This is a genomic window from Streptomyces sp. NPDC055506 (assembly GCF_053643595.1).
In genome coordinates, this window is record NZ_JBSHKH010000068.1 from 1 (window position 1) to 43549 (window position 43549).

The 43549-nt window shown below is 68.8% G+C and carries 35 protein-coding genes and 2 tRNA genes; 16 read left to right on the forward strand and 21 right to left on the reverse strand.

What is annotated here, in order from left to right; all coding sequences use genetic code 11:
* Positions 1-615 precede the first annotated feature (615 nt).
* The 3 genes from ACWIF2_RS24310 to ACWIF2_RS24320 all read left to right on the forward strand — a co-directional run bounded on the left by ACWIF2_RS24310 (position 616) and on the right by ACWIF2_RS24320 (position 4470).
* Positions 616-2235: an ABC-F family ATP-binding cassette domain-containing protein gene (locus tag ACWIF2_RS24310; RefSeq protein ID WP_454362731.1), complete on the forward strand. Its 1620-nt coding sequence runs from the start codon at positions 616-618 to the stop codon at positions 2233-2235.
* 40 nt (positions 2236-2275) lie between these two features.
* Positions 2276-3007, forward strand: coding sequence for a 2OG-Fe(II) oxygenase (locus ACWIF2_RS24315; protein ID WP_454362732.1), 732 nt, complete (start codon positions 2276-2278; stop codon positions 3005-3007).
* Positions 3008-3156: 149 nt separating this feature from the next.
* A complete protein-coding gene (locus ACWIF2_RS24320; protein ID WP_454362733.1) occupies positions 3157-4470 on the forward strand; it encodes an MFS transporter in 1314 nt (437 codons plus the stop codon).
* Positions 4471-4541: 71 nt separating this feature from the next.
* Here ACWIF2_RS24320 and ACWIF2_RS24325 read toward each other — a convergent pair.
* Positions 4542-4614: transfer RNA gene (locus tag ACWIF2_RS24325), tRNA-Ala, on the reverse strand.
* Positions 4615-4795: 181 nt separating this feature from the next.
* On the opposite strand from ACWIF2_RS24325, the gene ACWIF2_RS24330 reads away from it, so the two are divergent.
* A complete protein-coding gene (locus ACWIF2_RS24330; RefSeq protein WP_189727172.1) occupies positions 4796-5344 on the forward strand; it encodes a helix-turn-helix domain-containing protein in 549 nt (182 codons plus the stop codon).
* Positions 5345-5637: 293 nt separating this feature from the next.
* Positions 5638-7140 (forward strand): protein kinase domain-containing protein, encoded by a 1503-nt coding sequence (locus tag ACWIF2_RS24335; RefSeq protein WP_454362734.1) that lies wholly within the window; start codon positions 5638-5640, stop codon positions 7138-7140.
* Positions 7141-7183: 43 nt separating this feature from the next.
* Here the strand turns inward: ACWIF2_RS24335 and ACWIF2_RS24340 are convergent, their stop codons facing one another.
* A complete protein-coding gene (locus tag ACWIF2_RS24340; RefSeq protein ID WP_454362735.1) occupies positions 7184-8473 on the reverse strand; it encodes a hypothetical protein in 1290 nt (429 codons plus the stop codon).
* A 188-nt stretch (positions 8474-8661) separates the two neighbouring features.
* Positions 8662-8790, reverse strand: coding sequence for a DLW-39 family protein (locus ACWIF2_RS24345; RefSeq protein WP_003999697.1), 129 nt, complete (start codon positions 8788-8790; stop codon positions 8662-8664).
* A gap of 337 nt (positions 8791-9127) precedes the next feature.
* On the opposite strand from ACWIF2_RS24345, the gene ACWIF2_RS24350 reads away from it, so the two are divergent.
* The gene (locus ACWIF2_RS24350; RefSeq protein WP_454362736.1) at positions 9128-9454 is read left to right on the forward strand and encodes a DUF6344 domain-containing protein; all 327 of its coding nucleotides are present in this window, start codon (positions 9128-9130) and stop codon (positions 9452-9454) included.
* A 160-nt stretch (positions 9455-9614) separates the two neighbouring features.
* Here the strand turns inward: ACWIF2_RS24350 and ACWIF2_RS24355 are convergent.
* The 9 genes from ACWIF2_RS24355 to dnaA all read right to left on the reverse strand — a co-directional run bounded on the left by ACWIF2_RS24355 (position 9615) and on the right by dnaA (position 22601).
* Positions 9615-9691, reverse strand: a tRNA-Ile gene (locus ACWIF2_RS24355).
* Positions 9692-9803: 112 nt separating this feature from the next.
* Positions 9804-10634 carry a DUF3566 domain-containing protein gene (locus ACWIF2_RS24360; RefSeq protein ID WP_454362737.1) on the reverse strand — a complete coding sequence of 277 codons (831 nt, stop codon included), beginning with the start codon at positions 10632-10634 and terminating at the stop codon, positions 9804-9806.
* A gap of 18 nt (positions 10635-10652) precedes the next feature.
* Positions 10653-13247, reverse strand: a complete 2595-nt coding sequence (gyrA, locus tag ACWIF2_RS24365) for a DNA gyrase subunit A (protein ID WP_454362738.1) — start codon at positions 13245-13247, stop codon at positions 10653-10655.
* Positions 13248-13289: 42 nt separating this feature from the next.
* Positions 13290-15350 (reverse strand): DNA topoisomerase (ATP-hydrolyzing) subunit B, encoded by a 2061-nt coding sequence (gene gyrB, locus ACWIF2_RS24370; RefSeq protein ID WP_391104329.1) that lies wholly within the window; start codon positions 15348-15350, stop codon positions 13290-13292.
* 399 nt (positions 15351-15749) lie between these two features.
* Positions 15750-16277, reverse strand: coding sequence for a DUF721 domain-containing protein (locus ACWIF2_RS24375; protein WP_454362739.1), 528 nt, complete (start codon positions 16275-16277; stop codon positions 15750-15752).
* Positions 16274-17395, reverse strand: a complete 1122-nt coding sequence (recF, locus tag ACWIF2_RS24380; RefSeq protein WP_454362740.1) for a DNA replication/repair protein RecF — start codon at positions 17393-17395, stop codon at positions 16274-16276. The genes ACWIF2_RS24375 and recF overlap by 4 nt, the downstream gene beginning before the upstream one ends.
* 54 nt (positions 17396-17449) lie before the next feature.
* Entirely contained in the window at positions 17450-18325 is an 876-nt protein-coding gene (gene gnd / locus ACWIF2_RS24385; RefSeq protein WP_454362741.1) for a phosphogluconate dehydrogenase (NAD(+)-dependent, decarboxylating), read from the reverse strand.
* A 176-nt stretch (positions 18326-18501) separates the two neighbouring features.
* Positions 18502-19632: a DNA polymerase III subunit beta gene (dnaN, locus tag ACWIF2_RS24390; RefSeq protein WP_454362742.1), complete on the reverse strand. Its 1131-nt coding sequence runs from the start codon at positions 19630-19632 to the stop codon at positions 18502-18504.
* An 881-nt stretch (positions 19633-20513) separates the two neighbouring features.
* Positions 20514-22601: a chromosomal replication initiator protein DnaA gene (gene dnaA / locus ACWIF2_RS24395; RefSeq protein WP_454362743.1), complete on the reverse strand. Its 2088-nt coding sequence runs from the start codon at positions 22599-22601 to the stop codon at positions 20514-20516.
* A gap of 374 nt (positions 22602-22975) precedes the next feature.
* Here dnaA and rpmH point away from each other — a divergent pair, with 374 nt between their 5' ends.
* The 9 genes from rpmH (at position 22976) to ACWIF2_RS24440 (ending at position 29943) form a co-directional block, all read left to right on the forward strand.
* Entirely contained in the window at positions 22976-23113 is a 138-nt protein-coding gene (gene rpmH, locus ACWIF2_RS24400) for a 50S ribosomal protein L34 (protein WP_005482975.1), read from the forward strand.
* 21 nt (positions 23114-23134) lie between these two features.
* A complete protein-coding gene (gene rnpA / locus ACWIF2_RS24405; RefSeq protein WP_454362744.1) occupies positions 23135-23506 on the forward strand; it encodes a ribonuclease P protein component in 372 nt (123 codons plus the stop codon).
* On the forward strand, positions 23503-23877 hold the full coding sequence (gene yidD / locus ACWIF2_RS24410; RefSeq protein ID WP_184593887.1) for a membrane protein insertion efficiency factor YidD: 375 nt from the start codon (positions 23503-23505) through the stop codon (positions 23875-23877). The genes rnpA and yidD overlap by 4 nt, the downstream gene beginning before the upstream one ends.
* A 3-nt stretch (positions 23878-23880) precedes the next feature.
* Positions 23881-25155, forward strand: coding sequence for a membrane protein insertase YidC (gene yidC, locus ACWIF2_RS24415; RefSeq protein WP_454362745.1), 1275 nt, complete (start codon positions 23881-23883; stop codon positions 25153-25155).
* A gap of 15 nt (positions 25156-25170) precedes the next feature.
* Positions 25171-25680, forward strand: coding sequence for a Jag family protein (locus tag ACWIF2_RS24420; protein WP_184593883.1), 510 nt, complete (start codon positions 25171-25173; stop codon positions 25678-25680).
* Positions 25681-25805: 125 nt separating this feature from the next.
* On the forward strand, positions 25806-26522 hold the full coding sequence (gene rsmG / locus ACWIF2_RS24425) for a 16S rRNA (guanine(527)-N(7))-methyltransferase RsmG (protein ID WP_454362746.1): 717 nt from the start codon (positions 25806-25808) through the stop codon (positions 26520-26522).
* 309 nt (positions 26523-26831) lie between these two features.
* Positions 26832-27908, forward strand: a complete 1077-nt coding sequence (locus tag ACWIF2_RS24430; protein WP_189727359.1) for a ParA family protein — start codon at positions 26832-26834, stop codon at positions 27906-27908.
* Positions 27905-29005, forward strand: a complete 1101-nt coding sequence (locus tag ACWIF2_RS24435; protein WP_454362747.1) for a ParB/RepB/Spo0J family partition protein — start codon at positions 27905-27907, stop codon at positions 29003-29005. Before ACWIF2_RS24430 ends, ACWIF2_RS24435 begins: the two co-directional genes overlap by 4 nt.
* 320 nt (positions 29006-29325) lie before the next feature.
* Positions 29326-29943 (forward strand): GNAT family N-acetyltransferase, encoded by a 618-nt coding sequence (locus tag ACWIF2_RS24440; protein WP_454362748.1) that lies wholly within the window; start codon positions 29326-29328, stop codon positions 29941-29943.
* 89 nt (positions 29944-30032) lie between these two features.
* Here the strand turns inward: ACWIF2_RS24440 and trxA are convergent, their stop codons facing one another.
* The 7 genes from trxA to ACWIF2_RS24475 form a co-directional block, all read right to left on the reverse strand.
* Entirely contained in the window at positions 30033-30365 is a 333-nt protein-coding gene (gene trxA / locus ACWIF2_RS24445; protein WP_184593875.1) for a thioredoxin, read from the reverse strand.
* A gap of 46 nt (positions 30366-30411) precedes the next feature.
* Positions 30412-31380, reverse strand: a complete 969-nt coding sequence (gene trxB / locus ACWIF2_RS24450) for a thioredoxin-disulfide reductase (protein WP_311126633.1) — start codon at positions 31378-31380, stop codon at positions 30412-30414.
* A gap of 167 nt (positions 31381-31547) precedes the next feature.
* Positions 31548-32474, reverse strand: coding sequence for an anti-sigma factor family protein (locus tag ACWIF2_RS24455; RefSeq protein ID WP_454362749.1), 927 nt, complete (start codon positions 32472-32474; stop codon positions 31548-31550).
* Complete coding sequence (gene sigM / locus ACWIF2_RS24460) at positions 32471-33196, reverse strand: RNA polymerase sigma factor SigM (RefSeq protein ID WP_454362750.1); 726 nt, start codon at positions 33194-33196, stop codon at positions 32471-32473. The genes ACWIF2_RS24455 and sigM overlap by 4 nt, the downstream gene beginning before the upstream one ends.
* 27 nt (positions 33197-33223) lie before the next feature.
* Complete coding sequence (locus ACWIF2_RS24465) at positions 33224-34921, reverse strand: protein kinase family protein (protein WP_454362751.1); 1698 nt, start codon at positions 34919-34921, stop codon at positions 33224-33226.
* A 141-nt stretch (positions 34922-35062) separates the two neighbouring features.
* Positions 35063-37372 (reverse strand): murein biosynthesis integral membrane protein MurJ, encoded by a 2310-nt coding sequence (gene murJ, locus ACWIF2_RS24470; RefSeq protein WP_454362752.1) that lies wholly within the window; start codon positions 37370-37372, stop codon positions 35063-35065.
* Between the two features lie 42 nt (positions 37373-37414).
* Positions 37415-39817 (reverse strand): DUF6049 family protein, encoded by a 2403-nt coding sequence (locus ACWIF2_RS24475; RefSeq protein WP_454362753.1) that lies wholly within the window; start codon positions 39815-39817, stop codon positions 37415-37417.
* A gap of 258 nt (positions 39818-40075) precedes the next feature.
* On the opposite strand from ACWIF2_RS24475, the gene ACWIF2_RS24480 reads away from it, so the two are divergent.
* Positions 40076-41521 carry a CCA tRNA nucleotidyltransferase gene (locus tag ACWIF2_RS24480; RefSeq protein ID WP_454362754.1) on the forward strand — a complete coding sequence of 482 codons (1446 nt, stop codon included), beginning with the start codon at positions 40076-40078 and terminating at the stop codon, positions 41519-41521.
* Between the two features lie 100 nt (positions 41522-41621).
* On the opposite strand, the gene ACWIF2_RS24485 is transcribed toward ACWIF2_RS24480, so the two are convergent.
* Both ACWIF2_RS24485 and ACWIF2_RS24490 read right to left on the reverse strand, forming a co-directional pair.
* A complete protein-coding gene (locus ACWIF2_RS24485; RefSeq protein ID WP_454362755.1) occupies positions 41622-42131 on the reverse strand; it encodes an LppU/SCO3897 family protein in 510 nt (169 codons plus the stop codon).
* Positions 42132-42254: 123 nt separating this feature from the next.
* On the reverse strand, positions 42255-43517 hold the full coding sequence (locus ACWIF2_RS24490; RefSeq protein WP_454362756.1) for an MFS transporter: 1263 nt from the start codon (positions 43515-43517) through the stop codon (positions 42255-42257).
* Between the last annotated feature and the right edge of the window lie 32 nt (positions 43518-43549).

A 43549-nucleotide genomic window follows, 5' to 3' on the forward strand; every position in this document is an offset into this window, starting at 1 on the left:
GGGGGGGTGGGTTTTTTTTTTAACTCCCCCGCCAAACACGGATTGGGGCCCCAACACACCCTCTGGGCTGTTGGGTAACCCACCCGGGTTGCCCGGGGGGGGGTGGGGGCCCCGTTTTCCCGGGGCCGCACTCCCACTCACACTGTCAACAGCGGTGGACCATCACCTGAGCGGCGTCGGCCACGTCCATCTCCTCGATGAAGAAGATGTCATCCTGCTCCTGCGAGGCAACCTGAATTGCGGACTCAGCAACGTTCTCGTTCACTGTCGCTCCTCATGTGCATCGGAACTGAATTGCTCTGACGTCAGGAAGCTTCACCATTTGGACAGGCGCTTGTCAAGCGTCTCTCATCCAGATTTATTTTTCACCGCAAAGCGTATGCAATGCCTGCAACACGGACATTCCTTCCCCTTGTGTTCAGGGATCTGGCCAGGCAGGATCCGTGAAACGCGTGAACGTCTTTGACGCCGTGCTACGGGGGTATTGATGCGGGGGATTGAAGGGCCACCGAGCAGGGGTAGTGGACCCTTTGGGCGGACCACCTAAAACCGGAGCGTTAAATTCCGCGCCGCATGCAGCGCATCTTCCAAAGCGAGAGAACGAAGCTCAGAATCATGGGATTCCTTGAATTCAACAGTGTCCGGTGCAATCTCGCCGACGGGCGAACACTGTTCGAAGATGTCAGCTTCTCCGTGGGGGCCGGGGAGGTCGCGGCCCTGATCGGCCACAACGGCGCGGGGAAGAGCACCCTGGTCAACGTCGCGGGGAAGCGGCTCAAGCCGCGTGCGGGCACCGTCCAAGTGCAGGGCGGCCTGGCGATGATGCCGCAGTTCATCGGTTCGGTGCGTGATGAGTCGACCGTGCGCGATCTGCTGCTGGCCGCCGCCCCCGAGCGGATCGCCACGGCCGCGGCGGACATCGACGCTCTCGAACTCGAGCTGATGGAACGCGACGACGAGGCCACGCAGATGCGGTACGCCGAGGCGCTGAGCACCTGGGGCGAGGCCGGGGGCTACGAGATCGAGGTCCTGTGGGACGTCGTGACCACCGCGGCGCTCGGCATGCCCTTCGACCGCGCCCGCTTCCGCGACGTCAACACCCTCTCCGGCGGCGAGCAGAAGCGCCTCGTCCTGGAGGCGCTGCTGCGCGGGCGCGAGCAGGTGCTCATCCTCGACGAGCCGGACAACTACCTGGACGTCCCGGGCAAGCGGTGGCTGGAGGAGCAGCTCCGCACCACCGACAAGGCGGTGCTGCTGGTCAGCCACGACCGGGCCCTGCTGGGCAACGTCGCCACCAAGGTCGTCGCTCTCGAAGGCCGCAGCACCTGGGTGCACGGCGGCTCCTTCACGGGTTGGAAGGAAGCCCGCCAGGCCCGGCGCGAGCGGCTGGCCGAGCTGCACCGCCGGTGGGACGAGGAGCACGAACGGCTCAAGGACCTGGTGCACACCCTCGGCGAGCAGGCGAAGATCAGCGCCGCCATGGCACCCCGCTACCGCGCCGCCCAGACCCGGCTGCGCAAGTACGAGGAGGCCGGCCGGCCTCCCGAGCTGCCCAAGGAGCAGCGCGTGGTCCCCCGTCTGACGGGAGGCCGTACCGGAACCCGTGTCATCACCTGTGAGCAGCTGGAACTGACCGGGCTCATGAAACCGTTCGACCTGGAGATCTACCTGGGCGACCGGGTCGCGGTACTGGGGTCGAACGGCTCCGGCAAGAGCCACCTGCTGAAGCTGCTGGCCGGCCTCGACGTGGACCACTCGGGCTCCTGGCGGCTGGGCGCACGGGTCGTGCCCGGCTTCTTCACCCAGACCCACCAGCACCCGGAGTGGGCGGGCAAGACGCTCGTGGAGATCATGGGCCGCGGCGAAGGCATCCGCGAGGGCCTGGACCGCGGGGCCGCCGCCGGCATGCTCTCCCGGTACGAGCTGGCGGCCGCGGCGGACCAGCGCTTCGAAACGCTGTCCGGAGGACAACAGGCCCGGTTCCAGATCCTGCTCCTGGAACTCGGCGGCGCGACGCTGCTCCTGCTCGACGAACCGACGGACAACCTCGACCTCGTCTCGGCCGAGGCGCTGCAGCAGGCCATCGAGGAGTTCAACGGCACGGTCGTCGTGGTCACCCACGACCGCTGGCTCGCGAGCTCCTTCAACCGCTACCTCCTCTTCCGCTCCGACGGCGAGGTCGTGGAGACGCAGGAACCGGTGTGGGACGAGAACCGGGTGACCAGGGTCCGCTGATCCCTTGGCGTGGCCCCCTACCGACCGAAGGAGAGGCAAGATGCAGGACTCGGCGCAGACCGCTTCTGTCATGGACCACATGAGCAGGGACGCGGCGATCGCCTTCCACGGCAGGACGATCGGCATGCTGACCGCGGCCCCCGTGGCGGAAGCACTCGGCCGGCTGCGGCCGGGAAGCGACGCTCCGGCCACCAGCCTGCCCCTGATGCCTGCGGACATGACAGACCCCCTCGTCTCCGAGCTGGCCGCCCTGCCGACCTGGGCCACGGAGCACTGGCTGCTCACCCCCGATGACAACGTGAAGCCGTGCGGCGAGGAGGAATTCGCCGAGGCTCCTCCGGAGCGGCGTTTCTCCCGCAGCGGCTGTCTGCGCGACATCCCCCGGACCGCCCTGGGCATCCGTGCCTTCATCTCCGCGCTCAAGAGCGCCGACGTGGCCGAGGCGTTCTCGGCGGCCTTCGGCGAGCGGGTCTCCTTCCGCTCGGCCGACATCGCCAAGTACGAGGCCGGCCACTATCTGCGCCGCCACTCCGACACCTTCGACGACCGGCGCTTCGGCCTCGTCTTCTTCCTCTCCCCCGGGTGGGCAGCGGGCGACGGCGGTGAACTCGTGGTGGAGGCCCCCAGCGGAGCCGCCCTGGCCACGCAGCCCGAGCAGGGACGCGTGGCCCTCCTGCGGATCAACCCCGGATACCACCACAGCGTGTGCAGGATCCGCTCGCGGTCCTGGGTGCGCTACTCCATCGCCGTACACTTCGGCACGGCCAAATAGCGGCCGCTCACGGACGACGGCCCGCCCCAACGAGCCTCCGGCGGCCGGTTGTTGATCCCCGCACGGCTCTGGCCGCCACCGGCAGGGCCGTGCGGTGACGTCCGCCACCGTTCTCATCAGATCTACCGGCGTGCCGCCAGGAGTCCGACGTGCTCAAAGACCGCAGTTTCAGAAACCTGTGGACTGCCCAGACCGTGTCCCTGTTCGGTACCCAGGCCAGCGTGGTCATCATCCCGCTGCTCGCCCTGGGAACCCTCGACGCCTCCGCGTTCGAGATGGGCCTGCTCGGCAGTGCCGAGTCGCTGGCCGTGCTGCTCCTGGGGCTGTGGGTGGGCATGACCGCCGATCGCTATCCACGCAGGTCGGTCATGGTGACGGCGAACATCCTGCGTCTGCTGCTGATCGGGATGATCCCGGTGGCCTACGCGCTGGACCTGCTGAGCATCCCCCTGCTCTTCACGACCGTCTTCCTGGTCGGCGCCCTCACCCTGCTGTACGACTCCGCGCTGTCCTCGCACATGGTGCTGACCTTCGACCGCCGCCAACTCCCCAAGATCAACTCGTATATGGAGGGCAGCACCGCGGTCAGCGAGGTCGCGGGCCCGGGCCTGGGAGGACTCCTGGTCCAGGCACTGGGCGCGCCCCTGGCCCTGGTCGCCGACGTCTGCAGCTATGTCGCGAGCACGGTGCTGCTGCTCGGGTCCGGACGCGACACGAAGCCGGGCGAGGAGACCACCGCGCAAGGGGACGCCCCACACGAGGACGCCGAGCAGGAGACCGCGGAGCAGGAGTCGGAGCAAGAGCCGGAGCAGGAGACGGTCAAGGGTGCCCTGACCGGCTTCACCTGGGCCTTCTCCCACCCCGTGCTGCGACCGGTGATCGTCTCCGCGGCCCACTTCAACTTCTTCACCGCGATGTTCTTCGCCGTCTACACCTTCTATGTGGTCAAGGAGTTGGGCTTCAGCCCGCTCCTCGTCGGCCTCGCGAGCGCGGCCGGCGGGCTCGGCGGCGTGCTCTCCGCGACGGCCGCTTCCTCGTTCATGAGCAAGGTGCGGACCCGGCTGCTCTACGTCCTGTCCCTGGTCGTGCCCACCGTGGGCGCCTTCCTCGTCCCCGGCTCCGAACTGCTGGACTCCTCCCTCCTGCGGTTCCTCGCCGTGGCCGCCGGGATGTTCCTGTGGAGCTTCGCCATCGTCGTGAACCTGGTCATGAGCGAGACGATCAAGCAGATGGTGACGCCGACGCACATGATCGGCCAGGTCACCTCCGCGATGCGCTTCACGACGCTGGGCTTCGAACCCGTCGGCGCGATCGTGGGCGGCACCGTCTCCCAGTTCCTCAGCCCCACCACGGCCCTGGTCATCGCGTCCTGCGGCCTCGCGACCTCCATCGCCTGGGTCGTCTTCAACCGCCACCTCGGCACGTACGACGTGAACGAGGCCGAGCCCGTGAGCACCGCCTGACCCGATGCGCCGAGTAGCACGAGAAAGACCCCTCTGACCGCGTTTCCGCAGATCAGAGGGGCCCGATCAAGTGGAGCCTAGGGGAGTCGAACCCCTGACATCTGCCATGCAAAGACAGCGCTCTACCAACTGAGCTAAGGCCCCGGAAGGGGACATCCGCCCGGACGAAGCATGTCCCGGCGGGCGTCGGAGACCAGAGTACCGGGTCACCCCCGTGATTCCGCAAAAGGATTGGGGCTCCCCGTCGCCGACCACTCTCCGTAAGATGCTCGGCGTGGTTCGCTACCGCGAACCGCCGTACATGGGGAAGCGATGGGGAGACGCAATGGACGCCGCACAGCAGGAAGCCACCGCAAGAGCGCGGGAACTGCAGCGGAACTGGTACGGGGAGCCGTTGGGGGCGCTCTTCCGTAGGCTGATCGACGATCTTGGTCTCAACCAGGCTCGTCTCGCGGGGGTTCTAGGACTGTCCGCACCGATGCTGTCGCAGCTGATGAGCGGGCAGCGGGCGAAGATCGGCAACCCTGCCGTCGTGCAGCGCGTGCAGCTGCTGCAGGACCTGGCGGGGCAGGTCGCGGACGGCAGCGTGAGCGCGGCCGAGGCCACTGAGCGCATGGAGGAGATCAAGAAGTCACAGGGGGGCTCGGTGCTGAGCAACACCACGCAGACGACGACCAGTTCGGGAGCGCCCACGGTCAAGCGCGTGGTCCGGGAGATCCAGTCGCTGCTGCGCTCGGTCGCGGCGGCGGGCGACATCATCGAGGCGGCGGAGACCCTCGCCCCGACCCACCCGGAACTGGCAGAGTTCCTCCGGGTGTACGGGGCCGGACGCACCTCGGACGCGGTCGCGCACTACCAGTCGCACCAGAGCTGATCACACCGCCCGGCAACCGAAGGGGGTTCGGCGGCCGGACGGAGTGATCTGACGGGGGACGGACGCTGACCGGCGTCACGGGGGACAGCGCACGGCACGGGCGGACACGCGGGGGCGTGTCACGCACGGGGGACCAGCCGGCGCGAGCAAGTTCTCCCGCTCAACGGGGGAGTAGTGCTCAACGGGGGAGTCGTACCACTCATCGAGGAGTCGTAGCGCTCGTCCAGGAGTCGTAGCGCTCGTCGAGGGGGAAGCAAGGGGGGAAGCCGCAGGGGGAGGAGCGACGTACAGCCATGGGTGAGGTCTTCGCCGGCCGGTACGAACTGGTCGACCCGATCGGACGCGGAGGGGTCGGCGCCGTCTGGCGCGCCTGGGACCACCGCCGCCGTCGCTATGTGGCCGCCAAGGTCCTGCTCCAGAGCGACGCGCACTCGCTGCTGCGCTTCGTGCGCGAACAGGCCCTGCGGATCGACCACCCCCATGTGCTCGCCCCCTCCAGCTGGGCAGCCGACGACGACAAGGTCCTGTTCACCATGGACCTGGTGGGCGGCGGTTCCCTGGTCCATCTCGTCGGGGACTACGGCCCTCTCCCGCCGGCCTTCGTCTGCACCCTGCTCGACCAGTTGCTGGCGGGGCTTGCCGCGGTGCACGCGGAGGACGTCGTGCACCGTGACGTCAAACCGGCCAACGTGCTGCTGGAGGCCACCGGCACCGGCCGGCCGCGACTGCGGCTGTCCGACTTCGGCATCGCGATGCGGCTGGGCGAGCCACGCCTGACGGAGACCAACCTCGTCGTGGGAACGCCCGGCTATCTCGCGCCCGAGCAGCTGATGGGCGCCGAACCCGACTTCCCCGCCGACCTGTTCGCCGTAGGACTGGTCGCGCTGTATCTGCTGGAGGGGGCCAAGCCGGACAGCAAGGCGCTCATCCAGTACTTCGCCGAGCACGGGACGCCCGGTGCGCCCAAGGGCATTCCGGAGCCGCTGTGGCAGGTGGTGGCCACGCTGCTGCAGCCGGACCCGCAGGCACGGTTCCGTACGGCCACGGGGGCGCGCAAGGCGCTGGCCGCCGCCGCGGAGCTCCTCCCGGAGCCCGGCCCGGACGACGAACTGATCGAGATCTTCGACCAACTCGGCCCGCTCCCACCGGGGTTCGCCCCCGAGGGCCCGCTTGAGAGAGCGCGGGGGCTGGGCCGGAGGGAAGAACGGTCCGGCCCGGGGACGGACGAGGCACCGTCGGACGACACCGGCCGTGGCTGGTCGGTCCCGGGCCCGGCCGTACAGCCCGACCCTCGCCAGGACAGCGATCCGTCAGCCGCCCCGGTCACCCCTGCTCAGGCTCAGCCTGCCTCCATGTCGGACACCGGCAGCTTCCATCTGCCGCCCCCGCAGGCCACCGGCAGCTCCTCCCCCGCGGCCGACGGACGGCCCCACGACGCACAGGCTCAAGCCCCGCACCAGCCGGAGACCCCCGTCTCCCCCTACGACACCACTCACCGGCTGCACACCGCCCAGCCGCTCCCCCCGGCGTACTCCGGCCACGCGGGCCACCCCGGTCAGCCCTTGCCCCCCGCGGCGCACCACCGCACCGACGCCTCCACGGCCTCGTACACCGCCCAGACCCCGCACCAGGCCCCGCAGGCCCCTCAGGCCTCACCGCCCGCCCGGGCAGCCTCACGGCATCGCGCGGAACGGCCGCGCCGCCGCCCCGGCCCTCCGGCCAAGGTGGCGGTCCCGCTCCTGCTTCTCGCCCTGGCCTGCTACGCCGTCGGCTTCTGGGCCCTGACCCGCATCTGAGCCCGCCGCGGGCGTCAGTCCCGGCGCGCTGGGCCGCCCGGCGCTACCCGGCGCTCCTCCGCCGGGCCATCACGGTCCACACCCCGAGCCCCACCAGCAGCGCGCTCCCGGTGCCGATCCCGCCGACGGCGACCGCCCTCATCGCGGTGTCGTCGCCCCCGGCCACGCCCTCCGCCGCCGCCTCGCGCTCCTGCTCCGAGACCTCGAAGACGCCCGCGGGCTCGGACTCCCCCGCGTACTCGGGCCCGCTCTTCGCCGCTCCGCTCACCCGGACGCGCAGGGTCATCGCGAACGGCCCGTCCCCGAAGCTGTCGGCCACGCTCTGCGCGAGGTGCGCGACCAGGTAATAGGAGCCGGCGAAGCGCATGGCGCTGACCTGGGGGACGGCGGCGTTGCGGTTGGCGTGGTCGACCGGCGGCAGAGGAGGCAGGCTGCCGGACTTCTGGTCGCCGTCGTAGCCGACACTCACGTCGGCGACGTGACCACGGGCGGGGTTGTAGAGGGCCAGGTCCAGGGCGCCGGAGGTGTAGCCGGTGCCGCCGGAGTCCGTGCTGCCCAGTTCGGCTGTGGCGTGGAGCTGTCGGCCCCAGTCGACCGGCACCTCGTAGAAGACCGTCTGGCCGGGCCTGATGTCGTCCCGCCAGACGCCCTGGTCGAGGGGGGTCGCCCCGGCGAATCCCGCATCGCCACGGCGACGCTCGGCCTTCCCCTGGAGCGGCTGGGGCGAGGCGGAGTTCCACACCTCGGGCGCGCCGGTCGGTCCGGCCTTCGCCGTCCGCGGCTCCGTCATGGCGAGAAGCTCCAGGTCCCAGGCGTCCGGCGAGGAGCCTTCGCCCCGCGGGTCGACCCGCTCGACGGACACGTAATAGGTGCCGGCCTTCCGGCACAGCGACTTGGTGGGCGAGATCTCGCGCGTGCCCCACGCCGCGATCGGGTGTGGACTGCGGGCGGCGCCGAAGCTCACGGTGTCGACGGAGCAGGAATTGCCCTCGGCGTCCTGCATGGACACTCTCAGCCCGTCGATGACGGAGACGGTGCTGTCGGGGGAGGGGGCGGCGGTGACGGACACGTACGCGTTCGACGCGGCGTCGAGTTCGATGCTGTAGCTGATCTTGCCGCTGCTCGGGAGCGAGCTCTTGTAGGCCGTGCCGGGCTTCAGGATCTCGGCGTCCGCGGTGCTCTTCGCTCCCTCGATGCTCCGGGCATCGTCGGCGAAGGCGTACGGGCTCGGCGTCACGGCCGCCCCGGAGGCGCCGGCGGCGGCCAGGGCGGCCGGGCCCGGCGCCACAGCGGCCGTCGCCCCCAGCACCACCCCCACGACCCCCAGGCGCACGGCAACCGACGGACTACCGCGCCACGCGCCCGCACGCCCCCACGCCGTACGACACCGTCCCCTCACGCGCCACCCCTCACCCAAGAATCCGCGAGCCGTGGCCCATCCTGCCCGTACGGCCGGCCGCGGGACACACAAAACCCCGACCGCGAGGCGGCCGGGGTGTGCTCGGTTTGGGATGTCGTGACTCACGAACCCGTGGGCACGGAGTCAGTCGCCTCCGTCCACAGATCCTGCTCGGCGCGATCCGCCTGGATCTGGCGGTACACGAGGAGCCCGCCGATGGCGGCCAGTGCGACCAGGAGAAGCTTCTTCACCGCGCGACCTCGTCTTTCGTTGACGTAGGGGACCTCTGGCGCCCGACTATACACACCGACCGATACCGATCGGTGACCTGAGTCGGACCTCAACTCCCGTCCCGGGAACCGGGATAGAAGCGGAGGCCGCCGCTCCGATCGGAGGGTGATCACATCCCGACGGACGGTTACTTTGGGGCTCCTTCTCCTCTCTCCTCACATTTTCGCCCCTCTTGCGTCCATCCGAGTGGTGTTCATCGGAACATCGCCGCGCCACGGGCGTCGGTCCACCACTTAGCGACCCTCATACACATCATGAGGAAAGTACGCAAATCGCCCGACCCGAAAGTGAGGGGCCATGGCCCGCAACCAGGTCATGAAGCTGTGGACCGCCATCGTCACCGCCTTCCTGGCGCTGTGCACGACGCTCGGATTCGTCACCAGGACCACCGCCCCGGCGGTAGCGCAGACCGAGCCGGAGCGCAACAGCGAGCGCATCCCGCGACAGCGGACTGCATCGGCGACGTCTCCCGTGTCCCTGGCGAAAACCGTGCCCCCCACGATGAAACAGCGCATCCGGGCCGAGGCCCACGGCAAGACCCCCCGCTGCCGCCACCGCCCGCTCGCGGAGACCGACGCGGAGTCGGACCCCCTGACGGACTACCTCGCTCCCCTGCAGCGCTGAACCCCCCGGACCATCCCATCCGAACGGCGACCCTGCGTACAGGCCCGGCAGCTCGACAGAGCCGCCGGGCTTCTTCATGCCCCACCCGCCCCCTGGAGAGACGAAGAAGACGGAGACGCAGAAAAACCCCCAACCGCTACCGGTTGGGGGTTCATCATGCTGGTGGGGCTAACAGGATTTGAACCTGTGGCCTCATCCTTATCAGGGATGCGCTCTAACCAACTGAGCTATAGCCCCGCCGCGCTGTGCGGGGTGTGTCCCGCGCGCTGACTCCTGAAGATTAGCGCACGACATGCGCAGTCCCAAAATCGGTTGTCGGGACAACGTCAATCCATGTCAAAGGGTCGTGTCACTCGTCCTCGGCGAGCGTCAGCTCCACACCGCCGACGAAGCCCGCGGACAGGTTGTAGATGAACGCGCCGAGGGTCGCGAGGGCCGTCGCCAGGACGACGTCGATGACCGCGATGACCGACGTGAACATCAGCACGTTGGGCAGCGACAGGAAGGCCTGCAGGTCGAAGCCGTTCGACTCGTTCGAGCCGGTCGCCTCCGAGATCGTGCCGCCGACCGTCGAGAAGACGCCCATCGCGTCCATGACCATCCACAGCACGGCGGCCGCGACGATCGTGCAGATGCCCAGCGCGATGGAGAGCAGGAAGCTGACCTTCATCACCGACCAGGGGTCGGCCTTCGACACCCGCAGCCGCGCCTTGCGGACGCGGGGCACGGTGCGCGCCCCCGTGCGGGGGCGCCGTACGGCCCCGGCCGAAGCACCCGCGCCGGCACCGGACGCCGCCTGCTGCGCCGGATAGGCCTGCGGCGGGTGGTAGGGCCCGGCCTGCTGCTGTGCCTGCCGTTCCCCCGGCAGAGGCGAGGCGCCCTGGTCCCGCGCGGCCCCCTTGGGCTGCGGCTGCGGCTGCGGTTGTGGCTGGGCGCCGGATGCGGCCGGGCCCGCTCCAGCGCTGTGCTGCTGGGTCCCCGGACCTCGGGTGTCCGTCACAGTTCCCCCCTGGGATCCATGCGTGTCAGGCGAGGGCGAGTCGTCCTGGGCGGCCGGCTTGACCGCCTTCAGGTTGGTCGTGTGCGGGTCCGCCGCACGCGCGGCGGAGCCACGGCCGCCGTCGTCCGTGTCCGTACCCGAAGAGGTACCGCTCGGTCCGGCGCCCGTGGCTCCGCTCACGCTGACTCACTCCTCGTGCTACTCGGACGAGGGCGCCTCACCCTCGTCCGTGCCGGTGGTCACGGCACCCTCGGCGGTCTCGTCGACGACGATGTCGCCGTCGACCTCTTCCGCCTCGCGTCCCGCCTCGGCGTTGCGAGCGATGCCGACGACGGCATCGCGCTTGCCCAGATTGATCAGTTGGACGCCCATGGTGTCACGGCCGGTTTCCCTGATCTCGTTGACTCGCGTACGAATCACACCGCCCGACAGCGTGATGGCGAGGATCTCGTCGGTCTCCTCGACCACCAGCGCGCCGACGAGGGAGCCACGGTCCTCGACGATCTTGGCGGCCTTGATGCCGAGGCCGCCGCGACCCTGGACGCGGTACTCGTCGACGTTGGTCCGCTTCGCGTACCCGCCGTCTGTGGCAGTGAACACGAACGTACCGGGTCGAACAACATTCATCGAGAGCAGCTCGTCACTCTCGCGGAAGCTCATGCCCTTGACACCCGAGGTGGCACGGCCCATGGGGCGCAGGGTTTCGTCCGACGCGGTGAACCTGATCGATTGGGCCTTCTTGCTGATCAGAAGCAGATCGTCGTCCGACGAGACCAGCTCGGCTCCGATCAGTTCGTCGTCCGAACCGTCCTCCTGCTCGCGGAGGTTGATCGCGATCACACCGCCGGAACGGGGCGAATCGTAATCCTTCAGAGGCGTCTTCTTCACCAGTCCGGCCTTGGTGGCGAGGACGAGGTAGGGAACCGCCTCGTAGTCGCGGATCGCCAGGATCTCGGCGATCGCCTCGTCCGGCTGGAAGGCGAGCAGGTTCGCGACGTGCTGACCCCGTGCGTCCCGGCCGGCGTCGGGCAGCTCGTAGCCCTTGACGCGGTAGACGCGGCCCTTGTTGGTGAAGAACAGCAGCCAGTGGTGCGTGGTGGACACGAAGAAGTGGTCGACGATGTCGTCTTCCTTGAGCTTCGTGCCGCGCACGCCCTTGCCGCCGCGCTTCTGGGCCCGGTAGTCGTCGGTCTTGGTGCGCTTGATGTAGCCGCCCCGGGTGACCGTGACGACGATGTCCTCCTCGGCGATCAGGTCCTCGATGGACATGTCGCCCTCGTACGGGATCAGCTTGGTCTGGCGGTCGTCGCCGTACTTCTCGACGATCGCGGCCAGCTCCTCGCTGACGATCCCGCGCTGGCGGACCGGGCTGGCGAGGATCTCGTTGTACTCGTTGATCTTCGCCTGGAGCTCGTCGTGCTCCTGGACGATCTTCTGGCGCTCCAGGGCGGCGAGCCGGCGCAGCTGCATCTCGAGGATGGCGTTGGCCTGGATCTCGTCGATCTCCAGGAGGTCCATCAGGCCGTGGCGCGCGATATCGACGGTGTCACTGCGCCGGATCAGCGCGATGACCTCGTCGATGGCGTCCAGGGCCTTCAGCAGACCGCGCAGGATGTGCGCCCGCTCCTCGGCCTTGCGCAGCCTGAAGCGCGTACGGCGGACGATGACCTCGATCTGGTGCGTCACCCAGTGGCGGATGAACGCGTCGAGCGAGAGCGTGCGCGGCACGCCGTCCACCAGCGCCAGCATGTTGGCGCCGAAGTTGGTCTGCAGGTCGGTGTGCTTGTACAGGTTGTTCAGGACGACCTTGGCGACCGCGTCCCGCTTCAGCACGATGACCAGGCGCTGGCCCGTGCGCGACGACGTCTCGTCACGGACGTCCGCGATGCCGCCGATCTTGCCGTCCTTCACCAGGTCGGCGATCTTCTGCGCGAGGTTGTCCGGGTTGACCTGGTACGGCAGCTCCGTCACCACCAGGCACTGGCGGTTCTGGATCTCCTCGACCTCGATGACCGCGCGCATGGTGATGGAGCCGCGGCCCGTGCGGTACGCCTCCTCGATGCCCTTGCGGCCGACGACGAGCGCGCCGGTCGGGAAGTCGGGGCCCTTGATGCGCTCGAGCAGCGCGTCCAGGAGGTCCTCGTGCGAGGCCTCGGGGTTCTCCAGGTACCACTGGGCGCCGGCCGCGACCTCGCGGAGGTTGTGCGGCGGGATGTTGGTCGCCATGCCGACCGCGATACCGGCCGAGCCGTTGATCAGCAGGTTCGGGAAGCGGGCCGGCAGGACGGTCGGCTCCTGGGAGCGGCCGTCGTAGTTGTCCGTGAAGTCGACGGTCTCCTCGTCGATGTCGCGGACCATCTCCATCGACAGCGGCGCCATCTTGCACTCGGTGTAGCGCATGGCCGCCGCCGGGTCGTTGCCCGGAGAGCCGAAGTTGCCGTTGGAGTCGACGAGCGGCATGCGCATCGACCAGGGCTGGGCGAGGCGCACGAGCGCGTCGTAGATCGAGGAGTCGCCGTGCGGGTGGTAGTTGCCCATGACGTCGCCGACGACGCGGGCGCACTTGTAGAAGCCGCGCTCGGGGCGGTAGCCGCCGTCGTACATGGCGTACAGCACACGGCGGTGCACGGGCTTGAGGCCGTCGCGGACGTCCGGCAGCGCACGCGAGACGATGACGGACATCGCGTAGTCGAGGTACGAGCGCTGCATCTCCGTCTCGAGCCCGACGGGCTCGACGCGCATGGCCAGGGCGTCACCCTCGGGCGTCGTCACGGGAGTGTTCTCGTCGGTCATTGCTGGTGAAGGTCCTTCCTGGTGCGGTCAGCTGAGACCGACTCAGATGTCGAGGAAGCGGACGTCCTTGGCGTTGCGCTGGATGAACGCGCGGCGGGCCTCGACGTCCTCGCCCATGAGGACCGAGAACAGGTCGTCGGCCTGGGCGGCGTCGTCGAGGGTGACCTGGCCGAGGACGCGGTGCTCCTGGTCCATGGTCGTGATGCGCAGTTCCTCGGCGTTCATCTCGCCGAGACCCTTGAAGCGCTGCACCGAGTCGTCCTTGATGCGCTTGCCGGCGTTGCGGCCCATCTCGATGAGGGCGTCGCGCTCGCGGTCGGAGTACGCGTACTCGAAGTCGTCCTTGCCCCACTTGATCTTGTAGAGCGGCGGACGGGAGAGGTACACGTGCCCGGCCTCGACCAGCGGCCGCATGAAGCGGAACAGGAAGGTCAGCAGCAGGGTGTTGATGTGCTGGCCGTCGACGTCGGCGTCCGCCATCAGGATGATCTTGTGATAGCGCAGCTTCTCGATGTCGAAGTCCTCGTGGACCCCGGTGCCGAAGGCGGAGATCAGCGCCTGGATCTCCTGGTTCTGCAGGATCTTGTCGATCCGCGCCTTCTCGACGTTGAGGATCTTGCCTCGGATCGGGAGGATCGCCTGGTACTCGGGGTTCCGGCCGGACTTGGCCGAGCCGCCGGCGGAGTCACCCTCGACGATGAAGATCTCGCACTTGGTGGGGTCGTTCGACTGGCAGTCGCTCAGCTTGCCCGGCAGGGAGGCCGTCTCCAGCAGGCCCTTGCGGCGCGTCAGGTCGCGCGCCTTGCGGGCCGCCACGCGCGCGGTGGCCGCCTGGATGCCCTTGCGGATGATGTCCGCGGCCTCGTTGGGGTTGCGGTCCAGCCAGTCGGCCAGGTGCTCGTAGACGACGCGCTGGACGAAGGTCTTGACCTCGGTGTTGCCCAGCTTGGTCTTCGTCTGGCCCTCGAACTGGGGCTCGCTCAGCTTGACCGAGATGATCGCGGTCAGACCCTCGCGGATGTCGTCACCGGTGAGGTTGTCGTCCTTCTCGCGCAGCAGCCGCTTGTCGCGCGCGTACTTGTTGATCAGCGAGGTCAGCGCGGACCGGAAGCCCTCTTCGTGCGTACCGCCCTCGTGCGTGTGGATGATGTTGGCGAAGGAGTACACACCCTCGGTGTAGCCGCCGTTCCACTGCATGGCGACCTCGAGGGACAGGTGCTTGTCCTTGTCCTCGGCCTCCAGGTCGATCACAGTGGGGTGCACCACGTCTCCCTTGCGGGAGTTGAGGTACGTCACGAAGTCGACGATGCCGCCCTCGTAGTGGTACGAGACGGCCTTGACCTCGTGCTTCTCGTCCTCACCGGCCTCGTCCGCGCCGGCCGTGGCCTTCGCCGACTCGCGCTCGTCGGCGAGGTTGATCCGCAGACCCTTGTTGAGGAACGCCATCTCCTGGAAGCGCCTCGACAGCGTCTCGAAGGAGTAGTTCGTGGTCTCGAAGATGTCCGGGTCGGCCCAGAAGGTGACCGTGGTGCCGTGCTCTTCGGTGGCCTCGTGCTGGGCGAGCGGGGCCGTCGGGACGCCCAATTTGTAGTCCTGCGTCCAGCGGTAGCCGTCGGTCTTGACCTCGACGGCGACCTTGGTCGACAGGGCGTTCACCACGGACACGCCGACGCCGTGCAGACCACCGGAGACCGCGTAGCCGCCGCCGCCGAACTTGCCGCCCGCGTGCAGCACGGTCAGCACGACCTCGACGGCCGGCTTGCCCTCGGTCGGCACGATGCCCACCGGGATGCCACGGCCGTTGTCCACGACCCGTACACCGCCGTCGGCGAGGATCGTCACGTCGATCGTGTCCGCGTGCCCGGCCAGCGCCTCGTCGACGGAGTTGTCGACGACCTCCTGCACCAGGTGGTGCAGGCCGCGCTCACCGGTCGAGCCGATGTACATGCCGGGCCGCTTGCGGACCGCGTCCAGACCCTCGAGGACGGTGATGGCACTGGCGTCGTACGAGGCGGTGACCTCGCCGTTGGAGGTGATCGCCTCGCTGCTCACGCCTTCGTCGGTGGACGGGATGTTCTCGTTGGGGTTGCCGGAATCGGCCACGAAGCGCCCTTTCTGGCACAGCACGAGCCAGGCTCGTCGGCGGGTTGCCGGAGCGGCTGCGGCATGTTGCGTTGGTAAGCCTTGATCAGCGTTGCTCAGCTTTTCCCGGACGGTCCCCAGCGAGTGGGGCGGGATTGGCTCCAGTCTACCGGTAGCACTGACACTGATGGGGGTTTGCCGGTACCTGAGTCCGCATGTGCCGCCCTCGACGGGTCTTCCCCGACTCCCGATATGCGGATGGGGGCTCCAAGAGGCTCACGGAGCCACTCAGCGCTTCCGGCCGTCAACCCTTGGCTACTTCGGAGTCAGGTCGCTGTTCGCAACCGTGTGCGGTGCCGGAAAAGGGCGCTCGGAACGGCTGCGACAGGGCCGCGCCGGCCCGATGAGACGTGACGTAAGTCACCTGTAGGTATCGCCCGGCCCACTGCTGCCCGGGGCGCGCAGAGGGCCGTAGCGACGGGTGGGGGTGCTGGGGCCCAGCACCTTGATCTGCCGCACCGTGCCGTGCCCCAGGTCCTCGTTGAGGCGGGCGACCAGGGTCGGGGCGAGCAGCCGCAGATTCGTCGCCCAGGCCGTCGAGTCGCAGCGCACGACCAGGACGTGCTCGTCCTCGTCGTACCTCTCCGGGACACAGTGGTTGGCCACGTCCTCGCCTACGATCTGCGGCCAGCGGCCCATCACACCGCCCACCGCGGCCGGGGCCTCCCAGCCGCGCTCGGTGATCAGCCGGTTGATCGCCGAGCCGAGCGCCATCGGATCGCGGCCGTCGGCGCGCGCGCCGGAGCGCAGCCCGCCGCGCCGCGCCTGCTTCTTCTGCTGAGCCGCGTCCCCCCGCGCGCGTGCGGCTTCCTTCGCCGCCCGGAGCGCCACGCGCGCGAGGTCGACGCCGGAGGGCTCGGGGGTGTTCTTCGGCTCCGGTGTGCTCATACGCGCTCCACCGCCCCCTCGGACACGGCGAACCGCGTCCCGGAGAGCACATGCGGTACGTCGTCGTCGACCGCGGCCGTCACCAGGACCTGCTCGCCGGGCGCGACCAGCTCGGCGAGGCGCTCACGGCGGCGGGTGTCCAGCTCGGCGAAGACGTCGTCGAGCACCAGCACCGGCTCATTGCCCTCGGCACGCAGCAGGTCGTACGAGGCCAGCCGCAGGGCCAGCGCGTAGGACCAGGCCTCGCCGTGCGAGGCGTAGCCCTTGGCGGGCAGCTGGCCGAGCTTGAGCTGGAGGTCGTCCCGGTGCGGGCCGACCAGGGTGACGCCCCGCTCGATCTCCTGCTTGCGGGCCTCGGCGAGCGCGGCCATCAGCTGTTCGAAGAGGTCCTCGCGGGTGTGCGCCTCGCCCGGCGCGGACGGCTTGTACTCCAGGGCGATGGGGCCGCCGCCGGGAGCGAGCTGCTCGTACGCCTTGTCGGCGAGCGGCTGGACGGCCGCGATCAGATCCAGGCGCTGGGCGAGCAGCTCGGCGCCCGCGCGCGCGAGGTGCTGGTCCCAGATGTCGAGTGTGGACATGTCCATGCTGCGGCCGCCGTGGCGACGGGCCAGCGCGGCCGACTTCAGCAGGGTGTTGCGCTGCTTGAGGACCCGGTCGTAGTCGGAGCGGACCCCGGCCATGCGCGGGGAGCGGGCGGTGATCAGCTCGTCGAGGAAGCGGCGCCGCTCACCGGGGTCGCCCTTGACCAGGGCGAGATCCTCGGGCGCGAAAAGGACCGTCCGTATGATCCCCAGCACGTCACGCGGCTTGACCTGCGAGGACCTGTTGATGCGGGCGCGGTTGGCGCGCCCGGGGTTCAGCTCCAGCTCGACCAGCTGCTGCCGCTCGCCCTGCCGGACCTGGGCCCGGATGATCGCGCGCTCGGCGCCCATGCGGACCAGGGGAGCGTCGGAGGAGACCCGGTGGCTGCCGAGGGTGGCGAGATAGCCGACCGCCTCGACGAGGTTGGTCTTGCCCTGCCCGTTCGGTCCGACGAAGGCCGTCACCCCCGGATCGAGCGGGACCTCGACCCGGGGATACGAGCGGAAGTCGGCCAGCGACAGATGCGTGACGTGCATGGGCGTTTCGCCGACCTCCCAGGCCCTCGGGTGCTGCTTGCTTCCGGCTGTTGCTTACTTCTTCTCGACCGCGTGGCCGCCGAACTGGTTCCGCAGCGCCGCGATCATCTTCATCTGAGGCGAGTCCTCCTGGCGGGAGGCGAACCGCGCGAACAGCGACGCGGTGATCGCCGGCAGCGGCACCGCGTGGTCGATCGCGGCCTCCACAGTCCAGCGTCCCTCGCCGGAGTCCTGTGCATAACCCCGGAGCCCGTCCAGGTGCTCGTCCTCGTCGAGCGCGTTGACCGCGAGGTCCAGCAGCCAGGAGCGGATGACCGTGCCCTCCTGCCAGGAGCGGAAGACGTCCCGGACGTCGGTCACGGAGTCGACCTTCTCCAGGAGTTCCCAGCCCTCGGCGTAGGCCTGCATCATCGCGTACTCGATGCCGTTGTGGACCATCTTCGCGAAGTGGCCGGCGCCGACCTTGCCCGCGTGCACCGCGCCGAAGTCGCCCTCCGGCTTGAGGGCGTCGAAGACCGGCTGCACCTTGGCGACGTTCTCCTTGTCGCCGCCGTACATCAGCGCGTAGCCGTTCTCCAGGCCCCAGACACCGCCGGAGACACCGCAGTCGACGAAGCCGATGCCCTTGGCGGCCAGCTCCTCGGCGTGCTTCTCGTCGTCGGTCCAGCGGGAGTTGCCGCCGTCCACGACGACGTCACCGGGCTCCAGCAGGTCGGCGAGCTCGTCGATCGTGGACTGCGTGGCCTCGCCTGCCGGGACCATCACCCAGATCACGCGCGGGCCGCTGAGCTTGCCCACAAGCTCCTGCAGGCTGTGGACATCGGCGAGATCCGGATTGCGGTCGTATCCGAGGACGGTGTGGCCCGCGCGGCGGATCCGCTCGCGCATGTTGCCGCCCATCTTGCCGAGGCCGACGAGACCGAGATCCATCAGTTGTTTTCCTTAGGTGTACAGGTGTCCGACGTGGCGTTGCGGCACTCGCGTGCCGCGTCCGAGCCTAAACCCGGACGCTCGCGCACATCTGTGGGCATACGCGCTCAGTCGTAGGCCCTCACCTGCGGCTTTGCCCCCAGCCTGTGGACAACCACAGGCGGCTTCCGAAGGGCTCAGCCGCTGAGCCGCACCGGCATGATCAGGTACTTGTAGGCGTCGTCCGCCTCGGCGTCCAGCGCCGGCTTGCCGCTGAGCAGCGCGGGCTTCGTGGACGTCGTGAAGGACAGCTGGGCGACCGGGGAGTCGATCGCGCTCAGGCCGTCCAGCAGGAACGTCGGGTTGAAGGCGATCGACACGTCGTCGCCCTCGAGCTGGGCGTCGACCCGCTCCACAGCCTGTGCGTCGTCGCTGGAGCCGGCCTCCAGGATCAGCACGCCCTGCTCGAAGCTGAGCCGCACCGGGGTGTTGCGCTCGGCGACCAGGGCCACACGCTTGACGGCCTCCACGAAGGGGGCGGTCTCGATCACGGCGACGCTGTTGAACTCGGTCGGGAACAGCGAGCGGTACTTCGGGAGGTCGCCCTCCAGCAGACGGGTCGTGGTACGGCGGCCGGCGCCCTCGAAACCGATCAGGCCCTCGCCCGAGCCCCCGCCGGACAGCGCCAGGATCACCTGGTCGCCGCTGGTCAGGGCCTTGGCAGTGTCCAGGAGCGTCTTGGCGGGCACCAGGGCGACCGCGGAGGCCTCCGGGTTCTCCGGCTTCCACAGGAACTCGCGGACCGCGAAGCGGTAGCGGTCGGTGGACGCCAGCGTGACGGTGTCGCCCTCGATCTCGATACGCACACCCGTGAGGACGGGCAGGGTGTCGTCACGGCCGGCCGCGATGGCCACCTGGGCGGCCGCGGAGGCGAAGACCTCGCCGGGGACCGTGCCCGTCGCGTTCGGCATCTGCGGCAGGGCCGGGTACTCCTCCACAGGCAGGGTGTGGAGTGTGAACCGCGAGGAGCCGCAGACCACGGTCGCCCGTACACCGTCTGTGGAGATCTCCACCGGCCGGTTGGGGAGCGCGCGGCAGATGTCGGCCAGCAGGCGGCCGGAGACCAGAACCGTGCCCTCCTCCTCGACCTCCGTCTCCACCGAGACCCGCGCGGAGACCTCGTAGTCGAAGCTGGACAGGCTCAGCTGGCCTTCCTCGGCCTTCAGCAGCAGGCCGGCGAGGACAGGCGCCGGCGGACGGGCCGGGAGGCTGCGCGCTGCCCAGGCCACTGCTTCCGCGAGTACGTCGCGTTCCACCCGGATCTTCACTGTTGCCGCCTCCTGCTGTTGCCGGCGCTTCTCGCTCTGCCTGGCCCTCGTCGTCTGTCTCGGTGTCGACGGTCCCCGGGACGGGGAGGACACCGGGGACCAGTCTGACGCACGGCACTGACAGTAGGTGCCTCTCGGGGTCAAGTCGTGACGAGGGGCGGTCGGGCACCGAAGAGCGAGTTGTGCACAGGACCCGCTTCGAAACGAATTCCCAGCTCTCTCTAGTTGGGAGTAGTAGTAGGGCCTGTGGATACCGTGGATAACCGCGTTTGCCCAGCTCAGAGCTGAAATTTTGTCCACCGAGCCTGTGGGTGACGGCAGTGGACAACCTGGTGTCTCTGTGGAGAACGGAAAGTTCTGCACACACCGTGCACAGGGAGAGGCGACTTCTCCCCAGCGTCGTCCCCAGCTTTACCCACCTTTCCCACAGCCCAACCCGGCAGCTTTGTGTGACGCCTTTCACTCGACCCGGTGAGGAGGCGCGTCGTGTTGCCGAACAGTGGACAGCGATGTGGAGAAGCGCGTGATCGCTGGGGACAACTGGCCCCAGCCTGTGGGTTGTCGGTGGAAAACTCGATGCACAGCCTGTGGATCTCCTCGCTGTCCACAGTCTGTGGAGATCCTTCGTCCACGAATCCACAAGCAGGTGACCTGGCCTGATGGCCCCTCAGCAGGAGCCTCTGTGGACACAGTCTGGACAACTTCCCAGTCCCCAGGATGTGGACGGGAAAAAGTCACCGAATCTGTGGAGGGTGGCCGTAACCCGGCAGGTAATCGAACAGCCGGGGACCGCGACATGGCGACGGAGACCGTGGCATGACGAAGGGCGCCCCCGGAAACCTCCTCCGGGAGCGCCCTCGGCGGCCCTGTCGCTCGGTGTGTCAGCCGTTCTTGATGCGGTTGGTCAGCTCGGTGACCTGGTTGTAGATGGAGCGGCGCTCGGCCATCAGATTGCGGATCTTGCGGTCCGCGTGCATCACCGTCGTGTGGTCGCGGCCGCCGAACAGCGCGCCGATCTTCGGCAGCGACAGGTCCGTCAGTTCACGGCACAGGTACATGGCGATCTGCCGGGCGGTGACGAGGGCGCGGCCCCGGGACGTGCCGCAGAGGTCCTCGACGGTCAGCCCGAAGTAGTCCGCCGTCGCGCTCATGATGGCCGTCGACGTGATCTCGGGGGCCGAGTCCTCGCCGCCGGGGATGAGGTCCTTGAGGACGATCTCCGTCAGGCCCAGATCCACCGGCTGCCGGTTGAGCGAGGCGAACGCCGTGACCCGGATCAGCGCGCCCTCCAGTTCGCGGATGTTGCGCGAGATCCGGGACGCGATGAACTCCAGCACCTCCGGGGGCGCGTTCAGCTGCTCCTGGACCGCCTTCTTGCGCAGGATCGCGATACGCGTCTCCAGCTCGGGCGGCTGGACGTCGGTGATCAGGCCCCACTCGAAACGGTTCCGCAGCCGGTCCTCCAGCGTGACCAGCTGCTTCGGCGGCCGGTCGCTGGAGAGCACGATCTGCTTGTTCGCGTTGTGGAGCGTGTTGAAGGTGTGGAAGAACTCCTCCTGCGTCGACTCCTTGTCCGCCAGGAACTGGATGTCGTCGACGAGCAGGATGTCCATCTCGCGGTACCGCTTGCGGAAGCTGTCGCCCTTGCCGTCGCGGATGGAGTTGATGAACTCGTTGGTGAACTCCTCCGAGCTCACGTACCGCACCCGTGTGCCCGGGTAGAGGCTGCGGGCGTAGTGCCCGATCGCGTGCAGCAGGTGCGTCTTGCCGAGCCCGGACTCCCCGTAGATGAACAACGGGTTGTAGGCCTTCGCCGGCGCCTCGGCGACAGCGACCGCGGCGGCGTGCGCGAAGCGGTTGGAGGCGCCGATGACGAACGTGTCGAAGAGGTACTTGGGGTTCAGACGCGCGGTGGGCTCACCGGGGCCGGTCGCCGGCGCGGGCTGCGCGGCCAGCGGGCCGGGCGCGCCGGTGGTCGGCAGGTTCGGGCCGACGGGGCCGCCGCGGTGCACATGCCCCGAACCGGCCGGCGGCTCGGGCAGCTCCCGGCGGACCGCGTCGCGCTGGTCGTATTCGGGGCGTGAGGTGTCGTAGTCGGAGCGCGGCTGCTCGTAGGAGGGGCGCTCCATGGACTGCGGGCGGTAGTCCTGGGGGGACGAGCCGTAGGAGTCCTGTGATCCGTGGGAGCCACGGGATCCGTGTGAACCGTGTGAGCCGTAGGAGTCCTGCGAGCCGTGGGATCCGTACGAGTCCTGGGGCCCGTGGGATTTATAGGAGTCCTGGGACCCGTAGGAGTCCTGCGCGCTGTACGAGTCCTGAGGGCTGCCGTACTGGTCCTGACCGCCGTACTGGTCCTGCGAGGCGTAGGAGTCCTGCGCCGGTGACGCGTACGGGTCACGCTCGGGGAAGCCGAGGCGCTGCTGCTGCCAGCCGTACTCGTCCTGCGTGGGCCGCGGCCAGGCGCCGGGCTCGGGGCGCTGGTACTCGGACGGGTACGCGGGGCGCGGGTTGGGCAGTTGATCTCCGCGCGTAGGCGGAAGCTGATCGCCGGCCGCTCCCGGCATCGGGTCGGCGCGGTGGCGGCCGTATCCCTCGTATCCGTCGCGGTCCTGGCGCGCGGCGGGGAGCTCGGGCTCCTCGTAGCGCGGCTGCTGAGGGCGGGCAGGGGGCGCCGGCGCGGCCGGGGGCTCACCCGCGGAGTCGTCGACGGTGATCGCGATCCGGATCGGGCGGCCGCACTCGCGGCTCAGCGTCTCGCTGACGATGGGCGCCAGACGGCCCTCGAGTACGCCCTTCGCGAATTCGTTCGGTACGGCGAGCAGAGCGGTGTCCGCGACCAGCGCGAGCGGCTGGCAGCGCCGGATCCAGTGCTCGTCCTTGGTCTCGACCCCCTGACCGCGACCCTCCCCGAGGAGCTGCTCCAATACGCGTGGCCACACTGCGGCAAGATCGGCAGGTACGTCAGCCACAGGGCACGCTCTCTCACAGGTCCCACGAACGTGTGGTTCTGGGACGGCTCGGGATGTAAATCGGGTGGGGCAGGGATAAGGGAACGAATCGGAGTTCCGTCACGGTAGTCAGCGCGGCCGGTACGGTTCAAGTTGTTGTCCCCAGCCTGTGGACAAGTGTCTCCCGGCGACTCCTGGTTTGACCGGATGGCGTAGCCGCGCGTACCGTAACCAGGTCGAGTTGTCGATGGCTGCTGCCGCCTGCCTCCGATGGGCACAGATCATTTGGATGATCGGTCAGCGGTGCACTCGGGCGTCACTGCGAGCTACTCGTGGGCGCACGGTGACAGCCAGGACGGCACCCCGCAACTACCGATTTCTTCTGGAGCCCCCGAGTGAGCAAGCGCACCTTCCAGCCGAACAACCGTCGTCGCGCGAAGACCCACGGCTTCCGCCTGCGGATGCGCACCCGTGCCGGCCGCGCGATTCTCGCGAACCGCCGCAGCAAGGGTCGCGCCAGCCTGTCCGCCTGATCCCGATCAGGTCATGACGTCGTGCTGCCTACCGAGCATCGGCTGAGGCGGCGCGAGGACTTCGCGACCGCGGTACGGCGAGGACGCCGGGCAGGACGCCCGCACCTCGTCGTCCATCTACGAAGCGGTGCCACGGACCCGCATGCGCCTGGGGAGAGCGCTCCCCCGACGCGTGCGGGTTTCGTCGTGAGCAAAGCCGTGGGTGGCGCGGTCGTGCGCAACAAAGTGAAGCGCAGGCTTCGCCATCTGATGCGCGAGCGAGTCGCCCAGCTGCCCCCCGGTAGCCTGGTAGTCGTACGAGCGCTGCCCGGTTCGGGCGACGCCGACCAAGCACAGCTGGCCCGAGACCTGGATGCCGCTCTCCAGCGGTTGCTGGGAGGGGGCGCGCGATGAAGTACCCGCTGCTGGCTCTGATCAAGCTCTACCAGTGGACGATCAGTCCGCTGCTCGGGCCGGTCTGCAAGTACTACCCGTCGTGCTCCCACTACGGCTACACGGCCATCGACCGGCACGGTGCCATCAAGGGAACGGCACTCACGGCCTGGCGCATTCTGCGGTGCAATCCGTGGTCGCTGGGTGGTGTGGACCATGTCCCGCCGCGTAAGCGCCCGCGGTGGCACGAAATGCTGCGTACCGCGTGGCGTGCACGCAAGGGCGGGCCCTCCGCCGCCGACCCGGCCATCGAGGGACAGACTTCTCCCACAAGTCAGTCCAGTCCTTCGAGCCCGGCCGCAGAGACACCGTCCCATGCCCAAGGAGCATGATTAGTGGACACGATTGCCAGCCTCTTCAGCTTCATCACCACACCCGTCTCCTGGGTCATCGTCCAGTTCCATTCGGTCTACGGAGCCATCTTCGGCCCTGACACCGGGTGGGCCTGGGGCCTGTCGATCGTGTCCCTGGTGATCCTCATCCGTATCTGCCTCATCCCGCTCTTCGTGAAGCAGATCAAGTCGACCCGGGCCATGCAGACGCTGCAGCCCGAGATGAAGAAGATCCAGGAGCGCTACAAGAACGACAAGCAGCGCCAGTCCGAAGAGATGATGAAGCTGTACAAGGAGACGGGCACCAACCCGCTCTCCTCGTGCCTTCCCATCCTGGCGCAGTCGCCGTTCTTCTTCGCCCTGTACCACGTGCTCAACAGCATCGCGACGGGCGACACCATCGGTGTGATCAACCAGAGCCTGCTGCAGAGCGCGCAGAAGGCTCACATCGTCGGAGCGCCGCTGGCGGCGAAGTTCACCGACAGCTCGTCGAAGGTGGAAGCACTCGGTGCCTCCCTCACCGACGTCCGCGTGGTCACCGCCGTCATGATCGTCCTGATGTCGGCGTCGCAGTTCTTCACCCAGCGCCAGCTGATGACGAAGAACATCGACACCACGGTGAAGACACCGTTCATGCAGCAGCAGAAGATGCTGATGTACGTCTTCCCCGTCATGTTCGCCGTCTTCGGCATCAACTTCCCCGTCGGTGTCCTCGTCTACTGGCTGACCACCAACGTGTGGACCATGGGCCAGCAGATGTACGTCATCCGCAACAACCCGACCCCGGGTTCCAAGGCCCAGGCCTCCTACCTGGAGCGCCTGCAGAAGCACGTCGCGCAGCACAGCAAGGTCGGCCGACGCCGCGACCGGGCCATCGTCAAGGCGATCGTCGCCAAGGGACGCGACCGCAACGAGTTCGAGCGCAAGTTCATCAACGGCCTCAGCAAGGCCGGACTCGTCGCCCAGGCCGACGGCACCGTGATCAAGGGCGACACCTCGGCCGCTGTGGAGACCGAGGACGGTATGACCACGGCTGCCCCGAAGCGCCAGCAGCCCAAGCGCCAGAGCAAGTCTCAGCGGCAGCATGGTGGTGCGACGAAGGCGGCCGGCGAGTCCGAGTCCAAGACGTCGCTGAGCAAGTCGGACGAGCCCGAGGACGCCAAGCCCGCCTCCGCTGCCCAGAAGGGCGGCGCCAAGCCCGCCGGCGGTACCCGCAGCAAGGCCCAGTCCGGACAGCGCAAGGGCCCGCAGCGGCCCAAGTCCCCGTCCAAGAAGTAAGAAGGAGTCCATCCCGTGACGGAAGGCACCACCTCCGCCGCTGCCGAGGGTGCAGACACCCTGTCCCGCCTGGAGCAGGAAGGCGAGATCGCTGCGGACTACCTGGAGGGTCTGCTCGACATCGCCGACCTCGACGGCGACATCGACATGGACGTCGAGGCCGACCGTGCCTCTGTCTCGATCATCAGCGACTCGGGCCGCGACCTGCAGAAGCTGGTCGGCCGTGACGGCGAGGTGCTGGAGGCGCTCCAGGAGCTCACCCGTCTGGCGGTGCACCGGGAGACCGGCGACCGCAGCCGTCTGATGCTCGACATCGCGGGATACCGCGCCCAGAAGCGCTCCGAGCTGTCCGAGCTGGGCGCCAAGGCCGCCGCCGAGGCCAAGAGCAGCGGTGAGGCCGTGAAGATGAAGCCGATGACGCCGTTCGAGCGCAAGGTCGTGCACGACGCGGTCAAGGCCGCGGGCCTGCGCAGTGAGTCCGAGGGCGAGGAGCCGGAGCGCTTCGTCGTCGTGCTGCCCGCCTGATCGGTCCCTAGGTCTCCCGGCCCCGTCTGTTGCGCAGGCGGGGCCGAACTTTGTCAGCCTGATAGTTCTGGTGGTTCTGGCGTCGGCGCTGGGCGCGCTGACGCGGTACGGAAGGACGGTCCCCCGTGACGGAGGCAGCGGAGCTTCCCCCCGCGCCCGAGCAGGCGCGCGAGGTGTTCGGTGATCGCTTCGCGGATGCGGTGCGGTACGCCGAGTTGCTCGCGCATGCGGGCGTGCAGCGCGGTCTCATCGGTCCGCGTGAAGTGCCCCGCCTGTGGGAGCGGCACCTGCTGAACTGCGCGGTGCTCTCGGAGGTCGTGCCGGAGGGTGTGACCGTGTGCGATGTCGGCTCGGGCGCAGGCCTGCCCGGCATTCCCCTGGCGCTCGTCCGGGAGGATCTGAAGATCACGCTGCTGGAGCCGCTGTTGCGGCGCACCAACTTCCTCACCGAGGTCGTGGAGCTGCTCGGCCTCGATCACGTGACGGTCGTTCGCGGCCGGGCCGAAGAGGTCATGGGGAAGATCCAGCCTGTCCACGTCGTGACCGCCCGAGCCGTCGCGCCGCTCGACCGTCTCGCCACCTGGGGCGTCCCGCTGCTGCGGCCCTACGGGGAGATGCTCGCGCTCAAGGGCGATGCCGCCGAGGAGGAGCTGAAGAGCGCGTCGGCGGCGCTGAGCAAGCTGGGTGCTGTGGAGACGTCCATCCTGCATGTGGGTGAAGGCGTGGTGGACCCGATGTCCACGGTCGTTCGGGTCGAGGTTGGGGAGAGCCCCGGCGGTGTGCGCTTCGCCGCGAAGCGCGCCAAGGCGGCTCGTACGGGTCGGGCACGTCGGCGCCGCTGAGCGGATCCCGTCCGGACGACGCTGATCCGTCCCGACGACGCTGATCCGTCCTGAGGACGAGACGTACTCCACACAAGCTGCCAAACCGATGCGTGCCGGAGTGTCGCGGCGGTTCGGCCACGGCAGCTGTGCATCGTGTTTCACGTGAAACGTCGCTCACTGCTGCACGGCATCATCAGTCGTGGCCGCGCTGCGGCCGAACCCCGCGACCGTAAGCCTCTCGGTTCACTCGATGAGGGAACCGAGTTGTCCACAGAGGTGGATTTCTCCACAGAACGCCAGGCCTCACTGGTTCACGACCCCGAAGGCATGGGAGGCTCTGTTCATAGCGAGCCTGAAGTCGAGGAGAGTGAATCCTTGCGGTCCGACGCCAACATCGCGGGACCGATGACCGATCCGGTCCCCGGTCCCCGTACCGAGTCGATGGGGGCGGATGTTTCACGTGAAACACCGCCTCCGATGGACGACACTCCCATCGGTCGTGCTGCCCAACTGGCGGTGGAGGCACTGGGCCGCGCCGGCGAGGGCCTGCCACGGCCCGAGCAGACCCGAATCATGGTGGTCGCCAACCAGAAGGGCGGTGTGGGCAAGACGACGACGACCGTCAATCTTGCCGCGTCACTGGCCCTGCACGGCGGCCGCGTCTTGGTGGTCGACCTCGACCCACAGGGCAATGCGTCCACGGCACTGGGTATCGACCATCACGCCGAAGTTCCTTCCATCTACGACGTGTTGGTGGAGAGCAAGCCGCTCTCCGAGGTCGTCCAGCCGGTCCCTGATGTCGAGGGTCTCTTCTGCGCACCCGCCACGATCGATCTCGCCGGTGCGGAGATCGAGCTGGTGTCCCTGGTGGCCCGGGAGAGCAGGCTGCAGCGTGCCATTCAGGCGTACGAGCAGCCGCTGGACTACATCCTCATCGACTGCCCGCCCTCACTCGGCCTCCTGACGGTCAATGCGTTGGTGGCGGGCCAGGAGGTCCTGATCCCCATCCAGTGCGAGTACTACGCGCTGGAAGGCCTTGGTCAGCTGTTGCGAAACGTCGATCTCGTTCGCGGGCACCTCAACCCCGCCCTGCATGTGTCGACCATCCTGCTCACCATGTACGACGGCCGGACGCGGCTTGCGTCCCAGGTCGCGGACGAGGTGCGCACCCACTTCGGCGACGAGGTACTGCGGACGAGCATCCCCCGTTCCGTCCGTATCTCCGAGGCGCCGAGTTATGGGCAGACGGTATTGACATACGATCCAGGATCGAGTGGTGCCCTCTCTTACCTTGAGGCGGCACGAGAGATCGCGCTGAAGGGCGTCGGCATCAGCTATGAAGCCACGCACGCTCACATCGGCGTACAGCAGAACGACCCGAGCATGGTGGAGGGCATCCAGTGAGTGAGCGACGGAGGGGACTGGGCCGTGGACTCGGCGCACTGATCCCCGCTGCCCCCACGGAGAAGTCGGTGGCCCAGGCGGCCGCAGGGGGAGCAGCTTCCGCATCCCCCACGGCAGTGCCCGCACTGCCGAACGACCGTGGGGTCGCGGCAGCGAAGGTGGCGACTCTGCCGACTGTTTCACGTGAAACAGAGGAGCCCATTCAGCCCAGTGCTCCCGCCGCGCCTGCAGCACCCATCGGTGCGCACTTCGCCGAGATCCCCCTCGACGACATCACGCCGAACCCGCGGCAGCCGCGTGAGGTCTTCGACGATGACGCGCTGGCCGAGCTCATCACCTCGATCAAGGAGGTCGGGCTCCTCCAGCCGGTCGTCGTACGGCAGGTGGGACCCGCCCGCTACGAGCTCATCATGGGCGAGCGCCGCTGGCGTGCCTGCCGCGAGGCGGGACTGGAGGCGATCCCGGCGATCGTGCGGGCCACGGAGGACGAGAAGCTCCTCCTGGACGCTCTGCTGGAGAACCTGCACCGCGCCCAGCTGAACCCGCTGGAAGAGGCAGCCGCCTACGACCAGTTGCTGAGGGACTTCAACTGCACGCACGATCAGCTGGCGGACCGCATCGGCCGGTCGCGCCCGCAGGTCTCCAACACCCTGCGTCTGCTGAAGCTCTCGCCGGCCGTCCAGCGCCGTGTTGCCGCCGGGGTGCTCTCCGCCGGCCACGCACGAGCGCTGCTGTCCGTCGAGGACTCGGAGGAGCAGGACAGGCTGGCCCACCGCATCGTGGCCGAGGGGCTCTCGGTGCGGGCCGTCGAGGAGATCGTGACCCTGATGGGCTCACGTCCTCAGAAGGCTCAGCGGCCCAAGGGCCCGCGTGCCGGTGCCCGGGTCTCTCCCGCGCTCTCCGACCTCGCCACGCGGCTGTCGGACCGTTTCGAGACGCGGGTGAAGGTCGACCTGGGCCAGAAGAAGGGCAAGATCACCGTCGAGTTCGCCTCCATGGAGGACCTGGAGCGGATCCTCGGTTCCCTTGCTCCTGGAGAGGGACCGGTCCTGCAGACGAGCCTTCTGGAGAGTGACTCCGAGGAGAGCGAGTCCTGAGTCTCCGGCAGGAGCCTCCGCTGTGCATCCGACAGAGCGGGCCGTGTCCGGTGTGTACCGGAACATGGCCCGCTCTTTCCTTTCTGGCGGTATCGATGGAATCGCATCGTGGATACGATGCGTTGGGGTACGGCGCGACCACCCGGCAGCACCTCTGAAAGGCAGGCAGGGGCCATGGGAACGATGAGCCGCACCGGACTGGTGAGCGCCGGTTTGGGACTGGGGGCGGTCGGTGGGTTCATCGGCAGTCTCCTCAGGGAACGGAGCGCTCTGACAGCCGCCCGCGACGCGGCGGGCGAAGGAAGCGAGGAACAGCCTTCATGGGGCGTCGGCTCGTACCGCTCACGCTGGACAACCTTCAGGACCTTCCCAAGCGCTGTCGCTCGTGTGTCTTCTGGGAGCTCGACCCAGTCAGCGGTGAGGCCGCGGTAAAGGCGGGCACACCGGCCTTCGAGAAGGAGTCCTGGATCTCGGCTGTTCTGCTGGACTGGGGATCCTGCGGCCGGGTCGTGTACGTCGACGATGTGCCGGTGGGCTTTGTGCTCTACGCCCCTCCCGCCTACGTCCCCCGTTCCATGGCGTTTCCCACGAGTCCCATCTCTCCCGACGCGGTTCAGTTGATGACCGCGTTCATCATGCCGGGCTACCAGGGGCAGGGACTGGGCCGGGTGATGGTCCAGACGGTCGCCAAGGATCTGCTGCGACGCGACTTCAAGGCGATCGAGGCGTTCGGAGATGTGCGCTGGAAGGAGCCGGCCTGTGTGCTGCCGGCTGACCATCTCCTGGCAGTGGGCTTCAAGACGGTCAGGCAGCACCCCACCAGTCCCCGGCTGAGGCTGGAGCTGAGATCGACGCTCTCCTGGAAGGAAGACGTCGAGATGGCGCTGGACCGGCTCCTAGGCGCCGTACAGAAGGAGCCGGCGCTGCGACCGCTGTAGTGCAGTCAAACGAATGGGCCAACCCTTCCGGGTTGGCCCATTCGTGTTTCACGTGAAACATGCACCGTCGCCGTGACGGCTCAGCCGATTCACTCGGCGATGAACTCCTCGAGGTCGCGAACGATCGCGGCCTTCGGCTTCGCGCCCACGATGGTCTTGGCGACCTCGCCGCCCTGGTAGACGTTCAGGGTCGGGATGGACATGACGCCATACTTGGCGGCCGTACCCGGGTTCTCGTCGATGTTCAGCTTGACGACCTCGATCTTCTCGCCGTACTCGGAGGCGATCGCCTCGAGGGACGGCGCGATCTGGCGGCACGGCCCGCACCAGGCGGCCCAGAAGTCCACCAGGACAGGCTTGTCGCTCTTGAGGACGTCCTGCTCGAAGGAGTCGTCGGTCACATTCTTCAGGGTGCCGGCCACGGCGGGCTCCTTAACTGGTTGGTGCGCGGGGCGGGTAGGGAGGGGTTCAGACAGAGGTCTTCTCGGGCTCGGGCTGCTCTTCGTCCGCGAGGGCGGCGAGGAAGCGCTCGGCGTCGAGCGCAGCGGAGCAGCCGGTCCCGGCCGCGGTGATCGCCTGGCGGTAGGTGTGGTCGACCACGTCGCCGGCACCGAAGACACCGGTCAGGTTCGTGCGCGTCGACGGCGCCTCCACCTTCAGGTAGCCCTCTTCGTCCAGGTCGAGCTGACCCTTGAAGAGCTCGGTGCGGGGGTCGTGGCCGATGGCGATGAACAGGCCGGTCACCGGCAGGTCGGAGAGCTCACCGGTCTTGAGGTTGCGCAGCTTCAGGCCCGAGAGCTTCGGGTCGCCCTGGATCTCGGCGACCTCGCTGTCCCACACGAACTTGATCTTCGGGTCGGCGAAGGCACGCTCCTGCATGGCCTTGGAAGCGCGCAGGGTGTCGCGGCGGTGGACCACGGTCACGGACTTGGCGAACCGCGAGAGGAAGGTGGCCTCCTCCATGGCGGTGTCGCCGCCACCGATCACGGCGATGTCCTGGTCCTTGAAGAAGAACCCGTCACAGGTGGCGCACCAGGACACCCCACGGCCGGAGAGGGCGTCCTCGTTCGGCAGACCGAGCTTGCGGTGCTGCGAGCCGGTGGAGACGATGACGGCCTTCGCCCGGTGGACGGTGCCGGCGGTGTCCGTGACGGTCTTGATCTCGCCGGACAGGTCGACGGCCACGACATCGTCCGGGACGAGTTCGGCGCCGAAGCGCTCCGCCTGGGCACGCATGTTGTCCATGAGCTCGGGGCCCATGATGCCGTCCTGGAAGCCAGGGAAGTTCTCGACGTCGGTGGTGTTCATGAGCGCACCGCCTGCGGTGACGGCCCCCTCGAACACCAGCGGCTTCAGCGACGCGCGCGCGGTGTAGAGGGCCGCCGTGTAGCCGGCGGGCCCGGAGCCGATGATGATCACGTTACGGACGTCGCTCACGGCTTGTTTCCTCGTCTCTGGTCTGCGTCGTTCGACCGGTGGGAGCCTCTTTCGGAACTCTCACACCACCCAACGGATCCTAAGGGGCGCGCATTCCCGCTGTGTCCGGGCACACGGAGATGCGGCACTGTGCTGGATACCACGCAGGGCCAGGACGATGCACTCGCTCAGGAGGACGGGTAGGAGCGCTCCAGGAGGACCTTGCCCCCGGCAGTGGACGCCTGGTGATCCACACAGGTCGCGTCGACGATATAGGCGGTGACCCGGGTGGCGTCGGTGGCGTCGGGAAGCAGCACGAGCATGGCCTTCTTCCCCTGATACCTACCGTTCTCCACAGCCAGGGCCGCGTCCTTGCGCCCGATGCCGTCACGGACGCAGCCGGGCACGGTGGGCTCCCTGAGGAACTTGGGGTGGTTGCTGCCGGGGGCGGTCGCCGCGCCGAGGGGGGTGCGGGAACTGCCGCCTTCCTCGCTCTGGTTCTCGGCGAGGAGATCGGTGACCTGCTTCTGCAGCTTCCCCTCGGAGAAGGTGTCCGCCGCGGTGGTCTGCCGGTCGCCCGCTGTGTCGTGGGGCGGCTTGTTGTCGCCGAGTGACGACAGCAGGACGGAGCCAAGCCCCAGGGCTGCCACCGTGAAGACGGTCCCCAGGACGGCGATCCTGCGCCGCCCGTTCCGTGTGCGTCCCTTGCGGCCCGGTCCGGTGGTGGAAGAGCGGGGGCGACCGGCGGGCCGGTCGGCGGGCGTCGATGTTTCACGTGAAACATGCGCACCACTGTCGTCCTCGGAAGCGGAGCGGGAAGCACTGGCCGGCGTCAGCCCCTCAGCGGCCTCAGGCTCCGTGGCGTTCAGCAGAGCCTCGGCGGCGAGTGCGGCATCGATGCGGCCCGCGACAGCGGCGGGCATGCGCGGCGGTCCCGGCAGCGTGCCGAGCAGGCCGCGGATCTCCTCCAGTGAGGCATAGACGTCCGCGCAGAGCTCGCACTCGTCCAGATGGCGACGCACGTCGGTGCTCCGGGACGGCGGGAGAATGCCTTCGGAGAGGTCGGAGATCTCCGCGACGTCCGGGTGCCCGGCCATGTCTGTCGTCGACGTCACGCTCGTCCACCTCCGCCCTTCACTGCAGCTGAGTCGCTGGGTCCTGTGTCCGGCGGTCCCGTTCGGCGTGGTCCCGCTGCGGGTGGGACGGTTGGCTCTTGCGTCCGGTTCCGTTCCCCGCCCGGGTTCTTGTCCTGGCGGCCGTTGTCCGGTCGTAGATGGGTGAGCAGCGGCAGGAGTCTGGCTCTGCCGCGTGCGCATCGGCTCTTGACCGTGCCGGTCGGCACCTCGAGGATGCGGGCCGCCTCCGCGACCGGGTAGCCCTGCATGTCCACCAGGACGAGCGCCGCGCGCTGGTCGGCCGGCAGGGTGCCCAGGGCTTCGATGAGCTGCCGATGGAGATCGTTGCGCTCGGCGGGCGCGGAAGCCGACTCGTGCGGCTCCAGCAGCTGCTCCAGGCGCTCGGTGTCGTCGACGGGAGAGGTCTTCCGGGAGGCGACCTTGCGGGCGCGGTCCAGGCAGGCGTTCACCGTGATCCTGTGCAGCCAGGTTGTGACGGCCGACTGGCCCCGGAAGGTGTGGGCGGCCCGGTAGGCGGATACGAGGGCGTCCTGCACCGCGTCAGCGGCCTCCTCGCGGTCCCCCAGCGTCCGCAGGGCGACGGCCCAGAGGCGATCGCGATGCCGCCGCACGATCTCACCGAAGGCGTCGGGGTCGCCTTCGACATGGCGGGCGAGCAGATCCTGATCGCTTACTCCGTCGTACCCGGTGCCGTCTGCCATCGGCCTCCTTCCTCGAGGCAGATGCGGTCAGCTGGTCACCTTGATGTCCGCCACCCTGCCGCGCCACTTGCCGTCGTCCGACTGCATGGGCAGCTCGGTCAGCCACACCAGAAGGTAGCGGCTTTTGAGGGCCTTGGGCTTGAGTTCCACCGTCGTCCCCTTGCCCTCGGCGACCTTGGTGTAGGCGTCGAAGGACGTAGGCTCCGAGCCCGCGTCCGCGCTCGCGCTGCGGAGCTCGACCGAGGTGTCCCCGACGAAGGTGACCTTCACCTTTCCGACCTGCTGGACCTTGCCGAGGTCGAGGATGACACCGACACCCGACTTCAGGCGGCCGAAGTCCGAACTCAGGTAGAAGTCCGTCTGCCAGTAGGTGGCCGTGCTGTTGTCGTAGACCTTCCCTATGTCGGACGGCTTCTCGGAACCGTCAGCGCCGAAGGGGTCGAAGTCGCGGGCACCGCTGATGGCGATGGGCTTGCCGCCCGTCGGCTTCTTCGGGCTCTTGTCGTTCCCGTCGTTGGTCTGCGTCTGGCCCGGGTCCTCGTTCTTGCCGCCCTGGTCCATGAGCGCGTCCGCCAGCTGCCAGCTGCCGAGGCCCAGTGCGGCGATCAGGAGGGCGGACACGGCCCACTTCAGGGCCTTGCCCGTGCGGCTCTGCAGCGGGGGCGGCGGGGCCGGGACCGGCTGGGTGGCGCCGTGACGCGGGGCCTGGCGGCCGTACGTGCCCTGCTGGTACGTCGTGCGCTGGTACTCGGGCGGGGCGGTGAACGCCGGCTCCGGCGGGCGGATGCGGGGCATCTCGCCGATCGCCTTCACCAGCTCCTCGGGCGTCGTGCACGGCGACTCGTGCCGGGACGCGGTGGCTCCGTCGTTGACGAGCGCGCGCATGGACAGTTCGGAGAGCCCGCGGTGCACACCGGCACGCACCTGGTCGGGTGCGATCAGGCCGATGTCCTTCGGCAGGCCCGACAGGCCGTAGGCGTCGCTCTCGTACGGCCAGCGCTGGGTGAGCGCCGCGTACAGCAGGGCGCCGATGGCCTCGGTGTCGGTGCGCTGCGGGGTGTCGGTCGTGATGCCGCGCAGGGCGGCGTTCACGGCGAGTCCGCGGATGCGCCACTGACCGGTCGAGGTGCGCAGCACGGCGTTGGGGTTCAGCCGCAGATGGGCGAGACCCTCGCGGTGCGCGGCGGCCATGGCGGAGGAGATCTGACTGACCATCTGGTAGGCGTCGTACGGCTCCAGTGGCCCGGAGGCGAGGAGCGGGGTCAGCTCCGTCGCGTCGGGAAGCCACTCGTGGACGACATAGACGAGGTCGTTCTCCTCCACCGCGTCCAGCACCTGGACGAAGCGGGGGTCGCCGAGGAGCGCGGAGGAGCGTGCGGCGGCCAGGACCGAGCGGGCCCTTGAGTGGTCGGCGGGCAGGATGTGCACGCCGACGGCGCGGCGGAGCTTCTCGTCCACGGCACGCCAGCTGCTGAAACCGTCCAGACGGGTGACGCACTCCTCGAGACGGTAGCGTCTGGCGAGTTTGTGCCCACTGTGCAGTTCAGGCGGCGAGGTCGTTCCGGGACCGTCGGTCCGGGTGCTCTCCTGTACCTCGTCGCTGTCCGTGTCCCGCTCCCGGTTCTTGGCCACCCCGTCGGCCGTGGACTGGTCCGCCTTCGCGGTCAGCGACGAGTCGTCGCTGTTGTCTGCCACGTCGACGGCAGCCGTACTACGTTCCGCCACCGTCGTTCCTGCCTCCCCATCCATGTGCGCGCCGTCCGCCATCCGTTGCGCGCCGTCCGACGCCGAAACCAATTGTGCCCACAGTCCGCCGCTATGCACGACACGCAGCGGCTGATGATGGTTGTGCGCCTACCCCCCGACTCAGCGTCCCAGGCGTCCGCGCACCATGCCGACCAGCGAGTTGAGTTCCTCGATGCGCATGCGGCGGGCGGCGACGAAGAAGATCCCGAGGAGCACGGCACTGCCGGCCAGTACCCCGGCGATCGAGCCTCCGACGCCCTGGCCGAGGGTCTGGCCGATGCCGTAGCAGGCCGCGCCGCTGAGCAGTGCGGCCGGGATCGACGCGATGCTCAGCCGGGCGTAAGTCCGCAGGACACGGGCGCCGTCGAGGTCCCCGCCCAGCCGCTTGCGCAGCCGGCTCCAGGCGACGCCGACACCGATCGCGTACGCCAGGCCGTACGAGGCGGCCATGCCGACCACGGCCCAGCGGGACGGCATGACGAAGTAGCAGATCGCCGACGCGCCCGCGTTGACCGCGGCCACGATGACCGTGTTGTAGAAGGGGGTTCGGGTGTCCTCATAGGCGTAGAAGGCCCGCAGGACGACGTACTGCACGGAGTACGGGATCAGGCCGAGACCGAACGCCATCAGCATGAAGCCCATGTTGGTGGCCTCGCTGGTGCCCGAGGAGCCGAACATCAGCGTGCACATGGGGATGCCGAGCGAGAGGAAACCGAAGGCGATCGGCACGATCGCGACCGCCGTGGTGCGCAGGCCCTGGGAGATGTCGTCGCGGACGGCGCCACCGTCGCCCTCGGCCGCCGAGCGCGACAGACGCGGCAGCAGAGCCGCCATGAGGGAGACGGTGATGATGGCCTGCGGCAGGCCCCAGATCAGCTGTGCGTTGGCGTAGGCGGAGAAGCCGGTGCCGTCGACGGGCGAGTCCTTGCCCGCCGCGGTGGACAGCCAGACGACGACCATGGCGCCCGCCTGGTTGGCGAGGACGAACAGAACCGTCCACTTGGCGAGCGTGATGGCCTTGCCGAGGCCCTGGCCCTTCCAGTCGAAGCGCAGCCGCAGCCGGAAGCCGGTCTCGCGCAGATAGGGGATCATCGCCAGCGCCTGGACCACGAGGCCGAGCAGGACGCCGATGCCGAGGAGGCGCTGGCCCTCCGGCGGGATGGTCGTGACCTTCATCCCGGAGTCGGCGGCGGTGCCGTAGACGTAGATGAACATGCCCAGCGTCACGATGATGACGATGTTGTTCAGGACCGGGGTCCACATCATCGCGCCGAACTTCCCGCGCGCGTTGAGGATCTGGCCCATCACCACATGGACGCCCATGAAGAAGATCGAGGGCAGGAAGTACTGGACGAAGGTGATGCCGACCTGATTCGCCGCGGGGTCGCTGGCGATCGAGGGGGACATCATGCGGATCAGGAGCGGCGCGCCGAAGACCGCGAGCGCGGTGAGTGCGCCGAGTGCCACCATGACGAGGGTCAGCAGGCGGTTGGCGTACGCCTCGCCGCCGTCCTCGTCGTCCTTCATGGCGCGCACGAGCTGCGGCACGAAGACGGAGTTGAGACCGCCGCCGACCGTGAGGATGTAGATCATCGTCGGCAGCTGGTAGGCGACCTGGAAGGTGTCACCGAGAAAGCCGACGCCGATGGCCGACACGATCAGCGCGGAGCGGATGAAGCCGGTGAGGCGGGAGACCATCGTGCCCGCCGCCATCACGGCGCTGGACTTCATGAGCCCGGCGGCGCGGCCGCCCTTCTTTGGGGCCGCTGAGGCAGCGGGCTCCGGGGCGGGGGGCTCGTCGACGAGGGGCGGCGTCGGTGCGGTCTGGCCGGGCGCGCCGTACGGACCCTGCGCCCCGTACTGGCCCTGCGGCGCGTACTGGCCCTGTCCCATCTGACCCGGGGCCTGGGACGGACCGGGGACCGACGGCTGCTCGTACGACGGGTGACCGCTGTTCTGCTGCTGGTCCCTGTAGAGGTGCGCGAAGGCGTCCGGCTCCTGGCGCGGCTCGCCCGCCTGGGAGACCAGATCGTCCACCCCTACGAACTGGGTGGTCCTGGGGTCGTCGCCGTACGGCAGGTGCCGCGTCGGGCCCTCCGGCTCCGGCGCGGGCGTCTGGGCCCACACCTGCGGGTCGGGCGCGTACGGCGACTGGGGCGGCTGGGCGTACATCTGCTGAGGCTGGTACGTGCCCGGAGGGGGCGGCGGGTGCGCGGCGCGGTCGTAGAGCGCCTCGGCGACCGGGTCCTGGGCGGAGAGGTCCTGTGCCCGGTAGGGGTCCTGGTCGTAGGCGTCCTGGAGGTACATGTCCGCTGGGGGCTGCGGCGGTACCTGGCCGTGCTCGGCCGGCGAGCCCTCGGGCCCACCCGACTCGGGGTAGCCCGGGCTGCCCGCGGCACGGCCGCGGTCACCGTCGTACGGCGCGTTCATGGTTACCCCACCTCATCGTCCCCGGCCCACCGGCCACGACATCTAACGGTCCACTCTCTCACCCGTGCCGGACGGGTCGGCGCTTTCCGCTGCGGTGTCCGGAGCCGGGTCACTCGGCTGCTCCGGGCCCTCTGCCCGAGGTCCGGCCCCGGTCTCCTGCTTGAGACGGTCGCCGGCGGCCTCGGGGTTCTGCGCAGCGCCGGCCGGGCTCTGCGGACTGTCGGCGTCGTCCGTCTCGGCGGTGCCGTCCTCGTCCGTCTCGCGGGCGGCGGCGCGCTTGCGCTGGGTGTACATACGGAAGCCGGCGAGGACCAGGAGCAGGACACCGCCGCCGATGACCAGCATCACGGTGGCCGTGACCTCGGTGACCTTCACGTCGAAGGTGACGGGGGCGCCGTACTTCTGACCGTCCTCGGTGTACAGCTGGGCGACGACCTCGGCCCGGCCGTTGGCGTTGGCCGACGTGGTGAACTTCACCGACTGGCTGTGGCCGCCGTTCACGGTGACGCGCTGTTCCTCGTAGGCGTCGTCGCCGATCTTCAGACGCGTCGGGTTCTTCGACGTGAGCCGCAGCTCCAGGTGCTCGACGCCCTGGACCAGGTTGTTCTGGACGGTCACGGGGATCGTGGCGCTGCGGCCGGAGAGCTTGGTCTCCGACTTCTCGATCAGCTTGACCCCGTTGGTGAGCCCGTTGAGGTACGACTCGACGCCGTAGCGGTACCCCACCGCCGCCACGCCCCGGCCACGCCACGACGTGGACATCTCGCGGTTCATGGCCCGTCCGAAGGGGGTCACCACCCGGGACTGGTCGGTGAGGATCACCTTGAAGCTGTCGAGCTTGCCCTGTGTCCTCGCGATCTGCTCGAAGCCGGCTCGCAGCAGCTCCTGGTTACGGAGCGAGGCGGGGTACTTGGAGGTCGAGGGCACCTTGGTGTTGGCCGCCGGGTCCGGCTTGGCCTTGGCGGCGTCAGCGAGGTCCTGCGACTCGGACCAGTTCCCGTTCTGGAGGGTGGCCAGCGCCTCGGCCATGGCCTGCGCCTGGCTCACGGAGGGCATGCGCTGCGGGGCGACGACGACACTGCGCTGCTTGCCGGTCTGGAGGCCGAGCGTCAGGCTCTGGGCCAGGAAGCGCTGCACGGCGAGCGTGGACGCGGAGGCCTTCGTCAGGTTGCCCTGGAACGCCGTGGACATCCTGGCATCCGCGACGACCGCCGTGGTGCCGCCTCCGACGGGCCGGGCCGCGGAGGGCGTGTACGACAGGTTGTCCTGGAGGCTGTCGCTGCGGGCGATCACCTTGTCGGCACCCGCGGAGGTCGCGACCTTCATGATCGACGGATCGACGGCGCCGTTCACCGGCCACGCGAAGTCCGTGGACGGTTTCACGTGGAGGATGGTCGGGATCGTTTCGTCGATGACGTCGGTGGCTTCCTTGAGGTGGCTCAGGGTGCCGGTGACGTTCGTTCCGTTGTGGGCGACCGAGGCGAGGTCGGGGTCGCCGAAGGGCAGGGCGACGACCTCCTTGCCCGTGACCGCCTGCTGGAGCTCGGCGAGCCACTGCTTGGCGACCGCCTGGTTCCGGCCGGCGGTGGTGGTGCCGTCCTCGCCTCTGACCTCGTAGTTCCGCGTCATCGCGTCGACGGACGCCAGCAGGTCCGGGTCGATCACCCAGGTGATGTCGAGGCCCTTGCCCAGCGACACCATCTGATCGAGTCGGCCGCCCGGGGCGATCTCCTCGGCGAGGTCGTCGTTGCGGAAGACCGGTGTCTGCTGCTCGTTCGACCCCGTCTCGGCCGTCATATGGACGGTGGAGGTGAGCGGCCACATGAACGTGGTCTTCGTCTTGGTGCCGGCCTCCTCGGGCTGCCACGGCAGGAACGTGCGCTGGACCCCCAGGACCTGGTCCCAGGGCTGCGCGGAGGTCTCCCCGGAGAGCGCGACGGCCAGCTGGTAGACGCCGTCCGGGCCGAGGTCCAGCTCGTCGGCCGGCACGGAGATGTTGAAGGGCTCGGCCACGCCGGGGGTGAGCTTGGAGAGCTTCTCGCTGTACTTGCCGCCGACCGCCTTGCCGGTGGGGCCCTGGACGGCGTTGCTCTTCTTCGCGAGGGCGTCGATGGAGGAGCGGGTGTCGAGCGAGGGGCCCACCCGGAGATCGACGTGGGCGTCGGTGACCGCCTGCTTGCCGTTGTTGGTGACCGTGCCCGACACGTTCACCGTGTCGCCCTCGGAGGGGGCGGTGGGGCTGAGCGAGTCGACGGCGACGGACACCGAGCCCGCGCCGGCGGCCGCCTGCGGGGCCTCCTGTCCGGCCGCGTCCGCCGGGCCCGCGGCGGGCAGCTGGAGCAGCCCGGCCAGCAGGGGCGCACCGGCGAGCAGTGCCCCGGTGCGCCGGAGCCACCGGCGGGCCGGTGAGGCACTGGTCCCCTGGAAGTCTGCCGCGTCGGCCACGCGCTTCGCCCGTCCCTCGTCGTCGTCAGTGGTCGTCGGAATGTGCGTCCACGCATGGTAACGATGCGCGCTGAGGGGAAGTGCCGCGGTCCGCTCCACAAGATCGCGGGCGGACACCGTCCCGCCCGGTATGTGACCGTATAAAAGGGAGCGGTTCTTTACATCTCAAGGGCGAGTCTTGTGCGTCTATTCACGGACGAGTCCGCACGCGTAATAGGGGGAGCTTACGGCCGCCCGGGCCACGTACCCTCTTCTGTTGTGCCGAACGCCAACGAAGAAACGTCCAGTGCCCTCAGCCAGGTGCAGCACCGTGCGGTGAGTGAACTGCTGCGGGTCGCTCCTGTCGCCGACGTCCTCGCCCGCCGATTCCAGGAGGCCGGGTTCTCACTCGCCCTGGTCGGCGGCTCGGTGCGGGACGCGCTGCTGGGCCGGCTCGGCAACGATCTCGACTTCACGACCGATGCCCGTCCCCAGGACGTACTCAAGATCGTGCGCCCATGGGCCGACGCCGTCTGGGAGGTCGGGATCGCCTTCGGCACCGTCGGCGCACAGAAGGACGGCTACCAGATCGAGGTGACCACTTACCGTTCGGAGGCCTACGACCGGACCTCACGCAAGCCCGAGGTGTCGTACGGCGACTCGATCGAGGAGGACCTCGTCCGTCGTGACTTCACCGTGAACGCGATGGCCGTCGCGCTGCCGGAGAAGGAGTTCGTCGACCCGCACGGCGGGCTCCAGGACCTCGCGTCGCGGGTGCTGCGCACTCCTGGCACCCCGGAGGAGTCGTTCTCGGACGACCCGCTGCGGATGATGCGGGCCGCGCGCTTCGCCGCTCAGCTCGACTTCGAGGTCGCCCCCGAGGTCGTCACGGCGATGACGGAGATGGCCGGGCGTATCGAGATCGTCTCGGCCGAGCGGGTGCGGGACGAGCTGAACAAGCTGGTCCTGTCTCCCTACCCGCGCAAGGGTCTGACGCTGCTCGTCGAGACCGGCCTCGCCGACCGTGTGCTGCCCGAGCTGCCCGCTCTGCGCCTGGAGCGTGACGAGCACCATCGGCACAAGGACGTCTACGACCACACCCTGATCGTCCTGGAGCAGGCGATGGCTCTGGAGGACGACGGTCCCGACCTGACGCTCCGCCTGGCCGCCCTGCTCCACGACATCGGAAAGCCGCGCACCCGTCGCTTCGAGAAAGACGGCCGGGTCTCGTTCCACCACCACGAGGTGGTGGGGGCGAAGATGACCAAGAAGCGCATGACGGCGCTCAAGTACTCCAACGAGCTGGTGAAGGACGTCTCACGTCTGGTCGAGCTCCATCTGCGCTTCCACGGTTACGGCACCGGTGAGTGGACGGACTCGGCGGTCCGCCGCTACGTCCGTGACGCCGGTCCGCTCCTCGACCGCCTCCACAAGCTGACCCGCTCGGACTGCACCACGCGCAACAAACGCAAGGCAGCGGCGCTGTCGCGTGCGTACGACGGCCTGGAGGATCGGATCGCCAGCCTTCAGGAGCAGGAGGAGCTGGACTCCATCCGCCCGGACCTCGATGGCAACCAGATCATGGAGATCCTCGGCGTCGGTCCCGGCCCGGTCATCGGCCGTGCTTACAAGCACATGCTGGAACTGCGGCTGGAGAACGGGCCGATGGAGCACGATGTCGCACTGGCTGCACTCAAGGAGTGGTGGGCCGAGCAGGAGAGCTGAGGCAGTGGAACGGGGTCATGTTTCACGTGAAACATGACCCCGCACAAGACAGCCAAGGGGCGGTGTTTCACGTGAAACACCGCCCCTCTGTGTGTCTGCCCTACTTCTTGTAGTCCTTCAGGCAGAGCAGGAAGTCCTTGCCGTCACCGCTCTCGGTGTACGAGTACTGGAAGTCCTTGGCCTCGGACTCGCACTTGCTCGACGCGAGAGTGTCCGTGAGGAACGAGCCCTCGATCTTGGCCAGCACCACGTACTGAGCCTTCGCGTCGCTGCACTTGACGACTTCGAGGTCCGGGTTGTTGTCGCTGGTGCTGCCACGGTGCATGCAGTCGCCGACGGCCGCCGTGTTGGCGTCGTCCCGGCTGGTTATGTAGCCCCCGATGGCGATGCCCGCCACCGCGATGACGATCACGATGTTCTTGATGGTCTTGAAGCTGAGCTTGCGGCCGGACGGCTGCGGCGGGACCGGGGCGTACGGAGCACCCTGGGGCGGGAAGCCGGGCTGTCCGGGCTGCTGGGGGTAGCCGCCCTGCGGCGGGTACGGAGCCTGGGGCTGACCCGCGGGCTGGTTCTGTGCGAACGGGTTGCCCTGGGGCGGCGGAGTGGTCATTCGGGGGTCCCCCTAGTACATGGTGAATGACGCGAACATGTCGCGAGATAAGACGCACGTAAGTTATCGGGCCCCACTGACATCTCAGTAGTCAGGAGTGGCTCTGTGTCATTGATGTGACACTTACCGGTGGCCAAACCGGGCCATAGCCGTCGCTACTGCCGCGTAGATAGCGGCGATCGTGATCACCAGCGCCACGGATCGGCCGTCCGGAGGCAGCATCAGGGCCGCCACGGCGGCGGCGCCGACGAAGAAGACGTTGAACAGGACGTCGTAGACAGAGAAGATCCGGCCACGGAAGCCGTCCTCCACGGACGACTGGACAATGGTGTCGGTGGCGATCTTCGCGCCCTGGGTGGTCAGCCCCAGGACGAAGGCCGCGACCAGCAGCGGGACGGTGGCGAACGGCAGCCCGAGAGCGGGCTCCAGCAGAGCGGCGGCCCCCGCGCACACGACGATCCAGCGGCCCGGCCCCAGCCGCCCGGCGGCCCACGGCGTCACCACGGCCGCCGCGAAGAATCCCCCGCCGGAGACGCCCAACGCCAGCCCCAGCAGGGCGAGTCCGTCGTCCGTGGTAGAGGTGAGCGCGTACCGGCAGAGCATCAGCAGCATGACCAGCAGGGCGCCGTAGCAGAACCGCATCAGCGCCATCGCCGCCAGCGCCCAGGCGGCCTCCCGGCGCTGCGGCGCGGCCAGGTGACGTACGCCGGCCACCAGGTCGCGGACGGTGCCCGTGAGAGCGGGCCCGAGCTGCTCACGTACCAGGGTCCGGTCGGGGCCGAGAAGCTCCCGCGCCATGCTCAGCGAAGCCACAGCCGCGCACAGGTACAGCCCGGCTGCCACGAGCACCACGGCGGCGTCGGAGTCCGCCACCACCAGGCGGACGACGAAGGCCAGGCCGCCGCCCGCGGTCGCCGCCAGGGTTCCCGCGGTCGGGGAGAGGGAGTTGGCGATGACCAGGCGCTCGGCGTCGACCACGCGCGGCAGGGCGGCGGAGAGTCCGGCGAGAACGAAGCGGTTGACCGCGGTGACGCACAAGGCGGAGACGTAGAAGAGCCAGTCGGGAGCCGGGCTGAGTATCAGCAGGGCCGTCGCCGAGGCCAGCAGGGCGCGCAGCAGGCTGCCGTACAGCAGGACCTGGCGGCGCCGCCAACGGTCCAGCAGGACACCGGCGAAGGGGCCGACGAGGGAGTACGGGAGCAGCAGCACCGCCATCGCGGAGGCGACCGCCGCGGCCGAGGTCTGCCGCTCCGGAGAGAAGACGACGTACGCCGCGAGCGCGACCTGGTACACGCCGTCGGCGCCCTGGGAGAGCAGGCGCATGGCGAGCAGACGCCGGAAGCCCTGGAAGCGCAGCAGGACGCGCAGGTCACGGACGACGGCCATGGGGCACAGCCTCACATACGGGGAGGGTCCCC

Coding starts and splice junctions, on each gene's coding strand:
- ACWIF2_RS24310 (WP_454362731.1), top strand. CDS start 616: ATGGGATTCCTTGAATTCAACAGTGTCCGGTGCAATCTCGCCGACGGG.
- ACWIF2_RS24315 (WP_454362732.1), top strand. CDS start 2,276: ATGCAGGACTCGGCGCAGACCGCTTCTGTCATGGACCACATGAGCAGG.
- ACWIF2_RS24330 (WP_189727172.1), top strand. CDS start 4,796: ATGGACGCCGCACAGCAGGAAGCCACCGCAAGAGCGCGGGAACTGCAG.
- ACWIF2_RS24335 (WP_454362734.1), top strand. CDS start 5,638: ATGGGTGAGGTCTTCGCCGGCCGGTACGAACTGGTCGACCCGATCGGA.
- ACWIF2_RS24350 (WP_454362736.1), top strand. CDS start 9,128: ATGGCCCGCAACCAGGTCATGAAGCTGTGGACCGCCATCGTCACCGCC.
- gyrA (WP_454362738.1), bottom strand. CDS start 13,247: ATGACCGACGAGAACACTCCCGTGACGACGCCCGAGGGTGACGCCCTG.
- ACWIF2_RS24375 (WP_454362739.1), bottom strand. CDS start 16,277: ATGAGCACACCGGAGCCGAAGAACACCCCCGAGCCCTCCGGCGTCGAC.
- recF (WP_454362740.1), bottom strand. CDS start 17,395: ATGCACGTCACGCATCTGTCGCTGGCCGACTTCCGCTCGTATCCCCGG.
- gnd (WP_454362741.1), bottom strand. CDS start 18,325: ATGGATCTCGGTCTCGTCGGCCTCGGCAAGATGGGCGGCAACATGCGC.
- yidD (WP_184593887.1), top strand. CDS start 23,503: ATGAAGTACCCGCTGCTGGCTCTGATCAAGCTCTACCAGTGGACGATC.
- ACWIF2_RS24430 (WP_189727359.1), top strand. CDS start 26,832: ATGGGAGGCTCTGTTCATAGCGAGCCTGAAGTCGAGGAGAGTGAATCC.
- ACWIF2_RS24440 (WP_454362748.1), top strand. CDS start 29,326: ATGGGGCGTCGGCTCGTACCGCTCACGCTGGACAACCTTCAGGACCTT.
- sigM (WP_454362750.1), bottom strand. CDS start 33,196: ATGGCAGACGGCACCGGGTACGACGGAGTAAGCGATCAGGATCTGCTC.
- murJ (WP_454362752.1), bottom strand. CDS start 37,372: ATGAACGCGCCGTACGACGGTGACCGCGGCCGTGCCGCGGGCAGCCCG.
- ACWIF2_RS24485 (WP_454362755.1), bottom strand. CDS start 42,131: ATGACCACTCCGCCGCCCCAGGGCAACCCGTTCGCACAGAACCAGCCC.
- ACWIF2_RS24490 (WP_454362756.1), bottom strand. CDS start 43,517: ATGGCCGTCGTCCGTGACCTGCGCGTCCTGCTGCGCTTCCAGGGCTTC.